Here is a 56,244-nt window from a genome sequence, read left to right as displayed (position 1 = left end):
CGGGATCGCCTTCCTGGGTGCCGCCGTCGATAACTACCTGCGGGCCTACGACCTGACCAATGGCGAGGAATTGTGGGAAGCGCGCCTGCCGGCGGGCGGCCAGTCCACGCCGATGACCTATGCTGTGGAGGATGGGCGGCAGTTCGTGGTCATGGTGGCTGGCGGTCACGGCTCGATCGGCACGAAGCCTGGCGATTACGTCATCGCCTATGCGCTGCCTCGGTAAGGCAGCACTCACTTGAAAATGCGAAGGCCCGGCGCGATGAGCGCCGGGCCTTCCTGTTTTCAATCGTATAGGTCTCAGATCCCGCGCGCCTCGTTGATGTTCGTCTTGGCATCGAGGCTGTTGCGAACCTCCGTCACGCCCGGCACACTGCGAGTGACCTCTTCGGCACGGGTAATCTCGGCCGTCTGGAGGACGCTGCCGGCAAGCGTGATCACCGATCCGGTGGCGGTGACCGTCACGTCCGTCGCGTCGATGCCGCCAGCCGATGCAAGCGCGTCAGATACCGCGCCTTCGAGTACAGCTGCGGGCGGAAACTCCGTCTCCACCTCCGGCGTCGTCTCATGAAAATGCTGATGTTTGTAGACCATGTGCTGGTTCTCCCGGTTGGACCCCGTAGAGAACGCGGATGGGGTCTCATTTGTTCAGGGTGCGGGTCCCGATCACTGCCGCGACGATATCCTGCAATTGTGCCTGCGAAAAGGGCTTGGGAAGCCGCGGCAGCTTGGCATCGCCGCCTGGAGGAAGCTCCGCATAGCCCGTGGCGAGAATGACGGGCAGATGTGGCCAGTGCCTGGCAATTTCCGAGGCTAGCTCCGATCCCGTTATTTTCGGCATGGAATGGTCGGTAATGACGAGATCGAACTCGATCTCGTTGCCGTGGAGGAGGTCCAGCGCCTCGGTGCCGCTATAGGCCTCCGTCACCCGATGGCCGAGATCCTCCAGCATCAGGGTCGTGTTCATGAGGACGAGGGCGTCGTCGTCCACGGCCAGCACGTTCAGCGTCTTCGGCGGCGCATCGGAGTTTGGCTGATGCACAGGTTCCTCTTCAGCCGGAATGACCCCTTCCTCCGCCCGCGGCAGGAAGAGCGAGACGGTCGTGCCCTGGCCCTTCTTGCTGTCGATATGCAGCTTGCCGCCGGATTGCTCCGTCAGTCCCTGGACCATGGAAAGGCCAAGCCCCGTTCCCTTGCCCACACCCTTGGTCGTGAAGAACGGTGTGGTGGCTTGGTTCACGGTTTCCACATCCATTCCTTCGCCGGTATCTGCCACCGAAAACTGAATGTAGCGGCCCGGCTTCAAGAACCCGCCTTCGGCCGTGACATCGTGTTCATCGATCCCGATCGTGATCGTTCCTTCACCGGCAAGGGCGTCGCGGGCGTTGACCACCAGATTCAGCAGCGCGGTCTCGAGCTGGAGGGGATCGGTCACGACCACCGCGTTGTAGGGCGGAATGCGCGTCTCTATCCTGGCGGAAGATCCCAGCGAGCGCTGGAGGAAATCCATCATGCCCCGGACAAGGTCGCCCAGGTCGATGGCCTTGATGTTCAGTTCCTGGCGGCGGGAAAAAGCGAGCATGCGCTGGGTAAGGGCTGCGCCGCGTTCTCCGCCTTGAATGGCGTTTTCGAGAAGCGGGGTCAGCGCAGGATCGTCAGGCATGCGCTTGCGCAGCATTTCCAGGCTGCCGAGTATGGCCATCAACAGGTTGTTGAAGTCGTGGGCGATGCCGCCCGTCAACTGGCCGATGGCCTCCAGCTTCTGCGACTGGAAGAGATCCTCGCGGGCCTTGGCAAGCGCTTTCTGCGCCTCCACCTTCTCGGTGATGTCACGCGTTACCTTGGCGAAGCCGATGATCTCGCCCTTGTCGTTGCGGATCGCATCCAGCACCACATGCGCGAAGAACCGGGTGCCGTCCTTGCGCTGACGCCAGCCTTCTTTTTCCATCCGGCCTTCGCGGAGCGCCGTCTCCAAGCTTTTGGCGGGCTCGCCATTGGCCCGGTCTTCCTCGGTGTAGAACTGCGAGAAATGCTTGCCGACGATCTCGTCTGCCCGGTAACCCTTGATGCGCTCGGCGCCCGCGTTCCAATTGCTGACATAGCCGTTCGGATCGAGCATATAGAGGGCGTAATCCATGACGCCCTGGACGAGGATCTCGAACTGGTCCCGATTGCGCTTGATCTCGGCTTCCGCATTCTTTCGCTCGCTCAGGTCACGGGTGACCTTGGCAAAGCCCAGAAGCTGACCGGATCGATCCCATATCGGATCGATGATGACATGCGCCCAGAATCGGGTGCCGTCCTTGCGGACGCGCCAACCTTCGTTCTCGAACCGTCCTTCGGTCGCCGCCGTGCGCAATGCCAGCTCCGGCAGGTGGATCAGCTTGTCTTCTTCGGTATAGAAGCGGGAAAAGTGCTCGCCAAGGATCTCGGGCGCCTCGTAACCCTTGAAGCGCTGAGCGCCGGGATTCCAGCTGGCGATCCTGCCGGTCGGGTCGAGCATGTAAATTGCGTAGTCGGTAATGGCGTCCACAAGAAGACGATAACGTTCCTCATCGAGCAACGTGGTTTCGGTCTGCGGCATGCTCATCAAGTATCCCCGGCGGCCCAGCGTCCTCAGCCATCTGATACAATGTCTGATTTCTGATCCGGTTCCCAAAATTCGGATGAATCTGCCGAATTTTTTGCCGGACTCGGCGGAAGCCGTTGACTTGTAGATGCGTAAAGTTTACGAATGACGAAATATGAAAAACGTCACTCGTAAACAAGCGACTTCTGAGGCTGGCATGACGCAGGAACAGGTTGCAGAAGCAGCGCGGCGGGAAAATGTCTGCCGTATTCTCGATGCGGCAGAGCGGCTGTTCAAGCATTACGGCTACGCCAAAACCAATGTCGCAGACATAGCGCGGGATCTTGGCATGTCGTCGGCCAATATTTACCGGTTCTTTTCGTCCAAGACAGATATTCACCACGCCCTTGCTCATCGCATGATGGAGGCGAGCTATCAGGCCGCGGTTTCAGTCGCCGATCGCAAGGCGAGCGCCTCCGAGCGGCTCAAGGATTTTACGCTTAGTCAGTTCAAGATCACTGTCGATACCATGCTGGATGAAAAGAAGGTCCACGAGATGGTTGTGGTGGCCATCGAGCAGAATTGGCCGGTGATCGAAGCCCATATCGAGCGACTTCGTCTGCTCGTCGAGCGGATGATTACCGAGGGCATTGCCGCCGGCGAGTTTCGCGAACAGGAGCCGGCGCTTGCTGCGGAATGCTTCATGTCGGCAACGGTCATTCTCTGTCACCCGCAGCTGGTTGCCAAATGCCTGGCGAAAAGCAGGATCAGTACGCCGGAAGATCTCATAGAATTCGGCCTTCGGGCTTTGAAATAACAGCCGGCGCGCGGCGCCATCGTTAACCCGCCACATGGAGTGGGGACTATGCCTTTATCTGCAAACGGACAATATCGGGTTCTTTTGAAGGGCGTTGCCCTCGCCGCCGCCTTTCTGGCGCTCGTTTCCTGCTCGGAGGAGAAGAAGGCCGAGGCGCCCGATCCGGTGCGGCCGGTCAAGGTGACCGAGATCTCCGGCCTGGATCATGGCCGCGTCCTCGTCTATTCCGGCTCTGTCAAAGCCCGCACGGAAATGAACCTCGGTTTCCGCGTTGCCGGCAAGATAACCGAGCGTTCCGTCGATGTCGGGGACCGTGTCACGTCGGACATGGTGCTTGCCCGTCTCGATCCGACCGATCTGCAGCTGGCAGTGCGCCAGGCGGAGGCCGATCTTTCGGCTGCGCAGAAGCAGGCCGACATCAGCGAGCTTGCCTATCGCCGCGCGCAGTCGCTCAATGCCAAGAACATCACCTCCCAGTCCGACCTGGAGCAGGCAAGCCTGACCCGCGACAAGGCGGCAGCAAGCCTCGAATCGGCTGCCTCCGCGCTGGATCAGGCCCGCAACCAGGCGGCCTATACGGAACTCAAATCCGACAAGAGCGGCATCGTGACCGCTGTCAGCGCCGATCGCGGCCAGGTGGTCAGCGCCGGCACACCTATTCTCACCGTTGCCATGGATGGCGCCAAGGAGGTGCTGATCGCGGTTCCTGAAGGGGACATTCCGCAGTTCAAGCCGGGCAAGGGCGTCACGGCACGCTTCTGGTCCAGCGCCGATCTGGTGCTCGACGGAAAGGTTCGCGAAGTAGCCGGCAGTGCCGACGCGCAATCTCGCACATTTTCGGTCCGCGTCAGCGTGCCGGAGGACCCGCGGGTTCTCCTGGGCATGACGGCGACCATCGAAGCGCCAACGGAGAACATGACCCCGGCCTATTCCATTCCGCTCGCGGCGCTCGCCAAGAAGGACGGCCAGCCGATCATCTGGGTCGTGGACAAGGATAAAGGCACGGTCAGCTCCCGCCCCATCGAGGTTGCGGATTTCTCCGACGATGGCGTGCGCGTCACCAAGGGGCTTGCCGCTGGCGATCTCGTCGTGTCCGCCGGTACGCAGTTCATGAAGGATGACATGAAGGTGAGACTGCCTGAGACGGTCAGCTCGCGCTTCGGTAACGTCAATAGTCTCAGCACGGCATCCGTGCGGGATTGAAGGCAAGCGAGGGATCATCAGCATGGCATCGCATAACCTTCCGTCCCCTCCGAACCCTTCGCAGAAGCAGGCCTTCAACCTGTCGCGCTGGGCGATCGGACATCCCAGCATCGCCCGCTTCCTGTTCGGCCTCATCATCGTCATGGGTGCCCTCGGCATCATGAACATGGGCCAGAAGGAAGACCCGGACTTCACCTTCCGCGTCATGGTGGTGCAGGCGGTCTGGCCGGGCGCCTCGATCGACGACATGCAGAACCAGGTCGTCAACAAGATCGAGCGCAAGCTGCAGGAAACGCCCCATCTCGACTGGGTCAAATCCTATACGCGTGCCGGCGTGTCGATCACCACCATCCAGATCAAGGGCGACACGACCTCCCAGGATGTGGCGGATGCCTTCTACCAGGTGCGCAAGAAGATCGGCGACATCAGCCAGGATCTGCCGTCCGGCCTGCTCGGACCCTATTTCAACGATGAGTTCGGCGACACTTATATCACGCTCAACTCGATCAGCGGCCAGGGCTTCACCTATCCGGAGCTGAAGCAGTTCGCCATCCAGGCCCGCGACATGCTGATCGCCACGCCCGGCGTGGAAAAGGCTGTCATCCTCGGCGACCAGCCGGAAAAGATCTTCATAGACGTCTCGTCCAAGGCCCTGGCCGAGCGTGGCCTCACGGTGCTCGACCTCCAGAACGCGCTTGCCGGCCAGAACGCCGTCGATGCCTCCGGCAGCGTCGAGACGGCGGAACGTTCCGTGCGGATATCCGTCGAAGGCGGCGTCACCACGCCGGCGGAAATCCGCGAATTGCGCATCCGCACCGGAGGCCAGGTCATCCGCCTCGGCGACATCGCCAAGGTGGACCGAGGCCTGGAAGATCCCTTCCAGCGCAAGTTCCGCTTCAACGGTCAGGACAGCGTCCAGATCGGCGTGGTCATGGCCAAGGGCTTCAAGGTCACCGATGTCGGCAAAAGTGTCGAAGAGACCTATGCACGCTTCCAGCAGACGCTGCCGCTCGGCGTGTCGGTGGAGCAGATCTCCAACCAGCCTGAGGTGGTGACGGAGGCCGTGGGCGAATTCACCCAGGCGCTGATAGAGGCGCTGGTGATCGTGCTCGTCGTGTCGCTTATCTCGATCGGCTGGCGCTCCGGCATCGTGATTGCGATCGCCATTCCGCTGGTGCTCGCCGCGACCCTGGCGATCATGTATTATCTGGGCATCGAGCTGCAGCGCATATCGCTCGGCGCGCTCATCATCGCGCTCGGCCTGCTGGTCGACGACGCGATGATCGTGGTGGAGATGATGGAGCGCAAGCTGGAAGAGGGGCTGGAGCGCCTCGACGCCGCAAGCTTCGCCTATTCCTCCACGGCCTTCCCCATGCTGACCGGAACGCTGATCACCACGGCGGGCTTCATCCCCGTCGGCTTTGCCGCATCGACGGCCGGCGAATATGTGCGTTCGCTTTTCTACGTGGTCGGCATCGCGCTCGTTACCTCCTGGTTCGTCGCCGTCTATTTCACTCCCTGGCTCGGCTATATGATCTTGAAGCAGCGGGCGCATGCGGGCACGCATCACGATCCCTACGACACCCGCTTCTATCGTCGCCTGCGCGGCACGGTGGGTTGGGCGGTGCGCCACCGGATCATCGTGCTGCTGGCCACGCTTGGCGTCTTTGGCGGAAGCCTCTATGCGTTCCAGTTCATCCCGCAGAGCTTCTTCCCGCAATCGTCGCGGCCGGAAGTGCTGGTCGATATGTGGCTGCCGGAAGGCACCAGCATCAAGGAAGTGGAGCGTCAGGCCAAGGCGCTGGAGGATCGCATCCTTCCGGATCCGGACAAGAGTTTCGTCGCCACCTATATCGGCGAAGGCGCGCCGCGCTTCTTCCTGCCGCTCGACCAGCAATTGCGCAACCCGAACTACGCGCAGCTTCTCGTGATGACCAAGGGGCTTGCCGAGCGCGAGCGGATGATCGTCAAGTTGCGCAAGATCCTGGCGGAAGATTTCCCGACCGTGCGCGGCAAGGTGGATCGCCTTTTCCTCGGCCCGCCTGTCGGCTGGGCGGTGCAGATGCGCGTGACCGGACCGGACAAGGATCAGGTCCGCCGCATCGCGGATCAGGTCAAGGACCGTTACCAGCAACAGCCGCTGCTTGGTGCCATCCATGAGGACTGGATGGAGCCGGTGCCGGCGATGAAGCTGGTGATCGACCAGGATCGCGCACGGGCGCTCGGCGTCACCTCGCAGCGCGTCCGCCAGATGTTGCAGACAGCCGCGTCAGGCGCGCCGATCGGCAATTTCCGCGAAGGTGAAGAGACGGTTTCGGTCGTGGTTCGGGAGCCTGCGGCCACGCGCGGCCTGCTGTCGGCAATTCAATCCGTCTATATCCCCACCGATTCTGGCGGCTTCGTGCCTGCCTCACAGGTCGCCAAGCTCGTGCCGGTGCTGGAACAGGGGATCGAATGGCGTCGCGACCGCCTGCCGACCATTACCGTCAAGGCAACTCTGCCCGATGGCGTCGAGCCGACCCAGGTTTCGCTCAACCTCTACAACAGCATGGCGGACCTGAGGGCGGCGCTGCCGGCCGGCTACCGGGTGGAAATCCAGGGCGGGGCGGAGGATGCGGCCGAAAGCCAGAATTCCATCGCCGCCAAGGCGCCGATCATGCTGCTGGTCATCCTGCTGCTGCTGATGGTGCAGCTCCAGAACTTCGGCAAGGCGCTTCTGGTTCTTGCCACCGGTCCGCTCGGCATCATCGGGGCCGCCATGGCGCTGTTGATCACCGGCGCTCCCTTCGGTTTCGTGGCCATTCTCGGAGTGATCGCGCTGCTCGGCATCATCATCCGCAACTCGATCATCCTCGTGGACCAGATCGACCAGGATATTGCTATCGGCATGGAACGGCAGGAGGCGATTATCGGCGCTGCCATCCGCCGTTTCCGGCCGATCATGCTGACGGCGCTCACCGCCGTGCTGGCGCTGATCCCGATCTCGCGCGGCCTGTTCTGGGGACCGCTCGCCTATGCAATGATGGGCGGCATCCTGGTTGCCACCGTGCTGACCATCTTGGTGCTGCCAGCCGGCTATGCGCTGTTCTTCGGCCAGGAGCCGAAGAACAGGAAGGACAAGCCTGTGGCGGAAAATGATACGGATAGCGGCGCGTCGATCCTGCCGATGGCAGCGGAGTAACCCTCCAGCCAATGTTATCCGCCGCTGCGGGTGGGCAGGAAAGCCTCTGCATTGGCCTCGACCGTGGCCACGATGTAATCGGCCACGGCACGTAGTCGCGGAATGCCGATGAAGTCGCGGTGCTGCACCAGCCAGTAATGCCGGGTGAGCTGGACGTCTTCGCCGAGCACGATCTGCAGTTCCGGCTGATGCCGGGCGATGAAATGCGGCAGCACGCAGAGGCCAAGCCCGTTCAGCGTCGCGGTCAGCTGGGCAAAGATGCTCGAGCTCTGGAATCGCGGCTTGATGCCGGGATGCAGGTCGCCGAGATAATCCAGACCCGGCGCGAAGATCATGTCCTCGATATAGCCGATGAAGGGGTGATCGAGCAGCTCCTCGCGACGCCGCAAGGGCGGCTTGCCGGCCAGATAGGTCTTCGACCCGTAGACGCTCAGCCTGTAGTCGGTGATCTTCTCGATGCTGTAGGGGCCGGCTTTTGGCGGGTCCAGCATGACGGCAATGTCCGCCTCCTTGCGCGACAGAGACATGATCTGCTGAATCGTCACCAGTTCGAGCGAGAGGTTGGGGTGTCTGGCGCTGAAGTCGCCGATATGGTGGGTGAAGAAGAAGTTGGAAAAGCCCTCCGGCGCGCTCAACCTCACCACGCCGCGATGGGCCGTTGCGCCTGCGGTGATATCCGCCTGCAGCCTGTCCGTCTCCATCTCCATGCGCTCGGCTGTTTCCACGAAGCGCTGGCCAAGCGCCGTCAGCACGTAGCCGCGCGGATTGCGCTCGAACAGCTTGACCTTCAGCGCGAATTCCAGCCGGTCGATGCGGCGCGAGACGGTGGCGTGGCTGCTGCGCAGGTGCCGCGCCGCCATGGACAACTGGCCGGTGCGGGCGACCGCCAGGAAATACTGAAGGTCGTCCCAGGTGAAATTGGCGATTGTGTTTGCGCTGCCCATGCCTGATCGCTCGTTGTGTTCAAAAATGCACAGATGCTGTTTGCAATTAATAAGCGGCGGCTGCTTGCGTCAACGCATGTTTTCCTGAACCATAGCCTTCGGAGGGGCTGCTTTGAGGAGGGCGGCCTGCCAAATTTGAACAGACTCGCGCTATTGGCGCTCTGCAATCTCTGGGAGGAGACATCATGCGGAAGACAGTTCTGGCCTCGCTTGCTCTATTGCTGGCGAGCGGCACGGCATTTGCACAAACTGCATCGGGGGCCGCGTCGGACGGCAAGGTGAAGATCGGCATCCTGAACGACCAGTCCGGCGTCTATGCCGATTTCGGCGGCAAATCGTCGGTCGAGGCTGCCAGGATGGCCGTCGAGGATTTCGGAGGCAAGGTGCTGGGCGTGCCGGTGGAAATCGTCGATGCCGACCACCAGAACAAGGCCGATATCGCCTCCAACATTGCCCGCCAATGGTACGACACCCAGCAGGTCGATGCGATCATGGAGTTGACGACCTCGTCTGTGGCGCTGGCCGTGCAGTCGGTCGCCAAGGAAAAGAAGAAGATCGACATCGTGACCGGCGCAGCCACCACGGACCTGACCGGCAAGGCCTGCAGCCCTTACGGCTTCCACTGGGCCTATGACACGCATGCGCTGGCGGTCGGCACCGGCGGCGCTCTGGTAAAGCAAGGCGGCGATAGCTGGTTCTTCCTGACCGCCGACTATGCTTTCGGCTATTCGCTGGAGCAACAGACCGGCGATTACGTCAAGTCGAGCGGCGGCAAGATCCTCGGCTCGGTGCGCCATCCGCTATCGACAAGCGACTTCTCGTCCTTCCTCTTGCAGGCGCAGTCGTCCGGCGCCAAGGTCATCGGCCTTGCCAATGCCGGTCTTGACACCGCAAATGCCATCAAGCAGGCCTCGGAATTCGGCATCACCCAGGGCGGCCAGCATCTGGCGGCGCTGCTCTTCACGCTGGCGGAAGTGCACGGGCTGGGGCTCGAGGCAGCGCAAGGCCTGACGCTGACCGAAGGCTATTACTGGAACCTCGATGACAAGAGCCGCGAGTTCGCCAAGAAGTTCTTCGCGCGCACCAAGAAGATGCCGAACATGATCCATACCGGCACCTATTCCGCCGTGCTGCAGTATCTGAAGGCCGTGCAGAAAGCCGGCACGGACGATACGGAAGCTGTTGCCAAGGCGCTGCACGAAATGCCGGTGGACGATTTCTTCGCCCGCGGCGGCACGGTGGGCGCCAATGGCCGGATGATCCACGACATGTACCTGCTGCAGGTCAAGAAGCCGGCCGAGAGCAAGGAGCCGTGGGACTATTTCAACGTGCTCGCCACCATTCCCGGCAAGGAAGCCTATATCGACCCCGCCAAGAGCGGCTGCGATCTGGTGAAGTAATGGCTGCGGCCATGACATCGACGCATGAGGAGCCGCGGGTGGTCCTGTCCGCCCGTGGCCTCACCAAGAGTTTCGGTGCCTTTGCGGCCGTGAAGGACGTGGATCTCGACGTGCAGGACGCGCAGGTGCATGCGCTGATCGGCCCGAACGGCGCCGGCAAGACGACCGTGTTCAACCTGCTCACCAAATTCCTGCAGCCGACGGGTGGCACGATCACACTGATGGGCAAGGATATCACCCGGACGCCGGCCGACAAGGTGGCGCGCATGGGACTGGTGCGGTCCTTCCAGATCTCGGCCGTGTTTCCGCATCTGACAGTGCTGGACAATGTCCGGGTGGCGTTGCAGCGGCCGGGCGGGCTCTCGACGCAGTTCTGGTTGCCGCTGGCCTCTCTCGAGCGGCTAAACGCGCGGGCCGACGAACTGATCGAAGCCGTGGGCTTGAAGCGGGAGCGCAATGCGTTGGCCGCCGACCTTTCCTATGGGCGCAAGCGCGTGCTGGAAATCGCCACGACGCTGGCGCTCGATCCCAAGGTGCTGCTGCTGGACGAGCCGATGGCCGGTATGGGGCAGGAGGATATCGGCACGATTTCCGGCATCATTGGCGAGGTGGCGAAAACCCGCGCCGTGCTGATGGTGGAACATAACCTCTCGGTCGTTGCGGATATCTGCCACCGTGTCACCGTGCTTCAGCGCGGTGAGATCCTGGCCGAGGGCGATTACAAGACCGTGGCTCAGGACGAACGGGTGAGGCTCGCCTATATGGGCACGGAGGAGGCGTGATGGTGCAACCACTTCTGCAGGTCTCCAATCTCAATGCGTGGTACGGCGAAAGCCATGTTCTGCACGGCGTCGACATGACGGTCGACGAGGGCGAGACGATTACCATCCTGGGCCGCAACGGGGTCGGGAAAACCACGACACTGCGCACGATCATGGGCATCATCCGCGAGCGTAAGGGCGAAATTCGCTTTGCGGGCAAGGATATGTTGAGCGTGCCGCTGCACCGGACGGCGCATGCGGGGCTGGGCTTTGTGCCGGAGGAACGCGGCATCTTCTCGACGCTGACAGTGGAGGAAAACCTGATGCTGCCGCCGGTGGTGGCAGAGGGCGGCATGCCGCTCGAGGAGATCTACGCGCTGTTTCCCAACTTGAAGGAGCGCCGCGCGAGCCCCGGCACCAAGCTTTCCGGCGGCGAACAGCAGATGCTGGCGATCGCCCGCATCCTGCGCACCGGGGTCAGGCTGCTCATTCTGGACGAGCCGACCGAAGGACTGGCGCCGGTCATCGTCCAGCGGATCGGCGAGGTACTGAAGACCCTGAAGGCGCGGGGCATGACCGTGCTTCTGGTGGAGCAGAATTTCCGCTTCGCCAGCCGCATCGCCGACCGCTTCTACCTGATGGATCACGGGAAGATGGTGGCCGAATTCCCGGTCGGGGAACTGCCGCAGCGCATGGACATGCTCAACAAGGTGCTGGGGGTGTGAGGATGGGTGTGATCTTGAAAAGCCAAACCCCGCCCCAGCCCCTCCCCACAGGGGGGAGGGGCTTAACCCGCCGCACCGTTTCTGTGCCATTGGGCTGGAAGGGTGCTACAAATTTTCTCCCCTCTTGTGGGGGAGATGGCCGGCAGGCCAGAGGGGGTTTTTGCAGCCGGAATAGAAATCTCACCGCCCTCATCCCTGTGCTTGTCACAGGGATCCAGCAACCGCGCGTCTGCGCGGTAACAGGCTCTCTTCAGCCCAAGGACTTGGGCTGGCTGGATTCCTGTGACAAGCACAGGAATGAGGGCGGGAGAGTTGTGCGCCGCATCTCCCCCACAAGGGGGGAGAAGACCCGCCTCAACCGCCGGCCCCAATTGAGCCTTGTCGGTTCGGCTTGGTTAAGCCCTCCCCCTTGTGGGGATTGGTTTTGGCTCCGTGAGGAAACCCCTCCCGCCTGCCGGCCACCCTCCCCACAAGGGGGAGGGTTAAGACTGAGGCGCTCCCTCTGCCCAATCGCCAAGTGGAGCCATCCATGACGATGATCTTTGGCATCCCGTTGCAGGCCTTTCTCGGGCAGCTGCTGATCGGGTTGATCAACGGGTCCTTCTATGCGCTGCTCAGCCTGGGGCTGGCGGTCATCTTCGGCCTGCTCAGGGTGATCAATTTCGCCCACGGCGCGCAATATATGCTGGGCGCTTTCGTGGCGATGCTGCTGCTCCAGTATTTCGGCATCAATTACTGGTTCGCGCTGATCCTCGCACCGCTAATCGTCGGGCTGTTCGGCGCCATCATCGAGCGGACCATGCTGTCGCGGCTCTACGATCTCGACCCGCTCTACGGCCTGCTCTTCACGTTCGGCCTGGCGCTGACTATCGAGGGTACGTTCCGCTATCTCTACGGGTCGTCGGGCCAACCCTATACGGTTCCGCCGCAACTGGCCGGCGGCATCAATCTCGGCTTCATGTTCCTACCCATCTACCGCGGCTGGGTGGTGGTGATCTCGCTCGCTGCCTGCATCGGCACCTGGCTGCTGATCGAAAAGACTAAGCTCGGCGCCTATCTGCGCGCCGCCACCGAGAACCCGGTTCTGGTGCAGGCCTTCGGGGTCAACGTGCCGCTGCTGCTGACGCTCACCTATGGGCTGGGCGCAGCACTTGCGGCCTTTGCCGGCGTGCTCGCGGCGCCCGTCTACCAGGTGTCGCCGCTGATGGGCTCGAACATCATCATCGTCGTGTTTGCCGTGGTCGTCGTTGGCGGCATGGGCTCGATCATGGGGGCGATCCTCACCGGCTATATGCTCGGCATCGCTGAGGGCCTTACCAAGGTCTTCTATCCGGAGGCTTCCAATATCGTGATCTTCGTGATCATGGCGATCGTGCTGCTGATCCGGCCGGCGGGCCTTTTCGGACGGGATGCGTGACATGAGCGAAATCATTCACGCGCCCGCCAAGCCCAGGACTGAGCGAGCCGGCACCGCCTCCAGGACCTTTGCGGCTTTCCTGATCATCGGGCTTGTCCTGCTGATCATTGCGCCGGCCTTCTTCTATCCGATCTTTCTGATGAAGCTGCTGTGTTTCGCGCTGTTTGCCTGCGCCTTCAACCTGCTGCTTGGTTATACCGGTCTCCTGTCCTTCGGGCATGCCACCTTCTTCGGCGGTGCTGCCTATTTCACCGCCCATGCGGTCAAGGAATGGGGGCTGTCGCCGGAGCTGGGCGTGCTCGTGGGCGTTGCCGGCGCGGCCGGGCTCGGCCTCATTGTCGGTTTCTTCGCGATCCGCCGACAGGGCATCTACTTCGCGATGATCACGCTGGCGCTGTCACAGATGTTCTTCTTCTTCTGCCTGCAGGCGAGCTTTACCCATGGCGAGGATGGCATCCAGTCCGTGCCGCGGGGTCATCTGTTCGGCTTAATCGATCTGAACAGCTCGACCAACATGTATTACTTCGTCCTGGCGGTGTTCCTGATCGGCATGCTGGTCATATGGCGGTTCATCAACTCGCCGTTCGGGATGATCCTCAAATCGATCCGCGAGAACGAACAGCGGGCCGTGTCGCTCGGCTATTCTGTCGCCCGCTACAAGCTCGGCGCGTTCGTCATGTCGGCGGCGCTGGCGGGCCTGGCGGGCGGCGTCAAAGCGCTGGTCTTCCAGTTCGCGACGCTGACGGATGTGGCCTGGCAGATGTCGGGCGAGGTGATCCTGATGACGCTGCTCGGCGGCATCGGTACGCTGATCGGGCCGATCTTCGGTGCGGGACTGGTGGTGACGCTCGAGAACTATCTGGCGACCTCGCAATTCCCGGTCACCATCGTCACGGGCGTCGTCTTCATGGTCTGCGTGCTGCTCTTCCGCCGTGGGATCATCGGCGAATTCTACGCCTCGCGGCTCGGGCGCAAGCTCGGCTTCGAGCACAGGCGGTAGTGCTTTTGATGGCGGGCCACTCAGCCTTCCCTCATTCCTGTGCTTGTCACAGGAATCCAGCCACGGCGCGTCTGCGCCGTGAAAACGACTTTTCCTGCGATGCGCGAAAGGGTCCTCCGCGCCCAAGGACTTGGGCGCACTGGATTCCTGTGACGAGCACAGGAATGAGGGAAGTATGCGGCCCATGCGGACATTCTAGGCAATGAACACCTACGACTACATCATCATCGGGGCCGGCAGCGCGGGTTGCGTGCTGGCCAACCGGCTGTCGCAGGACCCGAAGAACCGCGTGTTGATCCTGGAAGCAGGTGGCAACGACAATTACCACTGGGTGCATATCCCGGTCGGCTATCTCTACTGCATCAACAATCCGCGCACCGACTGGTGCTTCACCACGGAGAAGGAGGAGGGGCTGAATGGCCGCTCGCTCGTCTATCCGCGCGGCAAGATCCTCGGCGGCTGCTCTTCCATCAACGGCATGATCTATATGCGCGGTCAGGCGCGCGATTATGATCTGTGGCGGCAGATGGGATGCACGGGCTGGGGCTGGGACGACGTGCTGCCACTCTTCCGGAAATCCCAGGATTTCTACAAGGGCGCCGACGAGATGCACGGCGCGGGCGGCGAATGGCGGGTCGAGAAATCGAGAGTGCGCTGGGCGGTGCTCGATGCCTTTCAAGAGGCAGCGGCCGAGGCGGGCATTCCCAAGATCGAGGACTTCAACCGCGGCAGTAACGAAGGGTCCTCCTATTTCGACGTCAACCAGAAGTCCGGCATCCGCTGGAACACCTCCAAGGCCTTTCTCAAGCCGGCGATGAAGCGGCCGAACCTTGAGGTCGTCACCAAAGCGCATGTGCAGCGCCTCATCGTCGAGGACGGCGAGGTGAAGGGCGTCGAGTTCCGCCATGACGGGGTGGCGAAGCGGGCTTATGCCGCCCTAGAAACCGTTCTCTCCGCCGGCGCGATCGGCACGCCGCATATTCTCGAACTCTCCGGCATCGGTCGCGGCGACGTCCTGCAGGGGGCGGGCATCGACGTGGTGAAGGAGGTGAGGGGCGTGGGCGAAAACCTGCAGGATCATCTGCAACTGCGCATGGTCTACAAGGTGACCGGCGTTCCCACGCTCAACGAGAAGGCGTCCCGCCTGCTCGGCATGGCGGCGATCGGGCTCGAATATGCCCTGCGCCGCTCCGGGCCGATGTCGATGGCGCCCAGCCAGCTCGGTATCTTCACGCGCTCCGGGCCGGACAAGGAGATGCCGGATCTCGAATATCACGTGCAGCCGGTGTCGCTCGACAAGTTCGGCGATCCCCTGCATCTCTTCCCGGCCATGACGGCGAGCGTGTGCAATCTGAGGCCGGAAAGCCGGGGTTCGGTGCATCTGAAAAGTCCGGATTTCGCCGCGGCGCCGGCAATCCGTCCGAACTATCTTTCGGCGCCAGCCGACCGCGACGTTGCCGTTCGTTCCATCAGACTGACCCGCGAGATCGTGAGGCAGCCGGCCTTCTCCCGTTACCACCCGGTGGAATACAGGCCCGGCCCGAATTACGGCAGCTATGAGGAGCTGGAAAAGGCGGCGGGCGAGATCGGCACAACGATCTTCCATCCGGTCGGGACGGCGCGCATGGGGGCCGATCCCGATAGCGTGGTGGATCCGCGCCTGAAAATGCGGGCGCTTGGAAAGTTGCGTATCGCCGATGCTTCGATCATGCCCAATATAGTGTCTGGCAATACGAATTCGCCAACGATCATGATCGCCGAAAAGGCGGCCGAGATGATCCTGGCGGACAATCGATAGCGTCAGAGGGGAGGGGGCAGGTATGACCGATACCGCAAGCCAGACGGATGAGGTGCTGTTCGACCGCATCGGTTCGGCTGCCGTGATCCGGCTCAACCGGCCGAAGGCGCTGAACAGCCTGAACCTTGCCATGGTGCGGCTGATGAAACCGGCGCTCGACAGGTTTGCGCAGGATGACACGGTATCGATGGTGATCCTGACGGGCGAGGGAGAACGCGGGCTCTGCGCAGGCGGCGATATCCGCGTCATCCACCAGCTCGGCAAGGCGGGCGACCCCGATGTCACCCGCTTCTGGCGGGAGGAGTTTCCGATCAACCACAGGATCGCGCATTATCCTAAACCCTATGTGGCGCTGATGGATGGAATCGTGATGGGCGGCGGCGTCGGCGTCGCCTCGCATGGGCGGCACCGCATCGTCACCGAGCGTACCCGGCTCGCCATGCCGGAAACCGGCATCGGCTATGTGCCGGATGTGGGCGCAACCTGGCTTCTGCCGCGGGCGCCGGGCGAGACCGGAACCTGGCTCGGATTGACGGGAGAGACGGTTGGGCCGGCAGACGCCATCCATTCCCGTCTGGCGGATATATGCGTGCCCTCGGAGCGGTTGCCGGACCTGGTTCATGCTCTGGGGGCCATGGAACCCGGCGCAGCCGATGCGGACGTGCGGGCGGTGCTGGACCGATTTGCCGTTGCACCCGGTGAAAGCCGGCTGGGCGGTGAGCAGGATCTGATCGATCGCTGTTTCGGTTTCGACACGGTGGAGGAAATCGTGGCAGCGCTCGAAAGGGAGACCGCAGAATTCGCCAGAACCACGCGGGAAGCGCTCGCCAGGCGGTCGCCCACTAGCCTCAAGCTGACGCTCCGGCTGCTGCGCCTCGGACGCGACAGTTCAAGCCTTGTGGAATGCCTTGAACGGGAGTTCACTGTTGCGGAGGAAATTCTGAAGCACCATGATTTCTACGAGGGCGTGCGTGCGGCGATCATAGACAAGGATCGAGATCCGAAATGGTCGCCTGCGCGGCTGGAGGATGTCGGGCAGGAGGATTTGGACCGCTATCTTGCGGTCGGTCATCCGGCGCTGTTTGCGGAGCACCGGCTCTGACAGGTGAGGGGGGAAGACTGGATGACGAAGATCGCGTTCGTGGGACTCGGCAATATGGGCGGGCCGATGGCCGGCAATCTGGTGAAGGCGGGTCATGAGGTGCGGGGCTTCGACCTGTCCGAAGCCTCGATCCGGTTGGCTGCCGAAGGCGGCGTTACGCCGGCCAGTTCGCTTGCGGAAGCCGTGAGCGACGCCGAATGCGTGATCACCATGCTGCCGAAGGGACAGCATGTCGTCGCCGTCTGGACCGATCTCACCACCCTGGTCGCAGAAGACACGCTGCTGATCGATTGCTCCACCGTGGACGTGGAAAGCGCAAGGCAGGCGCATAAGCTGGCGTCCGTGATGAACTGCATTTCGCTCGATGCGCCGGTTTCGGGCGGCACGACCGGGGCTTCCGCCGGCACGCTGACCTTCATGGTGGGCGGTTCGGACAAGGCCTTCGCACTCGGTCAGCCGATCCTCGCGGCGATGGGAAGGAAGATCGTGCATTGCGGCGGCAATGGCGCGGGCCAGGCTGCTAAGATCTGCAACAACCTGATCTTGGGCATTTCCATGATCGGCGTCTGCGAAGCCTTCGGGCTTGCGGAAAAACTTGGCCTTTCGCACCAGGCGATGTTCGATGTTGCGTCCACCTCGTCCGGTCAGTGCTGGTCTCTGACAACCTACTGCCCGGTGCCCGGCCCGGTGCCGACATCGCCTGCCAATAACGACTACAGACCGGGTTTTGCGGCGGCGCTGATGCTGAAGGATCTGCAACTGTCGCAGGAGGCGGCGCGGCAGACGGGAGCCGCCACGCCGCTCGGGCAGCACGCAACGGATCTCTATGCCGAATTCGAAAGAGCCGGTCATGCCGGAGAGGATTTTTCGTCCATCATCCATATGCTGCGGGAGAAGGCGGGGCGGTAGACGTCTGCCGACATCAGTTTAACCCACGCCGGCTGTGCCAGCATGGTTGAGACGGGAATGGGGCAGGCAGGGTATGCGGTGGTATGTGGTAGAGTATCATCTGCCTGCCCCGGTCGTTTCGTTCGGTTTTGCGGGACCTGTCATTTCCCGTTCGACCGATCATGGCGACCATCACCGGAAACCGAGCCCTCTTGGCAGAGACGCGAAGCCGGAGGAGGAGGCCGGTTCGCGAACCCGATTTCCCATCCGATGACAGGGAGATTGTGGCGCGGCCGCAGGCGGTGGGGACAATCGGCTAAAGGGAGCCGTGCCAAGATCCTGAAAAATACGGTGAGTTTCTTGAGCGGAGTCGGAAACGTCCCCGGTTCCGGCGCATCATTGACCTTCCGCAAATATGAGCGCATGTTACAATTTCCAGTAGCCGATTTTACGGGCGCTGCTGCTCAAGGTGACGCTTGGCCCCAAGACAAGGAGGACATCATGTCTTCCCCGGCTCATGACGCTCCACTGACGCCAGACGATCTGGCCGTGCTTCGCAGGGTCCTGGATGCCTCGGCACTGGCAACCGGTCGCAAAAATCTGGCCGCGCTGCTGGTCATCCGGCTTTTTCACTCGGGCATGACCAGACCGCAACAACTGGCGGAAGCGATCAATCGGTGCATTGCCGACGACGATGTTGCCGGGGCAGGGATTGCCGGTCATCCGGCATCCGGATCGGAACAGCAGAGCTCGGCAGGCGGGATCAAGACCATCCACTGATATCATCTGCGCCTGTGCTCGGTGAGGCAGGATCCTCCGCCGCCTGTACCCGGTGAAGGGGCCGATCACCGAGACGTTTGCCGGCCAACCACCTGTGATAAGAGGTACTCCTTGAACTCGGTCATCGCCGTCGGCTTTACGCTCGAATGGTCCTATTCCGTCAGCGTCTGGGACGACGGCGCTGGCGAAAGGCGCATCCACGGGCCGCGTGCCGCCCTTCGATATCTGCAGGACGATTTCAGCATCCGCTCAGGCCAGGCTTACTGGACCGCGATCGACGCCTGCAACGCCGCCCTTCTTCATCGCTGCGACGTGGACGAGGCGCGCACCCACTTCATTGCCGCCTATGCCGAATACATGGTCAAGCTGCATGGCCAGCAATGAAAATGCCAAAGCGCCACCGTCCGGTCATTTCAGTGTCACTGCAATGATTTAGCCGTCCGTCCAAGATATTGGAGGCTTCAGATGGCGCAGATCATATTCTTGCACGGGGCATCGAGCAGCGGAAAATCCACAATCGCGAGGTCTCTTCAGGAGCAGATCGAAAAGCCGTTCTGGCATATTTCCATCGATCATCTGAGAGATGCAGGTGTTCTTCCAACGAGCCGTTTCCGTCGCGGCGATTTCCATTGGCCCGATGCCAGGGCGGCTTTCTTCAATGGCTTCCACCTGTCGCTGAAGGCCTATGCCGATGCAGGAAATGATCTCATCCTCGAACATATTCTGGATACGGCCGGGTGGCTGGAGACGCTGGCAAAGCTCCTGGCGGATCACGATGTATTTTTTGTCGGAGTTCACTGCCCGCTTGAGCTTTTGCTGGAGCGGGAAGCTGCCCGAGGGAACCGGCCGATCGGCAGCGCCGAGCAGGATTTCCGGACCATCCATGTCGGTAAAAGATATGACATAGAACTGGATGCGCTTGATGGCACCGATGCAAATGTCGACAAGATATTGCATTCATGGCGAGGCGGCCGACGAAGTTCGAACTTCACGCTGTCCAAACGAATGGCCAGCTGACGCCGATCGGACTGAAATACTACGAGTAACCGGCATCAGGGGGCTGGTATGTTGATAATCTTTGGCGAGCTGCCCGGCTCGGGGAAAAGCACCATTGCGCAAAGCCTGGCGCGCGAGATCAAGGCCCTGTACTTGCGGGTAGACTCCCTGGAACAGGCAATCCGATCATCAGGAATGCTAGCAGCGGATGTTGGCCCGGCGGGGTATATGGCGATGTACCGTGTTGCCGCCGACAATCTTCGGCTGGGTCACGTCGTCATCGTGGATTCAGTCAACCCAATAGAGATCACTCGAACCGCATTCCAGGAGGTCGCATTGCATGCCAGTGCTCCCTTTCTTGAGGTCGAAGTCGTCTGCTCCGATGTGGCGATACACCGCCACCGTGTGGAAACCCGCTTCTCCCCGGTCGAGGGCTTGACCCCGCCGACATGGAGGGAGGTCGAGATGCTGGAATACGAGCCATGGATCGACCCGCATATCCGGCTGGATACGGCACTGCTGTCGGTGGAACAGAGCGTGGCGAAGGTCGTGGCGGCAATCCAATCGGCGGCCGCTCAGGCAAAGGCATGAGCCTCAGCCCATGCCTTTGCCGTCGCATACGGCCAAGCCGCTCGACATGGCAGATGACCCGCTTCAGCCAACCCGAAGGGCCGGGTGCTTTTCCGCCAGTATCTTCGGCTTTCGTCTCGGCCGTACCGGGAGGTATGCCCTTCGCCAAAAGCCTTGATCCTGACGGAAAATCTCTCCGGCAGAACGATTCCATTTAGCCCTGAAACGCTCTAAAGCGCGGCGCGATCTTTCAGATTCGCTCCTTACGCTTTAAGCCTTTGTTTTGTTGCATGTCGTTATCGCAAAACCGCTGCACACTTTTGCGCGACATGCTGTAGACGCGCAAAGTCTCAGTTCATCTGGCTGACGAAGCGGGTTTCGAGATAGGCTTCGACCGCTTCCGAGCCGCCTTCCGTGCCATAGCCCGAATCCTTGACGCCGCCGAAGGGCACTTCAGGAATAGCAAGGCCGTTATGGTTGATGGTCAGCATGCCTGCTTCCACCTGGCGGCCGAGCGCATGCGCCGTCTTGACCGAGCCGGTGAAGGCGTAGGAGGCAAGGCCGAAGGGCAGGCGGTTGGCTTCGGCGATGGCGTCGTCGAGATGCGAGAAGCGGTTGACGATGGCGATCGGGCCGAAGGGCTCGTCGTTCATGATCTTGGCGGAGGTCGGAACGTCGGCCAGCACGGTCGGCTCGAAGAAGTGTCCCTTGTTGCCGATGCGCTTGCCGCCGGTCTTCAGGACCGCGCCCTTGGAAACCGCGTCATGGATCATGTCTTCCATGGCCGGGATGCGGCGTTCATTGGCAAGCGGCCCCATGGTGACGCCGTCTTCCAGGCCGTTGCCCACCTTGAGGGCCTCGGTCGCCTTGACGAAGCCGTCCATGAACCGGTCGGCAATGCCTTCCTGCACAAGGAAGCGGGTCGGTGCCACGCAGACCTGGCCGGCATTGCGGAATTTTGCCGCCGCCGTCACTTCGATCGCCTTTTCCAGATCCGCATCGTCGAAGATGATCGCCGGGGCGTGGCCGCCGAGCTCCATCGTGGCGCGCTTCATGTGCTTGCCCGCAAGGGCTGCGAGATGCTTGCCGATCGGGGTCGAGCCGGTGAACGAGATCTTGCGGATGACCGGATGCGGGATGAGGTATTCCGAGATTTCGGCCGGGATGCCGTAGACCAGGTTGACGACGCCGGCCGGCACGCCGGCATCGGCGAAGGCACGGATCAGTTCGGCCGGGGAGGCTGGCGTTTCTTCGGGCGCCTTGACGATGATCGAGCAGCCGGTGGAAAGGGCGGCCGACAGTTTGCGGACGATCTGGTTGATCGGGAAATTCCAGGGCGTGAAGGCGGCGACCGGACCGACCGGGAATTTCAGCGCCATGTTGGATACGCCACCGAAGCGGGCAGGAATGATCTGGCCGTAGGTGCGGCGGGCTTCCTCGGCGAACCAGTCGATCGTATCGGCCGCGCCCATGGTTTCCATCTTCGACTGGGCCAGCGGCTTGCCCTGTTCGCGGGTCATCAGCCAGGCGATGTCGTCGGCGCGCGAGCGCAGAATGTCGGCTGCCTTGCGCATGAGCTTGGAGCGTTCGAAAGCGGACGTGTCGCGCCAGATCTTGAAGCCCTTGTCGGCCGCTTCCAGTGCCAGATCGAGATCCGCCTTCCGGGCGTGGGCGATCTTGCCGATCACTTCCTCGGTGGCCGGGTCGGAAACAGGAATGGTCTCGCCGCCGATGGCATCGCGCCACTCGCCGTTGATGAAGAGCTTTATGTCTGGATAGGTCTGCATGGTGTCCACTTTCGTTTTCAACGGGCAACCGGCCGCAGGTGGCCCCAAGCCGGCATGGGAAGGTGGATTTGACGTAGGATAAATGCCGCTCGTATTCAACCGGCGTGAGCGCGTCCGGCGCCGAAGATGAGGCCAATTGACGAATTCGTCGGGCGTCCGTTGAACGCGCCGGGCGCAACGGGCATTCCGTCACTCAGCCTGCAGCTTTTTTTGCGCGTGCAGTGCCATGGCGAAGTTGGGTGTCGAAACGAAGATGATGACGATGACGAACCTCCGCAGATCCGAGGAGAGGCTTATCGGCATCTGGGGATCTGACAGGCTGGCGACGACCACCAGGAAGGCTCCGGCAACCGCCCCCTGTAGGACCGCATATTCCACCATCCGGCCGATGGACCTCTCTTTGAGGTTCTCCTCGGGAAAGAAACCGCTCAGGCCCTTCATGGCCAGCATCACCAAGGGCAGCAAAAGGCCGATCTTGAAGAGATTGGCGCCGGGGACACTGTTGTCGAACAGGTAGAGGCCCACCGGCAGGATCACAGCGGGCGCCAGAAAGAGAATGTAGTCCCTTAGAAAATGGCCTTTCATCAGACATCTCCGCTACGGTCTTGTTTCACCCGATCGCAGACAATCTACCAAGATCCTCGGCCCGCGCAAAGGGCTGCGTCGGGCTTTGGGTGTTGTAAAACTCCCGTTTCCGGGCGATCAGAAAAACGCCTGGATGCCCGTCTGGGCGCGGCCGAGGATCAGCGCATGCACGTCGTGCGTACCCTCATAGGTGTTGACGGTTTCGAGGTTCTGCGCGTGGCGCATGACGTGGTATTCGATCTGGATACCGTTGCCGCCGTGCATGTCGCGGGCCTGACGGGCGATATCAAGCGCCTTGCCGCAATTGTTGCGCTTGACGATGGAGATCATTTCCGGTGCCATCTTGTGCTGGTCCATCAGCTGGCCGACGCGCAGCGAAGCCTGGAGGCCGAGGGTGATTTCGGTCTGCATGTCGGCGAGCTTCTTCTGGTAGAGCTGCATTCCGGCGAGCGGCTTGCCGAACTGCTTGCGGTCGAGCCCGTATTGGCGGGCGCGGAACCAGCAGTCTTCCGCCGCACCCAGTACGCCCCAGGAAATGCCGTAGCGGGCGCGGTTGAGGCAGCCGAACGGACCCTTGAGGCCGGAAACGTTGGGCAGGATCGCATCCTCGCCCACATCGACGCCGTCCATGACGATTTCGCCGGTGATCGAGGCGCGCAGCGACAGCTTGCCGCCGATCTTGGGTGCCGACAGACCCTTCATGCCTTTTTCCAGCACGAAGCCGCGGATTTCGTTGTTATGGGCTTCCGACTTCGCCCAGACGACGAAGACGTCGGCAATCGGCGCATTGGAGATCCAGGTCTTTGCGCCGCGCAGGCGGTAGCCGCCCTCGATCTTTTCGGCGCGCGTCTTCATGCCGCCCGGGTCGGAGCCGGCATCGGGCTCGGTCAGGCCGAAGCAGCCGATCAGGTCGCCCGAGACGAGGCCCGGCAGATATTTCTGTTTCTGCTCGTCCGAGCCGTAGGTGAAGATCGGATAGATCACCAGCGAGGACTGCACGCTCATCATCGAGCGGTAACCGCTGTCGATCCGCTCGATCTCGCGGGCGACTAGGCCATAGGCGACGTAGGAGGCGTTGGCGGCGCCATATTCCTCCGGCAGGGTGACGCCGAGCAGGCCGGTCTGGCCCATCAGCTTGAACAGGCCGGCATCCGTGGTTTCATCCAGATAAGCTTCCGACACGCGGGGAGCGAGTTCAGCCTTTGCGAAGCTCGCGGCCGCATCGCGGATCATCCGCTCTTCGTCGGTCAGCTGGTCTTCCAGCAGAAAAGGGTCGTTCCAGGAAAAAGCCACGCTATGCCTCCAATAGTTTGCCCGAAATTATCGTCCTGGCGGGGCAGAGGGCAAGCGCCGTTTACTCACGCGGCCATGATCTATAGTCATAGAGGCATGATCGGGCTTTCACGAAAACTTCTTCCCTCCACCTCGGCGCTGGCGGCTTTCGATTCCGTGGCAAGGCTCGGCAGCTTTTCGGCGGCCGCAGACGAGCTGTCGCTGACGCAAGGGGCGATCAGCCGCCAGGTTTCCGGGCTCGAGGAGCAATTGGGCGTGTTCCTGTTCGACCGGACGAGCCGCGGCGTGAAGCTGACGGCGGCCGGCGAGGACTATGCCCGGACGGTGGCCCATGCGTTGGCGCTGATCCGCTCCGCCTCGCTTCAGGTCATGACCAAACGGCATAGCGACCAGCTGACGCTCGCCATCCTACCGACCTTCGGCACCCGCTGGCTGATGCCGCGCATCCCCGCTTTCGTGGCGCGCCATCCGGAAATCACGCTCAATTTCGTCACCCGCATCGGCATGTTCGATTTCGACCGGGACGGGGTCGACATGGCGATCCATATCGGACCGATGGGCGAGAAGGGGCCGCAATGGCCCGGCGCCGAATGCACGTTCCTGATGGAGGAAATGGTGGCGCCGGTCTGCTCGCCGGCCTTTCTGGCCGCCCATCCGATTGGCGAGCCGCGCGACCTGTTGCGGCTGCCGCTCCTACACATGGCCTCGCGGCCGGGCGCCTGGAGCCATTGGTTCGAGAGCCTCGGCATTGGCGAAACGCCAGCGCAGGGCATGCGCTTCGAGCAGTTCGGCAGCGTCGCTCAAGCCTGCATTGCCGGGCTGGGCGTCGCGCTGATGCCGCTCTTCCTGATCGATTCCGAAATGGCGGAGGGCCAGATCGTCGAGGCCTATCCGCACCATGTCCGCAGCCCGAGCGCCTATTACGCGGTCGCACCCTTGAGCAAGGTGCAGTTCCGGCCGGTCGCGGCCTTCCGGTCCTGGCTGATCGAGGAAGTGGGCCGGTTCCAGCAGGACGTGGTCGGCTGGTAGAGGAATGGCCGGCAACAAGAGCCAGCCATTCTCCGAACAAGTCAGGCTCCGAACAAGTCAGGTGCGGGTGATGGACAGGCCGCCATCCACGAGGGATGCGGTGCCGGTCACGAAGCTTGCGTCGTCCGAGGCGAGGTAGAGGACGGCGCGGGCGATCTCTTCCGCCTTGCCGATACGCTTCAAGGCATGAAGCGCCGTGATGAAGCCCTGCTTTTCCTCGGTATCATTGTGTTCCCGGTACATGTCCGTATCGACGGCGCCGGGAAGGACGGAATTGACCCGGATATTTTCCGGCCCGTATTCCGCGGCCAGCACCTGCGTGAGCCCGATCAGCCCCGACTTGCTGGCGGCATAGGCGGCGGTTCCGGGAAAGCCGACGGTGTATCCGACGAATGTGGAGGTGAAGACGATCGAGCCACCGCCATTGGCCTGCATGGCCGGTATCTGATGCTTGGCGGCCAGGAAGGAAGCCGTGAGGTTGATGGCGACCGTGTCCGCGAATCCCGCCTCGGACACGCCCGTGCTGGGGCCGCCTTCGCCCAGCGTGCCGGCGTTGTTGAAGGCAATGTCGAGCTTGCCGAAGCGTTCGACGGCGGTGGCGACCAGAAGCTTGTGATAGTCTTCCGAGCGGACGTCGCCGGCGACGGCAGTGGCTGTGCCGCCGGCCGATTCAATCTCCGCGACCAGTGCATCCAGCTCCACCTGGCGACGGGCTCCGACCACCAGCTTTGCGCCTTCCTCAGCGAACAGCTTTGCCGTGACCCGGCCGATACCCGAGCTTGCGCCGGTTACGATGGCGACCTTGCCTGTCAATCTTCCCATTGTCCTGATCTCCTGACCATGGAGGAACCGATGCCTCCGTTGCGTTGACAGCAAGATGGCATTTCGCAAGACTTGCGATTAGCTTGCAATCCATGGAACTGCCGTCCGGAAAAGCCGAACAGTGATCAAAACCGAAGCCATGTCCGCTTTCGTTGCAATCGTCGAAAGCGGATCAATCGTCGCGGCTGCCAAACGGCTGCGGCTGTCGAAATCGCTGGTCAGCGACAGGCTGGCGGAGCTGGAGAAATCGCTGGGCGTCGTCCTCCTCCACCGGACGACGAGAAAGCTGACCTTGACCGAAGACGGCGCTGCCTTTCTGGAGCGCGCCCGGCGGATCGTCTCGGAGATCGAGGATGCCGTGGCGGATATTTCGGAACGACGCGGAACCCTTGCGGGTCCTGTTCGCATCGCGGCACCCGTCACCTTCAGCCGGCTGCATCTTGGGCCGGCTCTCTATCCATTTCTAAGCCGGCATCCGGAATTGAAACTCACCCTGGAGATCGACGATCGCCGCGTGGATGCCTTGGCGGATGGGTATGATGCCGTGATCAGGCACGGCGCGATTGCCGATACGCGCCTCATCGCCTGGAAGCTGGCATCGAGCCGCCGGATGCTGGTCGCGTCGGCGGATTATCTGGAACGGCATGGTGCGCCCAAAACGCTCGAAGATCTCGGCAGCCATCGCGGCATCTTCTATGCCAACCGCGGCGTGTCAGACTGGCGCTTCCAGACGGAGGCCGGCCCCGTCCTCGTTCGCGCGAAGCCGGCGCTGGTCGTGAACAATGGCGACATGCTGCGCGATGCCGCCATCGCCGGTCTCGGCCTGACGCTTCTTCCCGCCTTCATTGCCGGACAGCCGATCAAGGATGGGTTGCTGCAGGTTGTTGAAATGGATCAGGAACCCGAGCTTGAATTCATCTATATGGCCCATCCGCAGGGGCGCAACGCTTCCGCAAAGCTCCGCGCCATCGCCGATCATTTAAGGAAGACGTTCGGAGACCCACCATACTGGGAGGCGTAGACGCACGGCGCGAGTAACGTAGCTATACGCCGCCTGATGCAGGAAGTGGGCTAAGGCACGTGGGGGCTCGACTCCAGCCCGATTTTCTCATATTCTGCTTAAACGATTAATCAGGCAGAGCCCATGGCCGTTGTCCGCCACAGTCCGAACATGAGCGCGATTGCCGCGGCTCTTGGCGTGTCTGCGGCAACGGTGTCCAATGCGCTGTCCGGCAAGGGCCGGGTCTCTCCCGAACTTGCGGAAAAAATCCGCACCAAGGCGGCCGAACTTGGTTACGTGCCGAGCCTTACTGCACGGGCGCTGCGGACCGGCCGCAGCGGCGTGCTGGGCCTCGTGCTGCCGAATATCGGTAATCCGCTCTTTCCGCAGATCGCGCAAGCCATCGAAAACGCTGCCGCCGATGCGGGTTACGGCGTGCTGATCGCCGACAGCCGTGGCAACAACAACATGCAGACGCTCGCCATCCAGCGGCTGATGGAGCGCCAGGTGGATGGCATCGTCGTCGTGCCGCGCTTCGGAACCCGAATCGGCGATCTCGGCTGCCCGGTGGCCGTCATCGACAGTCCTTCAACACCCGGCAATACGGTCTCTTCGGACCATTGGCAGGGCGGCCAGCTTGTGGCGGACCATCTCGCCGGGCTCGGTCACCGCAATTTCGTGCTGATCGGCGCCAATCCGCAGTCAAACGTCCAGAACGATCGTATCGGCGGAATGAAGTCGCGTCTGCCGAAGGATGCGAGGGTCGAGGTTGTCTGGATCGAGAAGATCGAGGCCGTGTCCGGGCCCGGCTGCCCGCTCGGTCTCATGGACAAGATCGAACGCGGCTTTACCGCCTTCGCCGCCAGCAACGACCTGCATGCCCTGCGCGCCGTGACGGAGTTGCAGCGCGCCGGCATCCGCATTCCCGATCAGGCCAGTGTCGTCGGTTTCGACGATCTCGCCTGGTCCTCCGTGGTCAGTCCCGCAATCACCACGGTGCGGCAGGATATGGCCGCCATCGCCGAGATTGCCGTCAATGCGCTGCTCGCGGTCATCGATCAGGAGAATGCTGAAATACCCGAGGCCGGCGGCATAGCCATCGCGCAGCACGACCGTGTCCCGATGACGCTCGTGGCCCGCCAGACCAGCGGTCGTCCCGCCATTTTCAATTCGCAAGGCAACACCATAAAAGGGGAAATACGATGATGAAGACATTCGCGTTTACATGCGGAGCGGCCCTGCTCGGCTTGGGCGCCGCCCAGACACCGGCGCTTGCGCAGGAAAAGACGCTGACGATTTCCGTCTATGCGCTGTCGCAGGACGAGTACAAGCAGATCGTCTACGATCCGTTCCAGAAGCTCTGCGGCTGCAAGCTGGTGGTGGAAACCGGCAATAGCGTCGAGCGGCTGGCCAAGATGGAAGCCAACAAGGCAAGCCCCGTCGTCGACATGGCGGTGGTTTCCATGGCCGATGCGCTTGCCGCCGCGCGTGCAGGCCTTACCGACAAGATCGACACTGCCAAGCTTTCGAACTTCGGCAAGCTCTACGACCTCGCCAAGGATCCGAACGGCGACGGCATGAGCGTCGGCTATACCTTCTATGCCACGTCCATCGCCTACCGCTCCGACAAGATGAAGATCGAGAGCTGGGCGGATCTGCTGAAGCCGGAATATGCAAGCCATATCGCCTGGCCGAACGTCACCACCAATCAGGGTCCGCCGGCGCTCTTCATGCTGGGCAAGGCAGTGGGCAAGGACACACCGGACCTCAAGGGGGCCATCACGGCGGTGGGCGAAAAGAAGGACGAGATCGTCACCTTCTATGAGAAATCCTCGCAGCTCGTGCAGTTGATGAAGCAGGAAGAGATCTGGGCAGCGCCGATCGGCCGCTTCACCTGGGCGCCTTTCACCAAGCTCGGTCTGCCCGTCGCCTGGGCGACACCCAAGGAAGGCCAGACCGGCGGCATGAACGTGATGATCGTCACCAAGGGCTCCAAGAACCGCGAACTTGCGACGCAGTTCATGGATTTCTGGCTGTCCACCGAAGTGCAGACCAAGCTTGCCGAGAAGTTCATCGACAGCCCGGCCAACCGGGACGTCAAGGTTTCCGACGAGATCGCCGCCAACCTTACTTATGGCGAGGAAACGGCCAGGAGCCTGAAGCTCATCCCCTCGGCCACCGCGCTCGACAACCGCGCCGGCTGGGTAAAGAGCTGGAACGAGGCCGTGGGGCAGTAAGGCAAGTTTCGGCCCCCTCACCAACAAAATCTAAGACTTAGCTGACGCTAAGATCATGATTTTGTAACCTCTCCCACAAGGGGAGAGGAAGGGCGCCGAGGATGCCTCCCCGGCATCTCTCCCCTTGTGGGAGAGAAAGCGATTTCAACATCTTAGCTTCAGCTAAGTGTTAGAAATCGCAAGTGAGGGGATATCGTCAACAAGGCCGGAGACCACCATCCATGTTCCAGAACCGGGCCGAGGCCCTTGCACTTGCGCTGCCTGCCGCGATCTTCGCGGCGGCGGTGTTTCTCGTGCCTGTGCTGATCCTGCTGTCGGACGGGTTCCGCAACCCGGTGGTCGACGGGGTCGGGGGCGGTTGGACGCTTTCCGCTTTCACCGATTTCTTCTCCAGCTCGCTCAACCAGACGGTCTTTCTGCGCACTTTGCGGCTCGGCGCGATCGTGACGGTTGTGTCGGCGGTGATCGGCTATGCGGCGGCCTTTGCCATCGTCAGCCTCGACCCGGTCGCCAAGGGCCGTGTCACGGGTCTTGTCGTGCTGCCGCTGATGATCTCGCCGGTGGCGCGCACCTATGCCTGGATCGTCATCCTGGGGCGCACCGGCATCGTCAACCAGGCGTTCCAGGCCCTCGGGATCACGCAAGCGCCGTTGCGCATCCTGTTTTCCGAAACCGCGATCTTCATCGGCCTGCTGCAACTCTTCCTGCCTCTGATGATCATTTCGCTGATCTCGGCGCTGGAAAACATGCCGAAGGATGCCATTCCCGCCGCCCGGGTGCTCGGCGCCAACTGGTTCCAGGTGTTCTGGAAGGTGGTGCTGCCGCTGACCAGGGAGGGGCTGGTGATCGGCGGCACGCTGGTCTTCACCGGTTCGCTGACCGCCTATATCACGCCGGCCATTCTGGGCGGCTCCAAGGTGCTGATGCTGGAAACGCTGATGTACCAGCAGGTGGCTGTGTCCAGCAATTTCGTTGCCGCCAGCGTCATCGCCTTCATCCTGATCGTCATGAGCTTCGCCGCCAACATCCTCCTGAAGCGGGTCGCGACGGCCCGCAACAAGGTGAGGGCTGCCGCATGATGCCGAACTCCCTTGGCCGCAATCTGTTTATCCCGCTCACCCTGTTCCTTGTGATCGCCTTCCTGATCGGGCCGTTCCTGATCATCGTCGCCGCCTCGTTTTCGGCGGGCGATACGCTGGCCTTTCCGCCGCAGGGCTTCTCGCTGCGCTGGATCGCCAAGGTCTTCACGGTGGAAAGCTTCCGCGCCTCGTTCGGCATGTCGCTGTTCCTGGCAATCGGCGGCACGGCGGCGGCACTGGTGCTGGGCATTCCCGCCTCCTACGCGCTGTCGCGCTACAAGCTGCCGGGCGCGGAAGTGATCCGCACCGTGGTTTCGGCGCCGATCATCGTGCCGGGCATCATCGTCGGGCTGGCGCTGCTGCGCTACATCGTCGTGCCGTTCGGTGTCGGCATCAGCCTGGCGCTGTTTCTGGCGCATACGGCGCTGGTGCTGCCCTATGCGGTGCGGGTGGTGTCAGCCAGCCTCGACAACCTGCGCTCCGATATAGAGGAGGCGGCGGTGCTGCTCGGCTCGTCGCGAACAGGCGCCTTCTTCCGCGTCGTCCTGCCGAACATTCGCGGCGGCATTCTGTCGGCTTTCATCCTCGGCTTCGTCACCTCGTTCAACCAGGTGCCGGTGTCGCTCTTCCTGTCCGGGCCGGGCGTCCGGACGCTGCCGATCGACATGATCGCCTATATGGAAATCGTCTTCGACCCATCGGTCGCAGCCCTATCGGCGCTGCTCGCCTTCCTGTCCATCGGCATCGTATTTGCCGCCGAACGCTTTCTGGGGTTCTCCCGCTATGTCTGATCAAGCCTACCTCTCGCTCGAAAAGCTGACGCTCGCCTATGGCGATTCGGTTGCTGTCGCCGATCTCGACCTCGATATCCGTCGCGGCGAGCTGATTGCCCTGCTGGGGCCGTCGGGCTGCGGCAAGACGACGACCATGCGGGCGATCGCCGGCCTGTTGCCGGTCAGGAGCGGCCATGTGCGGCTGGACGGCGCCGATATCACCCATGTGTCGCCCAACAAGCGGGCCGTCGGTCTGGTCTTCCAGTCCTATGCGCTGTTTCCGCATCTTTCCGTCTATGAAAACGTTGCCTTCGGGCTGCGGCTGAAGGGCCTGCGTGGCACAGAGCTCGACGCCAAGGTGCAGTCGGGCATCAAGTCCGTCGGCCTGTCGAGTTTTGCCAACCGGCGTCCGGCCGAGCTTTCCGGCGGCCAGCAGCAGCGCGTGGCGCTGGCCCGCTCCATGGTGATGGAGCCGAAGGTGCTGCTGCTCGACGAGCCGCTGTCCAACCTCGATGCAAGGCTGCGGCTGGAAATGCGCACCGAATTGCAGCGCGTCCAGAAGGAAACGGGCGTGACGATGATCTTCGTCACCCATGACCAGGCGGAGGCGCTGGCGCTGGCAGACCGGATCGTGGTGATGAAGCGCGGCGCCATCGAGCAGATCGGCTCGCCGCAGGATATCTACAACCGGCCGCAATCCTCCTTCGTCGCCGATTTCGTCGGCTTCGAGAACGTCTTTGCGCTGGAAGGCGGAAAGCTGAAGGCGGCTGGCAGCCTGTTCGAACTCCAGGGAGAGGCCCCTTCAGCGGCGGGCCTCGCCTGGCGGCCGCGTATGGTGTCCCTGGGGACAGGTCCTTTTCGGGGCACCGTGCGCGGCACATCCTTTGCCGGCGACCACAGGGAATATCTGCTGGATACGCCGCTCGGGCTGATCAAGGCAGAGGTGGAGGCCAGCCAGCCCGTGCATGATCTCGGCACCGAGCTTGCCTTCGATCTGCCGGCCCACAAGGCCGTGCCGCTGTCGCAGTTTTCTTGAGGATCGCCGGAATGGGTATCTGGATCGACACGGACATGGGTTTCGACGACATCGCCGCGATCATGGTCGCCGCGCATGCGGGGCTTGGCATTGACGGAATTTCGCTCACCTTCGGCAATGCGCCGCTGGAGCAGGTGCGGCGCAATGCGGCGAGCGCTGCTTCCGCCTTCGTCTGGCCGTTTCCAATCTATGCGGGGCGGGAAGCGCCCGTTCTCGGGCAGCTGGAAACGGCAACCGGAATTCTCGGTGCAGCCGGCATGCCGAGCGCAGGCCTTATGCTGCCGCAGGTGCCGGATGAACTGGAGGGCGGCGCATTCGAAGCGCTCTGCGCCTGGCTCGAGCAGAATGAAGGCGAGGAGGAGCCGGAGCGACGGATCATGGCCCTTGGCCCGCTCACGAATATCGCGGCGGTGGCGCTGGCGCGGCCGGATCTTGGCCGCCGGATCACCGAGCTGACCTGGATGGGCGGTTCGGTGACGGCCGGCAATCACACGGCCTCGGCCGAGTTCAATGCCTTTGCCGATCCGGAAGCGCTGGGCATCGTGCTTGCCCACGGCATTCCGCTGAAGATGATCGACCTCGACCTCTGCCGCCAGGTGCTTTGCGCACCGGAGGACGTGGCGCCGATCCGCGTCGCCGGTGGGCGAAATGCGGAACTGCTGGCCGATCTTCTCACCGGCTTCATCGACATCGCGATCCGGCGCGGGCGCCCGGCCATGTCGCTCTATGATGCGGTCGCCGTCGTTGCGCTCGCCTATCCCGATACGGTGACCTGGCAGGAGGCGCGCATCGATGTCGAGCTTGCTGGCGGATTGACGCGCGGGCGCACCGTGGTCGAAACGCGGGCGGCGCGCGGAGCGTTCAATGCCGCTTTCGGGGCGCAGATCGATGCTGCGCGAGCGCGTAATATCATTATGGAAACGCTGCGGGCGGAGGCAACATGGTGAGCGGTATCATTGCGGACGTGAACGCGTTCAACGATCCGGACTTGCGCACCCGCGCGGTGGAAGCTGCGCGCGGAGACCGGCCGTTCGACATTCTCATCACCGGCGGCACCCTGGTGGATGTGGTGACAGGCGAGTTGCGGCCGGCCGATATCGGTCTGGTCGGGCTGCTGATCGCCAGCGTCCATGAGACGGGCAGCCGCAGCGACGCAGCGGAGATCCTCGACGCGACCGGTGCCTATGTATCACCCGGACTGATCGACACGCATATGCACATCGAAAGCTCCATGGTGACGCCAGCCACTTATGCTGCAGCCGTCGTGTCACGCGGGGTGACGACCGTCGTCTGGGACCCGCATGAATTCGGCAATGTCCATGGCGTCGATGGGGTGAGCTGGGCCGTCGAGGCGGTCAAGATCTTGCCGCTGCGCTGCGTGATGCTGGCGCCCTCCAGCGTTCCCTCGGCGCCGGGGCTGGAAATGGCGGGCGCCGATTTCGATGCGGCGACGATCGAGGAAATGCTTTATTGGCCGAAGATCTGCGGCCTTGCCGAGGTCATGAACATGCGCGGTGTGATCGACCGCGATCCGCGCATGAGCACAATCGTGCAGGCGGCGCTCGATTCCGAAAAGCTGGTCTGCGGCCATGCGCGCGGTCTGTCTGGCCCCGATCTTGCAGCTTTCATGGTGGCCGGCGTCACGTCGGACCATGAGCTGGTTTCGGCGGACGATCTGCTGGCGAAGCTGCGCGCCGGGCTTACCATCGAGCTGCGAGGTTCGCACGACCATCTGCTGCCGGAACTGGTAGAGGCCATCAACGGGCTCGGGCATCTGCCGCAGACGGTGACGCTCTGCACGGACGACGTCTTCCCGGACGATCTGGTGGATGGCGGCGGGTTGGATGACGTTGTCCGCCGGCTCGTCCGCTACGGAATGAAGCCGGAATGGGCGCTGCAGGCGGCCACGCTGAACGGCGCAGTCCGGCTTGGGCGCAGGGATCTCGGCCTGATCGCGCCGGGACGCCGCGCCGATATCGCCGTCTTCGAGGACCTTGGCGACTTCCGTGCTCGCTGCGTCATTGCGAGCGGTACGGTCGTTTCGAAGGCGGGCATAATTGCCAGCGCCGTGTGTTCGGCCGATCCGGCGCCCCTACGCGGTTCGGTCAAGCTCCAGCCGCTTCAGGAGCAGGATTTCCGGGTTGTCTCGGAAGGCAGAGAAGTTCGCTTAGCGACCATTGCGCGGCCCCGGTTCACGCAATGGGGGGAAACGGGTGCGGATGTCGTCGATGGTTACGTGGTACCCCCGGAGGACACGACGCTGATCGCCGTGACCCATCGCCACGGCCGTACCGACAGCCGCACCCGTGTCGGGTTTCTGGAAGGCTGGGGCAAATGGCGGGGCGCTTTCGCGACCACGCTTGCGCATGACAGCCACAACCTTACCGTCTTCGGTGCCGATCCCAGAGACATGGCCATGGCGGCCAATGCGGTGATCGAGGCAGGCGGCGGCATGGCGGTGGTCGAGCACGGCGAGGTGAAAGCGCTGCTGCCGCTGCCTCTGTCGGGCCTTGTCTCCGAAGCGCCGCTGATCGAGGTTGCGGACGGCTTCCGCCACATCCGGGCGGCGATGGACCGGATCGTCGATTGGGAACCGCCCTACCTCGTGTTCAAGGCCTGTTTCGGCGCGACGCTGGCCTGCAATCCGGGACCGCATCAGACAGATCGCGGCATTGCCGACGGTTCAACCGGGCAGCTTCTCGCATCGCCCGTCCTCAGTATTGTGGAATAGGGGCAGCCGATGCAGCCGCATGATTTCTGGCAGACCATTCACCCGCCCGGCAGCCCCGACACTGCAGGGCCGTTTGCAGGATTCTTTCCGGCGCAGCTTTCGGACGGCAGCCAGCTTGCCCTGCCGATCCGGCCGCTCGCCGACGGCGAACATGCGCTCGCCTCGCTGATCATCAACCAGGCGAGTTTCGACGTACAGGATGCGCTGGCCGCATCGCTCGCGCCGCGGCTTGCAAACTTCCGGCCGGAGGTGATCGTCGGGCTGCCGACGCTTGGCTTGACGCTTGCGGCAGCCGTTGCCCGCACACTCGGCCACACCCGTTATGTGCCGCTCGGAACCTCGCGGAAATTCTGGTACGACGAGACGCTGTCCGTGCCGCTTTCGTCCATCACGACACCCGAGCAGAAGAAGCGGCTTTACGTGGATCCGCGCATGCTGCCGCTCATCCAGGGCAAGCGGGTGGCGCTGGTGGACGACGTCATTTCCAGCGGTGCCTCCATCATTGCCGCCCTGTCGCTGATGCAATCGCTCGACGTGGAGCCGGTGGTGATCGGCGCTGCCATGCTGCAGTCGGAACGCTGGCACGAGAGGCTCGACGCTTTCGGCACGGGGTGGCGGCCACGCGTGGTCGGTGCCTTTGCGACCCCCCTGCTGCGCAAGGCCGGGGATGGGACGTGGGAATCTGATGCTTCAGTTGATTAATGGAAGTGATACGGGTCTTTCGCCGCGCGGACGCGCGTCGGCTGGATTCCTGTGACGGATCCCCGGAACAAGCCCGAGGACAGGAATGAGGGTGGAGGGAGCGGAGGTATCGTAGCACAGGATAGGAGCCATTCGATTGCACCTTGCTCAGTTGCAGGATCGTGGCAGAGCTGCTTAAGCAAATGTTCGGCGGCAACATCGAGCCTAAATGGTGGATGCTGGCATGGATCATGCTCTACACTCCCTCATTCCTGTCCTCGGGCTTGTTCCGGGGATCGGTCACAGGAATCCAGCAGCGCCGCGTCGGCGGCGCGGGAAACGCCAACGCGCATCAGAATGCAGTTGAAAAAACCTCAAGCCACAATCACTGTTCGACCATGAAAGGCTATGTCTACATTCTGGCGTCCAAGCGGAACGGAACGCTGTATATCGGCGTAACGCGCGACCTGCCCGGCCGTCTGTATGAACATCAAAATGAGCTAACGCCAGGGTTTACCTCGAGATACGGCGTGAAAACGCTCGTATGGTTCGAGGAGTTCGATCTTCTTGTAGATGCCATTAAGCGCGAAAAGACGATGAAGAAGTGGCCTCGTCAATGGAAGCTCAATCTGATCGAGCAGATGAACCCCGAGTGGAGCGACATCTCTTCCTACCTGCACTCGCTGTAAGTTGCTGTGATGACATACGATTGTGGCTTGCGAACGTTTTCCGGCTGATTAGGATCGCGGACTTTCTCATCTGACACTCCTTCAATAAAATCGGGACTGCATTCATGGAACTGGTGTTCGACGGCCATAACGACGTGCTTTTGAGGCTCTGGCGGACCATGAAGGCGGGCGGCGACCCGGTAGCGGAATTTGCAGACGGCACGCCGGCTGGTCATATCGATGCGCCGCGCTCCAAGGCGGGCGGTCTCGCCGGCGGGCTTTGCGCCATCTATATCCCCTCCGGCGATCTGGTGCTCAAGGAGCCGGATGCCCAGGGCCATTACGAGACGCCGCTTGCGGCGCCGCTCGACTACCAGCCGTCGCTGGATATCGCGCTGGAAATGGCGGCCATCGCGCTGAAGCTCGACCGTGCCGGCGCGTGGCGCCTCTGCCATTCCACTGACGGGATCAGAAAGGCCATGGAGGAGGGCATATTCGCCGCCGTCATGCACATGGAAGGCTGCGAGGCGATCGATGCCGATCTCAACAATCTGGAGGTCTTTTATGCCGCCGGGCTGCGGTCGCTTGGACCGGTCTGGAGCCGCCATAATATCTTCGGCCACGGCGTTCCCTTTGCCTATCCGATGACGACGGATACCGGTCCCGGCCTCACCGAGCTCGGCTTTGAACTCGTCAAGGCCTGCAACCGGCTCGGCATCCTGATCGACCTCGCGCATATCACGGAGAAGGGCTTCTGGGACGTCGCCAGAACGTCCGATCAGCCGCTGATCGCCAGCCACTCGAATGCGCATGCTCTGACGCCCGTCGCGCGCAACCTCACCGACCGGCAGATGGATGCCATCAAGGACAGCGGCGGCCTGGCCGGGCTCAACTATGCGGTGACCATGCTGCGGGCCGACGGGCGTGACGATGCGGCAACGCCTTTGTCCGATATGATCCGCCACATCAACTATACGGTTGAGCGGATGGGGATCGATCACGTGGCGCTCGGCTCCGACTTCGATGGGGCGACAATTCCACAGGAAATTCAAGATGCGGCCGGCAATCAGAATCTGGTTGCAGCCCTCAAAACTGAGGGATACGGTGCCGACGAACTTGCCAAGCTCTGCCGCGAAAACTGGTTGAGGGTGCTCGGCCGAGCATGGCACGAATAGGCTACCGTAGACGTCGAAAACAAACATAAAAGTCAGAATTAAAGACAGGGGAACTCACATGATCCATTCGCTCAACAAGAGCCTCCGCGTGCTGTCCACCAGCGCCGCATTCGGGCTGCTGCTGGTAGCCGCGCCGCAGGCCTTTGCCGCGACGCCGGCCGACACGCTCGTCGAAGGCTTTGCGATCGACGACATCATCACGATCGATCCGGGCGAAGCCTTCGAGCTGTCGACCGCGGAAATCACCGCCAATTGCTATAGCAAGCTGGTCATGCTGGACCCGGCCGATACGTCCAAGGTGATCGGCGACCTCGCCGAAAGCTGGACGATCTCCGATGACGGCCTGACCTATACATTCAAACTGAAGTCCGGGCTGAAATTCGTATCCGGCAATCCGATCACTGCCACGGATGTCGCTTACTCCTTCGAGCGCGCGATCAAGCTCGACAAGTCGCCGGCCTTCCTGCTGACCCAGTTCGGCCTGACGGGCGACAATGTTGCCGACAAGGCAAAGGCGGCCAACGACACGACTTTCGTGTTCACCGTGGACAAGCCCTATGCGCCGAGCTTCGTGCTGAACGTGCTGACCGCGACGGTCGCTTCCATCGTCGACAAGAAGGTGGTGTCAGAGCATGCCAAGAAGGTGACGCCGAGCGCCGACTACAAATACGACACGGATTTCGGCAATGAGTGGATGAAGACCGGCTATGCCGGTTCCGGCCCCTACAAGACGATGGCCTGGCGCGCCAACGAAGCCGTTATCCTGGAAGCCAACCCCAATTACTACGGCGAAAAGCCGAAGCTGAAGCGCGTCATCTACCGGCACATGAAGGAAAGCTCGGGCCAGCGCCTGGCGCTCGAAAACGGCGATATCGACGTCGCCCGCAACCTGGAGCCGGGTGATCTGGATGCGGTTCAGAAGAAGGGGCTTTCGCTGACCTCGGCGCCGAAGGGCACGGTCTATTTCTTCAGCCTCAACCAGAAGAACAAGAACCTGGCCAAGCCGGAAGTGGCCGAAGCCTTCAAGTATCTGGTCAATTACGATGCGATCGGCGCAACCCTGATCAAGGGCATCGGCGAGATCCACCAGACCTTCCTGCCCAAGGGTCAACTCGGTGCCATCGACGACAAGCCCTACAAGCTGGACGTGGCCAAGGCCAAGGAACTGCTGGCCAAGGCAGGCCTGAAGGACGGCTTCACCGTGACCATGGACGTGCGCAACAACCAGCCGGTGACCGGCATTGCCGAAAGCGTGCAGCAGACCCTCGCGCAGGCCGGCATCAAACTGGAAATCATCCCGGGCGACGGCAAGCAGACGCTGACCAAGTTCCGCGCCCGCACGCACGACATCTATATCGGCCAGTGGGGCTCGGACTATTTCGACCCGAACTCGAATGCCGAGACCTTCGTGATCAACTACGACAACTCGGACGAAGGCAAGAACAAGACGCTCGCCTGGCGCAATGCCTGGGACGTGCCGAAGGAGCTTTCGGACGCTGCCAAGGGCGCATTGCTGGAAAAGGATTCGGCCAAGCGTGCCGCAACCTATGAAGACCTGCAGCGCAAGGTTCTGGCGCAGAGCCCGTTCGTGTTCCTCTTCCAGCAGGTGGAAGTGGCGGGATATTCGCCCAAGCTCAAGAACTTCAAGCTTGGCCCGAGCTTCGATACGAACTTCGTCTATCCGGTGTCGAAGGAATAGTCCGCATCAGTCAAGGGATGCGGAAAGTGTGCCGGCATATTGGAGAGCCCCTCATTCCTGTGCCTGTCACAGGAATCCAGTCAGCCCAGGTCCTTGGGCTGAAAAGACACTTTCGCGTCGCGGACGCGACGCTGCTGGATCCCTGTGACGAGCACAGGGATGAGGGAGCAAGGAGCATCGACCGAGCTTCAGGCAGCGTTCGGTCCCATGTGCGATCGCTTGGTTTAGACGGAGGGCAGGGGCAAACCGCGACGCCCCGCCTCACTCTAAGGAGAACTCCTTGACCCTGATCGATACGACAGCGGCGACACGGCGCAGACGGCGCCGTGCATCGTCTTCCGTCATGGCAGTGCTGCGGTTCATCGTGACCGCGGCCACAACCTTCCTCGGCCTTCTGGCCGTCACCTTCTTCATCGGCCGCGTCGTGCCGATCGATCCGGCGCTCGCCATCGTCGGCGACCGGGCGCCGGCGCATGTTGTGGAGCGGGTACGCGAACAGCTCGGCCTCAACCTGCCGCTCTATGAGCAGTTCTGGATCTATCTCAAACAGGCGGTGACCGGGGATTTCGGCACGTCCGTGCTGACGACCAATCCGGTCATGGCCGATATCGCGCGGGTGTTCCCGGCAACCATCGAGCTTGCCACGATCGGCACCATCATCGGGGCGCTGATCGGCGTACCGCTGGGCGTGCTGGCGGCCGTCAAGCGCGGCAGTATTGCCGATCAGATCGTGCGCGTGATCGGCCTGATCGGCTATTCCGTGCCGATCTTCTGGCTGGGCCTGCTGGCGCTGGTGCTGTTCTACGCGCGGCTCAACTGGGTCGCCTATCCGGGCCGCATCGACATCGTCTACGAATACACGTTCACGCCGATTACCGGCTTCTACCTTCTGGATGCCGTCTGGCAGGGTCAGTGGGACGTGGCCTGGGACCTGTTCCGTCACATAATTCTGCCTGGCGCGCTGCTCGGCTATTTCTCGCTGGCCTATATCAGCCGCATGACCCGTTCCTTCATGCTGAACGAACTGGCGCAGGAATATGTGGTGGCGGCGCGGGCAAAGGGCCTGTCGGAAACGCGGATCATCTGGTTCCACGCGCTGCGCAATGCGGCAGTGCCGCTGGTGACGGTGATCGCGCTTTCGTATGCGGGCCTGCTGGAAGGATCCGTGCTGACGGAGACCATCTTCTCCTGGCCGGGGCTCGGTCTCTACATCACCAATTCGCTGCAGAATGCGGATATGAATGCCGTGCTGGGCGGCACGATTGCCATCGGCGTCGTCTTCGTCAGCATCAATCTCTTCTCCGATCTTCTCTATCGGACGCTCGACCCCAGGACACGAAACCGATGAGTGTGGTTGAGACACCAAAACCCTATAGCCGCGAATGGCTGCTCTCCGACCGACCGGCTTCCCGCCGCCAGGCCAAGCTTGGCCGCGCCTATGTGGTCTGGAGCCGGTTTGCGGAAAATCGGCTGGCACTGCTCGGGCTTGTGATCATCTTGGCTCTGCTGGTGGTGGCGGCACTTGCCGATGTGCTGGCGCCGCATAACCCGGTGCAGGGCGACCTGATGAATTCGCGGCTGCTGCCGCCCGGCTCCGCCGGCTACCTGCTTGGCACGGACGACCAGGGCCGCGATATTCTCTCGCGCCTCATCCACGGCTCGCGGCTCACGCTTTTCGTGGTCGTGCTGGTCGCGGTCATCGCGGCACCGATCGGGCTCATCGTCGGCACCGTGTCCGGCTATGCGGGGGGCTGGGTGGATGCGGTGCTGATGCGCATCACGGATATTTTTCTTGCCTTTCCGAAACTCGTTCTGGCGCTGGCGCTGGTGGCGGCCCTTGGACCCGGCATCGAGAACGCCATTCTCGCAATCGCCGTCACCTCCTGGCCGCCCTATGCCCGTATCGCGCGGGCGGAGACGCTGACCTTCCGGCATTCGGAATTCATCGCGGCCGTGCGGCTGATGGGGGCATCGCCCTTTCGCATCGTGCTGCGCCACATCATGCCGCTTTGCCTTTCCTCGCTGATCGTGCGCGTCACCCTCGACATGGCGGGCATCATTCTCACGGCTGCCGGCCTTGGCTTCCTCGGCCTCGGTGCCCAGCCGCCGCTTCCGGAATGGGGCGCGATGATCGCATCCGGCCGACGCTTCATCCTCGACCAGTGGTGGGTGGCCGCCATGCCGGGCTTTGCGATCCTGATCGTCAGCCTCGGCTTCAACCTGCTCGGCGACGGCCTGCGCGATGCGCTCGATCCGAAGGAGGCCGGCCAATGAGTGCGACATCGAACCAGCCGCTGCTGACGGTCGACGATCTGCGGGTGACCTTTCCGACCCGCACGGGCGAGGTGCAGGCGGTGCGCGGCGTCTCCTTCACACTTGGCCGCGAACGTCTCGGCATTGTCGGCGAGAGCGGTTCCGGCAAGTCGCAGACCGGCCGCGCCATCATGGGGCTCACGCCTTCGCAGGCGAAGATCACCGCCAAGACGCTGGCGCTGGGAAACCGCGACCTGCTGTCCATCTCGGCGTCAGAGTGTCGGCATCTGCGCGGCAAGCAGGTGGCGATGATCCTCCAGGACCCGAAATATTCGCTGAACCCGGTGATGCGGATCGGCCGGCAGATCATCGAGACGCTGAAGACGCACGAGAAGGTCTCGAACGCGGAGGCCAAGGCCCGCACACTTGCCATGCTGGAGGCGGTGCAGATCCGCGATCCGGAGCGGGTGTTCTCGCTCTACCCGCACGAGGTTTCCGGCGGCATGGGCCAGCGGGTGATGATCGCCATGATGCTGATCTGCGGGCCGGAACTGCTGATCGCCGACGAACCGACTTCGGCGCTCGACGTGACCGTGCAGCTGGAAGTGCTGGACATTCTCGACAAGCTGGTGGCGGACCGCGGCATGGGGCTGATTTTCATCTCCCACGACCTGCGGCTGGTCTCCTCCTTCTGCGACCGGGTGCTCGTCATGTATGCGGGCCGGGTGGTGGAGGAGCTTCCCTCGGCCGATCTGTCCCAAGCCCAGCATCCTTACACGCGTGGGCTGCTCAACTGTCTGCCGACGATCGGGTCCGACCGGCATCCGCTTCCCGTCCTCGACCGCAAGCCGGAGTGGCGGCTATGACCACAGTGCCTTCACCGAATGCTTCATCATCGGCCGGGCCGGTGGCTCTCTCGATCCGCGACATGGTCGTCACCTATGACGAGTTCAATGCGCTCGACCATGTGAGCCTCGATGTTGCCGAGGGCGAGTCCTTCGGCATCGTCGGCGAATCCGGTTCGGGCAAATCCACGCTGCTGCGCGCGGTGGCGGGCTTGGCAAAGTTCGGCCAGGGCAGCCTGGAAGTGAACGGCCAGTCCTATTCCGGCAGCGGCCGGAACAAGGAGTTCTACCGCACCGTTCAAATGGTGTTCCAGGACCCTTACGGCTCGCTGCATCCGCGCCAGACGGTGGATCGCCTGCTGCTGGAGCCGCTGGTGATCCATGGTTTCACCGACGTCGACGCGCGGATCTCGCGGGCGCTGGACGAGGTGGGTCTCGGTGCGGGCTTCCGCTTCCGCTATTCGCACCAGTTGTCCGGCGGGCAGCGGCAGCGGATCGCCATCGCGCGGGCGCTGATCCTGGAGCCGAAAATCCTGCTGCTCGACGAGCCCACTTCGGCGCTGGATGCCTCCATCCAGGCGGAAATCCTTAACCTGCTTGAAGACGCGCGCCGCGCCCGCAATCTCACCTTCGTCATGGTCAGCCACGACCTCGGCGTCATCAGCCATATGTGCGAGCGTCTGACGGTGATGAAGACCGGCAAGGTGGTCGAGACGGTGGCGGCGCAGGCGCTGGAGAAGCGAGAATTTTCTGCCGATTACACAAGGCAGCTGCTGGTCGCCAGCGAGGGTTTTAGGCGCGGCTAATCCATTCTCACTATGACAAATTCCCATTGTGCATCTGCGAAATAGCCCTAAACTGCCGGCCCATAACAAATGACGCAATGATAACAAGGGGATTGCCATGGGGGCGGTAGGTGTTTGGGGTCCGGTTTCGCGGCGTGTGCTGATGGCGTTGACGGTCGCCGCCGCCTGTTCCATTACAGCAGGCTCAGCTCTTGCCGCCTCGAAGACGTCCGTCACCATCGGCATGCCGATCGAGCCGGCCGGGCTCGATCCGACCATTGCCGCACCCGTCGCGATCGGCCAGGTGACCTGGCAGAACGTGTTCGAGGGGCTGACCACCGTGGACAAGGCGGGGCAGGTGCAGCCACAGCTTGCGGAAAGCTGGCAGATTTCGCCGGACGGCAAGACCTATACGTTCAAGCTGCGGAAGGGCGTGACATTCCACAACGGCGTCGCCTTCGACTCGTCCGTCGCCAAGTTCGCGATCGACCGGGCGCGCGGTGCGGATTCGGTCAATCCGCAGAAACGCTATTTCGCATCGATCGACAGCGTCGAGACGCCGGATGCGGCGACCCTGGTGCTGAAACTCAAGCAGCCGGCCGGCAGCCTTCTCTACTGGCTGGGCTGGCCGGCCTCCGTGATGGTCGAGCCGAAGTCGGCGGCGGACAACAAGACGGTGCCGGTCGGCACCGGCCCGTTCAAGTTCGTCAGCTGGGCCAAGGGCACCAAGGTGGAGCTGGTCCGGAACGGCGACTACTGGAACCACGCGACGCCGATCAAGCTGGAAACCGCAAGTTTCCGCTTCATCGCCGAGGCGCAGGCACAGGCGGCGGCGCTGAAGGCGGGCGACGTGGATGCCGTGCCGGAATTCGCCGCCCCTGAGCTGATAGACTCGTTCAAGGACGACAAGAAGATCGCGACCGTCATCGGCAATACGGAGCTGAAGGTCGTTGCCGGCATGAACAACACCCGCAAGCCGTTTAGCGACAAGCGGGTAAGGCAGGCGCTGATGATGGCGGTGGACCGTGCCACCGTGATCGACGGCGCATGGTCCGGCTTCGGTACGCCGATCGGCAGCCACTACACGCCGAACGACCGCGGCTACAAGGACTTGACCGGCGTCCATCCCTATGATGCGGCAAAGGCAAAGACGCTTCTGGCCGAGGCCGGCTACCCGAACGGCTTCAGCTTCACCATGAAGGCGCCGCAGATGGCCTATGCGCAGCGAACCTCGCAGATCCTGCAGGCGATGTTCGCCGAGATCGGCGTGACGATGACGATCGAGACCACCGAGTTTCCGGCGAAATGGGTGGCGGATGTGCTGAAGGCGGCCGATTACGACATGACCATCGTCGCCCATGCGGAGCCGATGGACATCGATATCTACGCCCGCGATCCCTACTACTTCAACTACAAGAACCCGGCCATCAACGAGGTTCTGGCCAAGGTGCAGGCCACATCCGACCCAGCCGAACAGGACAAGCTATATGGCGAGGCGCAGACCATGCTTGCGGACGACGTGCCGGCGCTGTTCCTGTTCGTCATGCCGAAGCTCGGTGTGTGGAACGCCAAGCTGAAGGGGCTATGGGAAAACGAGCCGATCCCGTCGAACGTGCTGGCAGAGGTGCATTGGGAAGAGTGAGGCGTTGGTGGCTTTGAAGAAGCACCCCTCCCCACCCTCCCCACAAGGGGGAGGGCTTAACCTGCCGTGCTGCCGAGGAGAATTCGAGGCAGAATTCGGGACGGCCGAATTTGGGGGAGTGTCGCCACAGGTTTTCTCCCCCCTTGTGGGGGACATGGCCGGCAGGCCAGAGGGGGTTTGCTCTACAGGCTCCTTCAAGATTGAGTTCGCTGAACCACCCCCCTCCGTCATCTCCCCCGAAACGGGGAGATCGGAGATGATGGCCCTGCCGTCACCGCCAACTCCCTCATCCCTGTGCTTGTCACAGGGATCCAGCAACGCCGTGTCGGCGGCGTGGGAGAATCTTTTCAGCCCAAAGACCCGGGCTGGCTGGATTCCTGTGACAAGCACAGGAATGAGGATCGTAAAAACGTGGCGGATCTCATCATGATCGCTATCCTCGTGCGCCGAACGATGAGCCTCATCGTCACGCTGCTGGTCGTCTCCCTGCTGATCTTCACGGTGATGGACCTGCTGCCGGGCGATCCGGCGCAGATCATGCTCGGCACTTCCGCAAGCCCCGAAACGCTGGCGGCCTTGCAGCACCAGCTCGGGCTCGACCAGCCGCTGCCGCTGCGCTACCTCGCATGGCTCGGCGGCGTGCTGAGGGGCGATCTCGGCCAGTCCTATACCTATGGCGTACCGGTGGCGGGGCTGATGATGGAGCGGCTTGCCGTAACCCTGCCGCTTGCGCTGATAGCGATGCTCCTGTCCGTGCTGGTCGCCATTCCGCTCGGGGTCCAGGCGGCACGGCGGCACAACGGCGTTTTCGATGCGGTTGCCGGCCTGTTTTCCTATATCGGCATTGCCGTGCCCGCCTTCTGGGTCGGGCTGCTGCTGATCATCCTGTTTTCCACCACGCTCGGCTGGCTGCCGGCCGGCGGTTTTCCCGGCTGGGATGCGGGCGTGTTTGCGGGGCTGAAGGCACTCTGCCTGCCCGCCGTGGCGCTTGCCCTTCCGCAGGCGGGGGTGCTCACCCGCGTCGCCCGCGCGGCGGTGCTCGACGTGATGAACGAGGATTTTGTGCGCACGGCGCGGGCCAAGGGCCTCAGTGAAAGCATGGCCGTCTGGCGCCATGCGGTGCCGAACGCGCTGATCCCGGTCGTCACCATGCTCGGCCTGCAATTCACCTTCCTGATTGCCGGCGCCGTTCTGGTGGAAAATGTGTTCAACCTGCCGGGGCTCGGGCGGCTTGCCTATCAGGCGCTGTCGCAGCGCGACATTATCGTCATGCAGGATGTGGTCCTGTTCTTCTCCGCGCTGGTCATCGTCATGAACTTTCTGGTCGACCTCGCCTATCTCGTCATCGATCCGCGGCTGAGGGCACAGGCGCAATGAGAAGGGTTCGGCATCGCCCCCTGTTTCTCGTCGGGCTCGGCATAACGCTGGCACTTCTGCTCGTTGCGCTTCTGTCGCTGGTGTGGACGCCGGTATCACCCTCCAAGATGAACATCATCAACAAGCTGAAGCCGCCGCTTGCCTTCGGCCTGTTGGGCACGGACAATTTCGGGCGGGACGTGGCCTCCCTGCTGATGGCCGGGGCCTGGAATTCTCTCTCGACCTCGTTCCTGGCTGTGGCACTTGGCGCTTCCATAGGTACGGCGGCGGGCGTGCTGACCGCCATCCGACGCGGCTGGCTGGAGCTCGTCGTCATGCGCGGCTGCGACATCATCTTCGCCGTGCCGCCCATTTTGTCGGCCATGATGCTGGCGGCCTTTATCGGCGGCGGGCGGTTCACCGCGGTGATCGCCATCGGGGTGTTCATGGTGCCGGTCTTTGCGCGGCTGACCTTGAGCGCGGCCTTGCAAGTGTGGACGCGGGATTATGTTCTGGCGGCGATCGGCATCGGCCAGTCGAAGTTGAGGATCACCTGGAACCACGTGCTTCCCAATATCGCCAGCCAGATCATCGTGCAGGTGACGATCCAGCTGGGGCTTGCCATTCTGACGGAGGCGGGGCTTTCCTTCCTGGGTCTCGGGTTGGCGCCGCCGGCGCCGAGCTGGGGCCGCATGCTTGCAGATGCGCAGACTTTTCTTGGCCAGGCGCCTTGGCTGGCGCTGCTGCCGGGCCTGGCGATCGCGCTTGCTGTGCTTGGGCTCAACATGCTGGGCGACGGGCTGCGCGATATTCTCGACCCTCGCGACCAAAGCTGATTTTTGAAAGAATTCGACATGAACGCGCTTTTGAAACTGACGATCCGCGATATCCTCGACCTTTACGAACAGCGGAAGCTCTCGCCCTCCGAATACTGGCAGGCGGTGGAAGGGCGGATTGACGCATTCGAGCCGCATGTGCAGGCGCTTTACCTTTACGACCCGGAAGACGCGCGCCGTCAGGCTGCTGCCTCCACCGAACGCTGGGCGAGGGGGGAGACGCTGGGCGTGCTGGACGGCATCCCCGTCACCATCAAGGAACTGATCGCGACCAGGGGCCAGCCGGTGCCGCTCGGCACGGCGGCGGTCGATCTTGTTCCCGCGGCTGAGGATGCGCCGGTTGCGGCGCGCCTTCGGGAAGACGGTGCGGTCATCTTCGCCAAGACCACCTGTCCGGATTACGGCATGCTGTCCTCCGGGCTTTCCAGCTTCCATCCCTTAAGCCGCAACCCCTGGGTCCTCAGCCAGAACCCCGGCGGATCGAGCGCCGGGGCGGCGGCAGCGGGTGCAGCTGGCTTCGGTCCTCTGCATATCGGCACCGATATCGGCGGGTCCGTGCGGCTCCCGGCAGGTTGGACCGGCCTGTTCGGCTTCAAGCCGAGCCAGGGCCGGATTCCGGTCGATCCCTATTATGTCGGGCGTTGTGCCGGACCGATGACGCGATGCGTGGAGGATGCGGCGATCTCCATGGCGACCCTGTCGCGGCCGGACTGGCGTGACGGCACGTCGCTGCCACCGAACGATTTCGACTGGCTGGATCGTTCGTTGGACCTCAAGGACATGCGGATCGGTGTGATGATGGATGCAGGCGTGGGGCTTGCCGCGGAGCCGGAGGTTGTCGATGCGGTAACGGCCGCGGCAAGGCTGTTCGAGGCGGCAGGCGCGCAGGTCGTTCCGGTTGCGCCGGTGCTGACCCGCGATATGCTGGACGGGCTCGACAATTTCTGGCGCGCGCGTTTCTGGGGCGACATCGAAAAGATGCCCAAGGAGAAGCGGGCGCTGATCCTTCCTTATATCTACGCGTGGGCGGAGGGCGGCGCTCATGTTTCAGGTGTCGATGCCGTGCGCGGTTTCAACCAGACGATGGAGATGCGGAAAGCGGCGTCCAAGCTTTTTGCCATGGTTGATGCTGTGATTTCGCCCACCAATCCCGTCGTGTCCTATCCGGCGGATTGGGCTTCTCCCACCAATGATCCGGCGCGACCGTTCGAACACATCGGCTTTACCGTGCCGTGGAACATGTCGGAGCAGCCGGCGGCCTCCATCAATTGCGGCTTTTCTCAATCGGGCATGCCGATCGGCTTGCAGATCGTCGGGCCGCGTTATGCCGACCTTCTGGTCCTGAAGCTCTCGCAGGCGTATGAAGAATGGTCCGGAGGCGTCCGAAACTGGCCGGAGCCGCCTCATGCTAGGTAGATTTTGCCTTGGCTATTTTTGCGTTCGTCGTGGTCCGACTGGAACAATCACGCTTTCGCCGCGTTTTGCCGCCGCAGCGAGGGCCAAGGTTCCCGCCTTGCTCGCCCCTGCGTTTGTCCCATTTCGCGCTGCGACATCCGCGCGCTTCCAAGCCTAGATCCGCAACAACAGGAGTTCCACATGTCATCCATCAACGATCTGCCGCATGACGGCCAAACCTCCGCCGCTTCCAAGGATGTGGAAGCACAGCTGGCCCAGCTGCGCGAAGATATTGCCGGGCTTGCCCGCAGCGTCGCCGCCCTCGGCAATGAAAAGGCGAGCGAAGTGCGCGGCAAGGCACGTCGGGCCGCCACCGATACGGTAGACGCCTCCCTGCAGATGGTGGAAGATGCGAAACAGCAGGCGTTGAGCTGGGAACGCGACGTGGAAGAACAGATCCGCACCAAGCCATTGCAATCCGTTGCCATCGCCGCCGGCGTCGGCTTCCTGTTCGCGCTGATCACGCGCCGCTGATGCTGGGAGCGCTTGGTCCCATTCTGGCGTCGCTCGCCGCCGTGGACATTGCGAGCTTCGTGCGCAAGTTCAAGCGCAATGCGGTGATCTATGCCTTCGTGCTCGTTTTCCTGCTGACGGCCTATGTTCTCGGCATAGCGGCGCTTGCCATCTACCTGGGCCAATCCTGGGGACTGCCGATGGGGCTTATTGCCGTCGCAGGCGGTGCGCTGGTCCTGGCCTTCATCCTCTACATATCGGCGATCCTGGCGAACCAGGCCGAGGAAAGGCGTAAGCGCGAGATCGCAGCCGCCAATAATCGGAAAGCCATGATGGTCACCGCTGCGGCGACCGCACTGCCCGCGGTTGCGAAGTCGCGATCACTGGTTATCCTCGCTGTCGCCGGCGGGCTTGGCTTCGTCGCGATGAAGGTACTGCCCTCCATATTCGGCCTCGGCCGTCGCCCGTCCGACACGGACGAGCGATAACCCGGAATCGAAGACCGATCAGATGAACGGTCGCTTGCTTTCCGCAGGCGGCCGCCATTGTGCGATATTCTGCAGACCTGGGGGATCGAGGATTTCGCATCCCCGGTCTAGCCAGCGGATGAGGCCCAGCGCCGCCACCTTGCGCAAGGTCTTGTTGGTGTGCACGAGCGAGAGCCCCAGCGTGTCGGCAACATGCTGCTGGGTCAGTGGCAGGGGCGCGTTCTGCCTCTGCGACAAGCTGCCGGTTCCGATAGCTCGGGAATATAGGAAAATCAGCAGGTAGGCGGCCCGTTCCAGGGCGCTTCGCCGGCCGATACTGAGCAAGTGCTCGTCGAGCATGGATTCCTCCCGCGCCGCGAGCCAGGTAATGTCGTAGGCCAGCGATGGATGGTGCTGGTACAGCGTCATCAGTCGCTCCCGCTCGAACACGCAGAGCGTCATCTTCGTCAGCGCTTCCACGGAATGCTGCATTTCCAGCATGATATTGCCCTGGAGGCCGATCAGGTCGCCGGGAAGAACATAATTTAAAATCTGCCGGCGACCATCCTCCAAGATCTTGTAGCGAAAGCCCCAGCCCGACAGGAGCGTGTACAGCTGCGGATGCCGCTCGCCTTCCACAACCACCGAGGTGCCAGGATTGGCAACGAGTTCCGCCACCTTGAAATCCTGTACGAATTCCAGTTCCGGCGGCGAGAAATCGCGGAAGGTATCAAGCCTGCGCAGAGGACAGCGAATGCAGGGGATGCGGGGAGGAAAGACCGGTTTTACGTTCGCCATGAAACTCTAAAGAAGATGAAGATGGCGGAACAATAGCGGGTCATATCGTGATCGTCTGTGTCTTTTTTAAATGACCCCGCGTTCTTTCGGTGTTCTACCACGAGAGTCATGCAAAATCATCGAAGGTCCGCATTGCGCATTCTCGTTGTCGATCAGGAATATCTCGTGGCGATGGAGGCCGAACGGATCTTGCAGGAGCGCGGCGCCTACGAGACGCAGATTGCCATGCCCTGGGAGCTGGCGAAGGCGCTGAAGGAGAGTGACTTCGATATGATATTGATCGATGCTATGGTTGTGGCGGCACCCGAATGCCAGGGCCTTATCCGGCAATCGGGTCTGCCTGTCGTGCTGCTAAGCTTCCGTTCGCATGATCTCGACGGCGTCCCGGAGTGGCCGGGTGCCCCTGTCGTGCCGAAGCCGTTCGACGATGAGCAGGTATTGCAGGCGGTCAGAGCGTTTCCGTTTGATCCTGAAACATTCTAGTGATCCTGAAACGCTCTGGGACGCCGAGCCATTGGACGCGGCGTCCTGATTTTAGACGTGAAGGTCAGCTGCCGAAGGCGCGTGCCGTGATCGCGGCATCGCCTGCGTCCGGGCCGTAGTCGCTTTCGCCCGACACGCCCAGAAGCTCCTGAAGCCTGGTGCGTGCACGGCTGACGCGGCTCTTGATCGTGCCGACAGCGCAACCGCAGATTTCCGCGGCTTCCTCATAGGCAAAGCCCGCTGCGCCAACGAGCACGATAGCTTCGCGCTGGTCGTCTGGAAGCTTGTCCAGCGCCTTACGGAAATCCTGAAGATCGAGGCGGCCATATTGTTCGGGGTGCACCGAAAAGCGCTCGCTGAAGAGCCCGTCGGTATCCTGAACCTCGCGGCCGCGCTTGCGCATCTGGCTGTAGAATTCGTTGCGCAGGATGGTGAAGAGCCAGGCCCGCATATTTGTGCCCGCAGTAAAGCTCTTCTGGTTCGCCCAGGCCTTCATGATCGTGTCTTGAACCAGATCGTCTGCCTTGTCGTGACGCCCGGTCAGCGAAACGGCGAAAGCGCGAAGGTTCGGCAACGAGGAAAGCAGGTCACGCTTGAAGATGCGATCGTCCGTATCGGCTTCGTTGCTCATTTCATATCCACCGACTTGGCGTTCTTCTCAGCCTGGTCCAGCCGCTCGAGGAGATCGAGGAACCGGTCGGGAATACCTTCTTCCTGCACAGCATCGTAAAACTCGCGCAGTTTGCGCGAGATGGAAGCATTTGGAGATGCTGTTCCAGGTCTGACTTCTTGAGGTTGAGCAGCTAAATTCATATCATTGTTTTTTCCGAGGTCTTCACTCATCACGCGGGCAGCCTGTTGCGATATCGTCGGGACAGGAAATACCCGAAGGTAAAAAAAGTTCCCCTCTTGCGGAACTTTTTTTTGACCCCCACGTTGTAAAGGCGTCAATTGCCCGCCTGGGCCAGGGGAGATTTTGTATGTCACTTACCACACGCGTTGCGTCTCACCTTCCATACCTGCGCCGCTATGCCCGTGCCGTAACGGGGTCGCAGACGTCTGGAGACGCATATGTCGCGGCGGTTCTGGAAGCCTTGATTGCCGACGTCTCGATATTCCCGGAGACGACCAAGGACCGCGTTTCGCTTTATAAACTATTTGTCGCAATTTTTGGTTCCACGGCCATAGAGATCCGTCCCATCGACTCTCCGTTTGCTTGGGAGCAGCGTGCAGCGGCCAATCTCTCCAGCCTTCCCTCGCAGGCGCGCCACGCCTTCCTGCTGGTGTCGGTCGAAGGGTTTACGATCGAGGAAACGGCCGAGGTTCTCAATGTCGGCACATCCGAGGTGAACCGCCTGCTCGACGAAGCATCCCGCGAGATTTCCCGCCAAGTCGCTACCGACATCATGATCATCGAGGACGAGCCGCTCATCGCGCTCGACATCGAGCAGATGGTGCAGGATCTCGGCCATCGGGTGACCGGCATTGCTCGTACCCACAAGGAAGCGGTGGCGCTGTTCCAGTCTTCCAGCCCGAAAATGGTTCTGGCCGACATTCAGCTGGCAGATGGTAGCTCCGGCATCGACGCGGTCAACGAGATCCTGAAGTCTTCGAGCGTGCCGGTTATCTTCATCACGGCCTTCCCGGAGCGTCTGTTGACAGGGGAGCGTCCCGAGCCGGCCTTCCTGGTCACCAAGCCATTCAATCCCGACATGGTCAAGGCTCTGATCAGCCAGGCGCTGTTCTTCAACGAGGCGGTGAAGGCTGCCGCCTGATTGGTGGCATGGCAGCGGCAGCGAGGAACAAATGCAGCAGGGGCGCGTTCTGGGGGCAACCGGAACGGAGAGGCCTCATGTATGCTGTGACCTTGTTTTCCTGTTGCCCGCTGCTTTTACAGCCTCCTGCATCGCATAGGGTGGGTCGGCGCCAACCGGCGCCTGTTTCGGGCTCCGTGGAAATCCTCCTCGACGCCTGCTGATGGCCTCGAAAGAACGTTATGCTGCATTTGATCTTTTATAACGATGAATAGTCAGATATCTGAAGGCTTCCTAAAAATGCCTTCGGTTTTCCGGACGACCGCAAATGGAGAGATGAATTGTCGCATCCGCTGACATGGCAGCTAGCTGGTCAGAGTGATGACAAATTGCGGGAGTTCCTGATGCCCGCACTCATCGATCTCGGCGCAAGCATCACCATCCAGGACGCACGGCAGAACTATCTGCTTGTCACCAATCTCCCGGATGTCTGGGCGGTCGAACGTCTTATGGCGCCGAGCGACGTCAGCCTGTTCGGCTCCGAAATTGCTGGCAAGCTTTCTCTGCTGAAGCAGGAGATGACCCAGTCGGGCCGAAAGGCGCATCTGGAGGTGACGGTCGGCTCCGACCAAGTTTACGAGTTTCGTGTCCAGGCGGTGGAGTTTCAACAGGGCGGCATCCATCTCGTCACGACAATCATCGACCGTTCGGAGGAGCGCCACCGCGAGCGGCTGCTGCGAGCCCTGCTGCGAGAAGTCAGCCACCGGTCGAAGAACCTTCTGGCGATCATCCAGAGCATCGCGCTGCAGACGGCACGCTATTCCGGCTCGCTCGACCTGTTTCTCCACAAGTTCCGCGGGCGGCTTTATTCGCTTTCGCAAAGTCAGGATCTGATCACAGATTCCAGCTGGCGGGGTGCGTATTTCTTCGAGCTCGTGCAGCAGCAAACGGAAAAATACCTGCCTGAAAACACGCATCTTGTGCATGTGTCGGGTGACAATGTGCTGTTGACGCCGAACGCCTCGCTGCATCTCGGACTGGCCTTGCACGAACTCATCGTCAATGCGGTCAGCCACGGATCGGTGCTGCGCAGCGGTCGGGTGATCGAGGTCACCTGCACCCGAGTTCCTGTCAACGGGCATGATTCCCTAGAAATGCTCTGGGACGAAGTTCTAGACGCTGACAAATCGTCCGACGGCGGCGAGGATGCGCTCAAGGCCCATTTCGGCAGCACCGTGCTTGAGCGGGTTGTGCCCGCATCGGTCAATGGCAAGGCGCAATATACGATTTCCAACGGCCGCATCAGCTACCGGCTGGTCTTCCCGCTGGAAATCGGCAGCGACTGAATTTCCGGAATGTGGATGAGAGCGAAGGCCGCCGGCAGGCGCAGATGACGCATGTAAGGCCGGCTTCGGATCGTTGGACTGAGGCGATCAGTGCCCAAAGCAAAACTGGCTCGGTTCCACAGGGGAGCCGAGCCAGTTTGTCTCTTCGAGGGGGATTGAAGAGTTTGTCCGAAGGCTCTTGTAGGGCGGGGGACGGGGGTCGCCTTCAGACATGATCATAACGACGAGGCAGAGCTTAAGTTCCAGGGATGCTCAAAAAAATTCGGGAGACTTTCAGGCACCTCCGGCAACGATGCTGGCGGTGCCATCATGTCTACCGCTTGAGGCTGCGGGGATCGAGCGCGTCCCGGATGGCGTCGCCGACATAGTTGACGCTGAGGACGGTGAGCGAGATGGCAAGTCCCGGCCACAGAACCCGTGATGGCGTCAGCTGCAGGAAGTTCGCGCCATCGAACAGAAGCCGGCCCCAGGTGGGGAAGTCCGAAGGGAAGCCGAGGCCAAGAAAGCTCAGGGCGGACTCCGTGATGATCGCTGAAGCGATCCCGAGCGTGGCCGAAACCATGATCGAGCTCAGCACATTGGGCAGGATGTGGCGCCAGATGATACGGTATTCGCGCATGCCGCTCGATTTGGCGGCAAGGATGAATTCCTGGGTTTTGACGGCCAGGACATCGCCCCGCACGATACGCGCCGTGTGCATCCAGCTCGTCACGCCGATCACGAAGACGATCAGGATGAAGATGCCGGTTTCCGGCCCGAAAGCCGCGCGCAAAGTATCGCGGAACAGCATGAGGATGACCAGCAGCAGCGGCAATAGCGGCAGGGCAAGGAACAGGTCGGTCAGCCGCATCAATGGGCCGTCGAGGCGGCGGAAATAGCCGGACAGCACGCCCACCAGCGTACCGAGGAAGAGCGCGAGCAGCATCGCGGTGAAGCCGACCGCAAGTGAGGTACGCCCGCCGGCCAGGACCTGTGCCAGCATGTCCTTGCCGAGATTGTCGGTGCCGAACGGATGGGCGAACGACGGATACTGGTTCTTGTCGCGGATGTTGATGGCGTTCGGCGCGACCCGGTGGATATAGGGCCCGACATAGACGGCCAGCACGATGAAGACGAAGACGATCAGCCCGACGACGCCGCCTCGGTGGGCCCGAAACTGCCGCCATATATCGATAAGCGCGGAGCGGGCAGGGCTCGGAGCCGCCGTCGGCGGGGCAGAAGCCAGGGTTGCATCAGTCATAACGGATCCTCGGATCAAGAATGCCGTAAAGCACATCGGCGATGAGGTTGAAGAGCACGATCAGCACGGCGAAGATGAAGGTCAGCGTCTGCACCAGCGGAATATCCGCTCCCTGCACGGCAATGATCAGCAATTGCCCAAGACCGTTCACCCGGAAGATCTGCTCCGTGATGATAGCGCCGGAGAAGATGGTCGGCACGCCGAGTGCAATCACGGTCACCACGGGGATGAGGCTGTTGCGCAGCACATGCACCAGAAGCACGGCCTTTTCCTTGACGCCCTTGGCGCGCGCGGTTCGCACGTAATCCTGGTGCAGGTTATCCAGCATGGAGGCGCGCACGAAGCGGGTGATCTGCGAGGCGTTGTAAAGCGACAGCACGGTCACCGGCAGGACCATCTGCTTCATCTGAGCAACGAAGCTCGATATATCGGTGACTTGCAGATTGGTGTCGTAGACCGAAGGGAACCACTGCAGATAGGAGGAGAAGATGACGATCAGCAGCACGCCGGTGAAGAAGGTCGGCACGGAATAGCCGACCATGGAAACGAAAGTGCCGATCTGGTCGAAGATCGAATACTGCCGGTAGGCCGAGATGACCCCGATCGGAATGGCAATCAGGATGCCGAAGACATAGGCGAGGCCGACGACCCAAAGCGTCTGAGGCATGCGCTGCACGATCAGGTCTACCACAGGGCTGCGGGTCGCCCATGACAGCACCCGCATGCGGTGGCCATCCCCGAACTGCCATCCGGTCAGCTTTTCCAGAATATTGAGAGGCTCGTTGATGAAGAACTGCTGCAGCCAATACATGTACCGGACGAAGAAGGGCTGATCGAGCCCCAGCGATGCGCGGATCTGTTCGCGAACTTCGGGCGGAATGGTCAGCGGCAGGTCGCCGGTCGGATCGTTGGGCGCAAGGTCGAGCAGCGCGAAGATCACGAAGCTGATGACCAGGAGAGTCGGGATCGCGAACAGCAATCGCCGCAATGTGTATGTGAACATTCAGATGTCTCCAGACGAGCGCGGAGAAGGTACATTGCCGGGCTTGCAAAAGTGCAGGCCCGGCGATGGTGATTACTTCTTGCGCGACCAGTCTGCGACGTTCCAGAGCTCGGAATCCCAGCCGTTCATCTTCACGCCTTCGAGCGTGAGCGAATGCGACGAGATGCTGCCGCGGTGGACGAGCGGGATCAGCGCCCCTTCCTCTGTCAGCATGTCGTTCAACTCCTTGGAGAGGGTTTCCCGCTTTGCCGGGTCTGCGGTCTTGGAGAGTTCGGCGACTTTCTTGTCGTAGTCCGGATTGCAGTAGCGGACTTCGTTCTCGCCCTGCCAGCCACTGGCGGGCGTGGGGATCTTGTCGCACAGCCAGCCGGCCAGGTATTTTTCCGGATCTGTGCCATCGAAATTGTTCGTCAGCATTTCGATGTCGGCATAGAACTTCTGGAAGGTGTCCGGGCTTGCCGGGTCGCCGCCGAAATAGACTGAGGCGCTGATATTGCGAAGTTCGGTGGCAACGCCGATCTGCGACCACATGTCCTTCACCAGTTCCTGGGTGGCTTGGCGCACGGAATTTGTCGAGGTCTGGTAGAGGAAGGAGAGCTTGATGCCGTTCTTGGCGCGGATGCCATCCGATCCTTTCTTCCAGCCTGCATCATCGAGCAGTTTGTTGGCGCCCGCGATATCCTGCTTCAGGCACCAGCTGTCATTCTTGGTGGAGGCGACATTGGCCGGAGCGGGAACGATGTTGCAGGTGGGCCTGCCGGCTGCGCCGTAACCGGTCTCGA

At 62.0% G+C, this 56,244-nt stretch carries 55 protein-coding genes (2 of these 55 running past the window's edge); 42 read left to right on the top strand and 13 right to left on the bottom strand.

Features of this window, described 5'->3' with window-relative positions; genetic code table 11:
* Positions 1-226 carry the 3' end of a glucose/quinate/shikimate family membrane-bound PQQ-dependent dehydrogenase gene (locus EPK99_RS11930; RefSeq protein WP_128443233.1) on the top strand. Its footprint begins 2,117 nt before the window's first position, so only the last 226 of its 2,343 coding nucleotides appear in the window; its start codon lies off the left edge, out of view; it ends in the stop codon at positions 224-226.
* Between the two features lie 74 nt (positions 227-300).
* Here EPK99_RS11930 and EPK99_RS11925 read toward each other — a convergent pair whose 3' ends face one another.
* On the bottom strand, positions 301-594 hold the full coding sequence (locus EPK99_RS11925) for a BON domain-containing protein (RefSeq protein ID WP_128443232.1): 294 nt from the start codon (positions 592-594) through the stop codon (positions 301-303).
* Positions 595-640: 46 nt separating this feature from the next.
* A complete protein-coding gene (locus EPK99_RS11920; RefSeq protein ID WP_205909088.1) occupies positions 641-2,590 on the bottom strand; it encodes a hybrid sensor histidine kinase/response regulator in 1,950 nt (649 codons plus the stop codon).
* A 196-nt stretch (positions 2,591-2,786) separates the two neighbouring features.
* On the opposite strand from EPK99_RS11920, the gene EPK99_RS11915 reads away from it, so the two are divergent.
* From EPK99_RS11915 to EPK99_RS11905, 3 genes are read left to right on the top strand one after another with little or no spacing between them, the layout of a single operon-like run.
* The gene (locus EPK99_RS11915) at positions 2,787-3,386 is read left to right on the top strand and encodes a TetR/AcrR family transcriptional regulator (RefSeq protein ID WP_128443230.1); all 600 of its coding nucleotides are present in this window, start codon (positions 2,787-2,789) and stop codon (positions 3,384-3,386) included.
* A gap of 48 nt (positions 3,387-3,434) precedes the next feature.
* Positions 3,435-4,589, top strand: coding sequence for an efflux RND transporter periplasmic adaptor subunit (locus tag EPK99_RS11910; RefSeq protein WP_128443229.1), 1,155 nt, complete (start codon positions 3,435-3,437; stop codon positions 4,587-4,589).
* Between the two features lie 22 nt (positions 4,590-4,611).
* Positions 4,612-7,770, top strand: coding sequence for an efflux RND transporter permease subunit (locus tag EPK99_RS11905; RefSeq protein WP_128443228.1), 3,159 nt, complete (start codon positions 4,612-4,614; stop codon positions 7,768-7,770).
* Between the two features lie 14 nt (positions 7,771-7,784).
* Here EPK99_RS11905 and EPK99_RS11900 read toward each other — a convergent pair whose 3' ends face one another.
* Positions 7,785-8,714, bottom strand: a complete 930-nt coding sequence (locus tag EPK99_RS11900; RefSeq protein ID WP_128443227.1) for a LysR family transcriptional regulator — start codon at positions 8,712-8,714, stop codon at positions 7,785-7,787.
* Positions 8,715-8,899: 185 nt separating this feature from the next.
* On the opposite strand from EPK99_RS11900, the gene EPK99_RS11895 reads away from it, so the two are divergent.
* The 12 genes from EPK99_RS11895 to EPK99_RS11835 all read left to right on the top strand — a co-directional run bounded on the left by EPK99_RS11895 (position 8,900) and on the right by EPK99_RS11835 (position 20,172).
* A complete protein-coding gene (locus EPK99_RS11895) occupies positions 8,900-10,114 on the top strand; it encodes an ABC transporter substrate-binding protein (RefSeq protein ID WP_128443226.1) in 1,215 nt (404 codons plus the stop codon).
* Positions 10,114-10,896 (top strand): ABC transporter ATP-binding protein, encoded by a 783-nt coding sequence (locus EPK99_RS11890; RefSeq protein ID WP_128443225.1) that lies wholly within the window; start codon positions 10,114-10,116, stop codon positions 10,894-10,896. Before EPK99_RS11895 ends, EPK99_RS11890 begins: the two co-directional genes overlap by 1 nt.
* 2 nt (positions 10,897-10,898) lie before the next feature.
* Positions 10,899-11,600, top strand: coding sequence for an ABC transporter ATP-binding protein (locus EPK99_RS11885; protein WP_128443411.1), 702 nt, complete (start codon positions 10,899-10,901; stop codon positions 11,598-11,600).
* A gap of 529 nt (positions 11,601-12,129) precedes the next feature.
* On the top strand, positions 12,130-13,017 hold the full coding sequence (locus EPK99_RS11875; RefSeq protein ID WP_128443224.1) for a branched-chain amino acid ABC transporter permease: 888 nt from the start codon (positions 12,130-12,132) through the stop codon (positions 13,015-13,017).
* Positions 13,010-14,017 carry a branched-chain amino acid ABC transporter permease gene (locus EPK99_RS11870; RefSeq protein ID WP_164901757.1) on the top strand — a complete coding sequence of 336 codons (1,008 nt, stop codon included), beginning with the start codon at positions 13,010-13,012 and terminating at the stop codon, positions 14,015-14,017. The genes EPK99_RS11875 and EPK99_RS11870 overlap by 8 nt, the downstream gene beginning before the upstream one ends.
* 202 nt (positions 14,018-14,219) lie before the next feature.
* Positions 14,220-15,815: a GMC family oxidoreductase gene (locus tag EPK99_RS11865; protein ID WP_128443222.1), complete on the top strand. Its 1,596-nt coding sequence runs from the start codon at positions 14,220-14,222 to the stop codon at positions 15,813-15,815.
* 22 nt (positions 15,816-15,837) lie between these two features.
* Entirely contained in the window at positions 15,838-16,917 is a 1,080-nt protein-coding gene (locus tag EPK99_RS11860; protein ID WP_128443221.1) for an enoyl-CoA hydratase/isomerase family protein, read from the top strand.
* 21 nt (positions 16,918-16,938) lie between these two features.
* A complete protein-coding gene (gene mmsB / locus EPK99_RS11855; RefSeq protein ID WP_128443220.1) occupies positions 16,939-17,826 on the top strand; it encodes a 3-hydroxyisobutyrate dehydrogenase in 888 nt (295 codons plus the stop codon).
* A gap of 480 nt (positions 17,827-18,306) precedes the next feature.
* Positions 18,307-18,585 (top strand): hypothetical protein, encoded by a 279-nt coding sequence (locus tag EPK99_RS11850; protein ID WP_128443219.1) that lies wholly within the window; start codon positions 18,307-18,309, stop codon positions 18,583-18,585.
* Positions 18,586-18,696: 111 nt separating this feature from the next.
* Positions 18,697-18,969, top strand: coding sequence for a DUF982 domain-containing protein (locus EPK99_RS11845; protein WP_164901756.1), 273 nt, complete (start codon positions 18,697-18,699; stop codon positions 18,967-18,969).
* A gap of 81 nt (positions 18,970-19,050) precedes the next feature.
* A complete protein-coding gene (locus EPK99_RS11840; protein WP_128443217.1) occupies positions 19,051-19,602 on the top strand; it encodes a chloramphenicol phosphotransferase CPT family protein in 552 nt (183 codons plus the stop codon).
* Positions 19,603-19,650: 48 nt separating this feature from the next.
* Positions 19,651-20,172, top strand: coding sequence for a P-loop nucleotide/nucleoside kinase family protein (locus EPK99_RS11835; RefSeq protein WP_128443216.1), 522 nt, complete (start codon positions 19,651-19,653; stop codon positions 20,170-20,172).
* A 329-nt stretch (positions 20,173-20,501) separates the two neighbouring features.
* Here EPK99_RS11835 and EPK99_RS11830 read toward each other — a convergent pair whose 3' ends face one another.
* The 3 genes from EPK99_RS11830 to EPK99_RS11820 all read right to left on the bottom strand — a co-directional run bounded on the left by EPK99_RS11830 (position 20,502) and on the right by EPK99_RS11820 (position 23,816).
* Entirely contained in the window at positions 20,502-21,938 is a 1,437-nt protein-coding gene (locus tag EPK99_RS11830; RefSeq protein ID WP_128443215.1) for an NAD-dependent succinate-semialdehyde dehydrogenase, read from the bottom strand.
* Between the two features lie 189 nt (positions 21,939-22,127).
* Positions 22,128-22,523, bottom strand: coding sequence for a hypothetical protein (locus tag EPK99_RS11825; protein WP_128443214.1), 396 nt, complete (start codon positions 22,521-22,523; stop codon positions 22,128-22,130).
* A gap of 117 nt (positions 22,524-22,640) precedes the next feature.
* Positions 22,641-23,816 carry an acyl-CoA dehydrogenase gene (locus EPK99_RS11820; protein WP_128443213.1) on the bottom strand — a complete coding sequence of 392 codons (1,176 nt, stop codon included), beginning with the start codon at positions 23,814-23,816 and terminating at the stop codon, positions 22,641-22,643.
* A gap of 96 nt (positions 23,817-23,912) precedes the next feature.
* On the opposite strand from EPK99_RS11820, the gene EPK99_RS11815 reads away from it, so the two are divergent.
* The gene (locus EPK99_RS11815) at positions 23,913-24,845 is read left to right on the top strand and encodes a LysR family transcriptional regulator (RefSeq protein WP_128443410.1); all 933 of its coding nucleotides are present in this window, start codon (positions 23,913-23,915) and stop codon (positions 24,843-24,845) included.
* 57 nt (positions 24,846-24,902) lie between these two features.
* Here the strand turns inward: EPK99_RS11815 and EPK99_RS11810 are convergent, their stop codons facing one another.
* On the bottom strand, positions 24,903-25,667 hold the full coding sequence (locus EPK99_RS11810; RefSeq protein ID WP_128443212.1) for an SDR family oxidoreductase: 765 nt from the start codon (positions 25,665-25,667) through the stop codon (positions 24,903-24,905).
* Positions 25,668-25,806: 139 nt separating this feature from the next.
* Between EPK99_RS11810 and EPK99_RS11805 the strand changes: the two genes are divergently transcribed.
* The 22 genes from EPK99_RS11805 (at position 25,807) to EPK99_RS11695 (ending at position 48,859) form a co-directional block, all read left to right on the top strand.
* The gene (locus EPK99_RS11805) at positions 25,807-26,688 is read left to right on the top strand and encodes a LysR family transcriptional regulator (protein ID WP_425374198.1); all 882 of its coding nucleotides are present in this window, start codon (positions 25,807-25,809) and stop codon (positions 26,686-26,688) included.
* A 123-nt stretch (positions 26,689-26,811) separates the two neighbouring features.
* A complete protein-coding gene (locus EPK99_RS11800; RefSeq protein ID WP_164901755.1) occupies positions 26,812-27,873 on the top strand; it encodes a LacI family DNA-binding transcriptional regulator in 1,062 nt (353 codons plus the stop codon).
* Positions 27,873-28,904 (top strand): polyamine ABC transporter substrate-binding protein, encoded by a 1,032-nt coding sequence (locus tag EPK99_RS11795; RefSeq protein ID WP_128443408.1) that lies wholly within the window; start codon positions 27,873-27,875, stop codon positions 28,902-28,904. The genes EPK99_RS11800 and EPK99_RS11795 overlap by 1 nt, the downstream gene beginning before the upstream one ends.
* 221 nt (positions 28,905-29,125) lie before the next feature.
* Positions 29,126-29,983, top strand: a complete 858-nt coding sequence (locus EPK99_RS11790; protein ID WP_128443210.1) for an ABC transporter permease — start codon at positions 29,126-29,128, stop codon at positions 29,981-29,983.
* The gene (locus EPK99_RS11785) at positions 29,983-30,774 is read left to right on the top strand and encodes an ABC transporter permease (RefSeq protein WP_128443407.1); all 792 of its coding nucleotides are present in this window, start codon (positions 29,983-29,985) and stop codon (positions 30,772-30,774) included. Before EPK99_RS11790 ends, EPK99_RS11785 begins: the two co-directional genes overlap by 1 nt.
* Positions 30,767-31,792, top strand: coding sequence for an ABC transporter ATP-binding protein (locus EPK99_RS11780; RefSeq protein ID WP_128443209.1), 1,026 nt, complete (start codon positions 30,767-30,769; stop codon positions 31,790-31,792). Before EPK99_RS11785 ends, EPK99_RS11780 begins: the two co-directional genes overlap by 8 nt.
* Before the next feature lie 11 nt (positions 31,793-31,803).
* The gene (locus tag EPK99_RS11775; RefSeq protein ID WP_128443208.1) at positions 31,804-32,739 is read left to right on the top strand and encodes a nucleoside hydrolase; all 936 of its coding nucleotides are present in this window, start codon (positions 31,804-31,806) and stop codon (positions 32,737-32,739) included.
* Complete coding sequence (locus tag EPK99_RS11770) at positions 32,733-34,523, top strand: adenine deaminase (RefSeq protein ID WP_128443207.1); 1,791 nt, start codon at positions 32,733-32,735, stop codon at positions 34,521-34,523. Before EPK99_RS11775 ends, EPK99_RS11770 begins: the two co-directional genes overlap by 7 nt.
* Positions 34,524-34,532: 9 nt before the next feature.
* Positions 34,533-35,225 carry a phosphoribosyltransferase gene (locus EPK99_RS25480; RefSeq protein ID WP_128443206.1) on the top strand — a complete coding sequence of 231 codons (693 nt, stop codon included), beginning with the start codon at positions 34,533-34,535 and terminating at the stop codon, positions 35,223-35,225.
* A gap of 377 nt (positions 35,226-35,602) precedes the next feature.
* On the top strand, positions 35,603-35,893 hold the full coding sequence (locus EPK99_RS11760) for a GIY-YIG nuclease family protein (protein ID WP_128443406.1): 291 nt from the start codon (positions 35,603-35,605) through the stop codon (positions 35,891-35,893).
* Positions 35,894-35,997: 104 nt separating this feature from the next.
* Positions 35,998-37,047, top strand: coding sequence for a dipeptidase (locus tag EPK99_RS11755; protein ID WP_128443205.1), 1,050 nt, complete (start codon positions 35,998-36,000; stop codon positions 37,045-37,047).
* A gap of 58 nt (positions 37,048-37,105) precedes the next feature.
* Entirely contained in the window at positions 37,106-38,746 is a 1,641-nt protein-coding gene (locus EPK99_RS11750) for an ABC transporter substrate-binding protein (RefSeq protein ID WP_128443204.1), read from the top strand.
* A 343-nt stretch (positions 38,747-39,089) separates the two neighbouring features.
* The gene (locus tag EPK99_RS11745; protein ID WP_425374197.1) at positions 39,090-40,094 is read left to right on the top strand and encodes an ABC transporter permease; all 1,005 of its coding nucleotides are present in this window, start codon (positions 39,090-39,092) and stop codon (positions 40,092-40,094) included.
* Positions 40,091-41,020: an ABC transporter permease gene (locus tag EPK99_RS11740; protein WP_128443202.1), complete on the top strand. Its 930-nt coding sequence runs from the start codon at positions 40,091-40,093 to the stop codon at positions 41,018-41,020. Before EPK99_RS11745 ends, EPK99_RS11740 begins: the two co-directional genes overlap by 4 nt.
* Positions 41,017-41,865 carry an ABC transporter ATP-binding protein gene (locus tag EPK99_RS11735; protein ID WP_128443201.1) on the top strand — a complete coding sequence of 283 codons (849 nt, stop codon included), beginning with the start codon at positions 41,017-41,019 and terminating at the stop codon, positions 41,863-41,865. The genes EPK99_RS11740 and EPK99_RS11735 overlap by 4 nt, the downstream gene beginning before the upstream one ends.
* Entirely contained in the window at positions 41,862-42,650 is a 789-nt protein-coding gene (locus EPK99_RS11730) for an ABC transporter ATP-binding protein (RefSeq protein WP_128443200.1), read from the top strand. Before EPK99_RS11735 ends, EPK99_RS11730 begins: the two co-directional genes overlap by 4 nt.
* 142 nt (positions 42,651-42,792) lie before the next feature.
* Complete coding sequence (locus EPK99_RS11725; protein ID WP_245582416.1) at positions 42,793-44,271, top strand: ABC transporter substrate-binding protein; 1,479 nt, start codon at positions 42,793-42,795, stop codon at positions 44,269-44,271.
* A 426-nt stretch (positions 44,272-44,697) separates the two neighbouring features.
* Positions 44,698-45,648, top strand: a complete 951-nt coding sequence (locus EPK99_RS11715; RefSeq protein ID WP_128443405.1) for an ABC transporter permease — start codon at positions 44,698-44,700, stop codon at positions 45,646-45,648.
* Entirely contained in the window at positions 45,645-46,463 is an 819-nt protein-coding gene (locus EPK99_RS11710) for an ABC transporter permease (RefSeq protein ID WP_128443198.1), read from the top strand. The genes EPK99_RS11715 and EPK99_RS11710 overlap by 4 nt, the downstream gene beginning before the upstream one ends.
* 18 nt (positions 46,464-46,481) lie before the next feature.
* Entirely contained in the window at positions 46,482-47,879 is a 1,398-nt protein-coding gene (locus tag EPK99_RS11705) for an amidase (RefSeq protein ID WP_128443197.1), read from the top strand.
* A gap of 180 nt (positions 47,880-48,059) precedes the next feature.
* On the top strand, positions 48,060-48,392 hold the full coding sequence (locus EPK99_RS11700) for an ElaB/YgaM/YqjD family protein (RefSeq protein WP_128443196.1): 333 nt from the start codon (positions 48,060-48,062) through the stop codon (positions 48,390-48,392).
* Positions 48,392-48,859, top strand: coding sequence for a hypothetical protein (locus EPK99_RS11695; protein ID WP_128443195.1), 468 nt, complete (start codon positions 48,392-48,394; stop codon positions 48,857-48,859). Before EPK99_RS11700 ends, EPK99_RS11695 begins: the two co-directional genes overlap by 1 nt.
* An 18-nt stretch (positions 48,860-48,877) precedes the next feature.
* On the opposite strand, the gene EPK99_RS11690 is transcribed toward EPK99_RS11695, so the two are convergent.
* Entirely contained in the window at positions 48,878-49,636 is a 759-nt protein-coding gene (locus tag EPK99_RS11690) for a Crp/Fnr family transcriptional regulator (RefSeq protein ID WP_128443194.1), read from the bottom strand.
* Positions 49,637-49,768: 132 nt separating this feature from the next.
* Between EPK99_RS11690 and EPK99_RS11685 the strand changes: the two genes are divergently transcribed.
* Complete coding sequence (locus EPK99_RS11685; protein WP_128443193.1) at positions 49,769-50,119, top strand: DNA-binding transcriptional response regulator; 351 nt, start codon at positions 49,769-49,771, stop codon at positions 50,117-50,119.
* Between the two features lie 64 nt (positions 50,120-50,183).
* Here EPK99_RS11685 and EPK99_RS11680 read toward each other — a convergent pair whose 3' ends face one another.
* Positions 50,184-50,750 (bottom strand): RNA polymerase sigma factor, encoded by a 567-nt coding sequence (locus EPK99_RS11680; protein ID WP_128443192.1) that lies wholly within the window; start codon positions 50,748-50,750, stop codon positions 50,184-50,186.
* On the bottom strand, positions 50,747-50,932 hold the full coding sequence (locus tag EPK99_RS11675; protein WP_164901767.1) for a NepR family anti-sigma factor: 186 nt from the start codon (positions 50,930-50,932) through the stop codon (positions 50,747-50,749). Before EPK99_RS11675 ends, EPK99_RS11680 begins: the two co-directional genes overlap by 4 nt.
* A gap of 167 nt (positions 50,933-51,099) precedes the next feature.
* Here EPK99_RS11675 and EPK99_RS11670 point away from each other — a divergent pair, with 167 nt between their 5' ends.
* Positions 51,100-51,894 carry a response regulator gene (locus EPK99_RS11670; RefSeq protein WP_128443190.1) on the top strand — a complete coding sequence of 265 codons (795 nt, stop codon included), beginning with the start codon at positions 51,100-51,102 and terminating at the stop codon, positions 51,892-51,894.
* Between the two features lie 383 nt (positions 51,895-52,277).
* Positions 52,278-53,219 carry a sensor histidine kinase gene (locus tag EPK99_RS11665; protein WP_128443189.1) on the top strand — a complete coding sequence of 314 codons (942 nt, stop codon included), beginning with the start codon at positions 52,278-52,280 and terminating at the stop codon, positions 53,217-53,219.
* A gap of 313 nt (positions 53,220-53,532) precedes the next feature.
* Here the strand turns inward: EPK99_RS11665 and EPK99_RS11660 are convergent, their stop codons facing one another.
* The 3 genes from EPK99_RS11660 to EPK99_RS11650 all read right to left on the bottom strand — a co-directional run.
* Positions 53,533-54,459: an ABC transporter permease gene (locus tag EPK99_RS11660; RefSeq protein ID WP_128443188.1), complete on the bottom strand. Its 927-nt coding sequence runs from the start codon at positions 54,457-54,459 to the stop codon at positions 53,533-53,535.
* Complete coding sequence (locus EPK99_RS11655) at positions 54,452-55,462, bottom strand: ABC transporter permease (protein ID WP_128443187.1); 1,011 nt, start codon at positions 55,460-55,462, stop codon at positions 54,452-54,454. Before EPK99_RS11655 ends, EPK99_RS11660 begins: the two co-directional genes overlap by 8 nt.
* Positions 55,463-55,534: 72 nt before the next feature.
* A protein-coding gene (locus tag EPK99_RS11650) for a peptide ABC transporter substrate-binding protein (RefSeq protein ID WP_128443186.1) crosses the window boundary here: on the bottom strand, positions 55,535-56,244 show its 3' portion. Its footprint extends 1,000 nt past the window's final position; 710 of the gene's 1,710 nt are visible here — the last part of the coding sequence; its start codon lies off the right edge, out of view; the stop codon is at positions 55,535-55,537.

The sequence above is a fragment of the Neorhizobium lilium genome, from assembly GCF_004053875.1.
GTDB classification, from domain to species: domain Bacteria; phylum Pseudomonadota; class Alphaproteobacteria; order Rhizobiales; family Rhizobiaceae; genus Neorhizobium; species Neorhizobium lilii.
Note: the sequence above shows the minus strand (reverse complement) of the source record. Positions and strands in the feature narration are given on the sequence as shown.

What these genes read in the sequence shown, in the direction of transcription:
- EPK99_RS11785 (WP_128443407.1), top strand. Translation starts at nt 29,983, where the DNA reads ATGCCGAACTCCCTTGGCCGCAATCTGTTTATCCCGCTCACCCTGTTC.
- EPK99_RS11715 (WP_128443405.1), top strand. Translation starts at nt 44,698, where the DNA reads ATGATCGCTATCCTCGTGCGCCGAACGATGAGCCTCATCGTCACGCTG.
- EPK99_RS11815 (WP_128443410.1), top strand. Translation starts at nt 23,913, where the DNA reads ATGATCGGGCTTTCACGAAAACTTCTTCCCTCCACCTCGGCGCTGGCG.
- EPK99_RS11800 (WP_164901755.1), top strand. Translation starts at nt 26,812, where the DNA reads ATGGCCGTTGTCCGCCACAGTCCGAACATGAGCGCGATTGCCGCGGCT.
- EPK99_RS11695 (WP_128443195.1), top strand. Translation starts at nt 48,392, where the DNA reads ATGCTGGGAGCGCTTGGTCCCATTCTGGCGTCGCTCGCCGCCGTGGAC.
- EPK99_RS11740 (WP_128443202.1), top strand. Translation starts at nt 40,091, where the DNA reads ATGAGTGTGGTTGAGACACCAAAACCCTATAGCCGCGAATGGCTGCTC.
- EPK99_RS11900 (WP_128443227.1), bottom strand. Translation starts at nt 8,714, where the DNA reads ATGGGCAGCGCAAACACAATCGCCAATTTCACCTGGGACGACCTTCAG.
- EPK99_RS11730 (WP_128443200.1), top strand. Translation starts at nt 41,862, where the DNA reads ATGACCACAGTGCCTTCACCGAATGCTTCATCATCGGCCGGGCCGGTG.
- EPK99_RS11910 (WP_128443229.1), top strand. Translation starts at nt 3,435, where the DNA reads ATGCCTTTATCTGCAAACGGACAATATCGGGTTCTTTTGAAGGGCGTT.
- EPK99_RS11850 (WP_128443219.1), top strand. Translation starts at nt 18,307, where the DNA reads ATGTCTTCCCCGGCTCATGACGCTCCACTGACGCCAGACGATCTGGCC.
- EPK99_RS11700 (WP_128443196.1), top strand. Translation starts at nt 48,060, where the DNA reads ATGTCATCCATCAACGATCTGCCGCATGACGGCCAAACCTCCGCCGCT.
- EPK99_RS11750 (WP_128443204.1), top strand. Translation starts at nt 37,106, where the DNA reads ATGATCCATTCGCTCAACAAGAGCCTCCGCGTGCTGTCCACCAGCGCC.
- EPK99_RS11840 (WP_128443217.1), top strand. Translation starts at nt 19,051, where the DNA reads ATGGCGCAGATCATATTCTTGCACGGGGCATCGAGCAGCGGAAAATCC.
- EPK99_RS11675 (WP_164901767.1), bottom strand. Translation starts at nt 50,932, where the DNA reads ATGAATTTAGCTGCTCAACCTCAAGAAGTCAGACCTGGAACAGCATCT.
- EPK99_RS11745 (WP_425374197.1), top strand. Translation starts at nt 39,090, where the DNA reads ATGGCAGTGCTGCGGTTCATCGTGACCGCGGCCACAACCTTCCTCGGC.
- EPK99_RS11770 (WP_128443207.1), top strand. Translation starts at nt 32,733, where the DNA reads ATGGTGAGCGGTATCATTGCGGACGTGAACGCGTTCAACGATCCGGAC.
- EPK99_RS11665 (WP_128443189.1), top strand. Translation starts at nt 52,278, where the DNA reads ATGCCCGCACTCATCGATCTCGGCGCAAGCATCACCATCCAGGACGCA.
- EPK99_RS11725 (WP_245582416.1), top strand. Translation starts at nt 42,793, where the DNA reads ATGGCGTTGACGGTCGCCGCCGCCTGTTCCATTACAGCAGGCTCAGCT.
- EPK99_RS11925 (WP_128443232.1), bottom strand. Translation starts at nt 594, where the DNA reads ATGGTCTACAAACATCAGCATTTTCATGAGACGACGCCGGAGGTGGAG.
- EPK99_RS11895 (WP_128443226.1), top strand. Translation starts at nt 8,900, where the DNA reads ATGCGGAAGACAGTTCTGGCCTCGCTTGCTCTATTGCTGGCGAGCGGC.
- EPK99_RS11915 (WP_128443230.1), top strand. Translation starts at nt 2,787, where the DNA reads ATGACGCAGGAACAGGTTGCAGAAGCAGCGCGGCGGGAAAATGTCTGC.
- EPK99_RS25480 (WP_128443206.1), top strand. Translation starts at nt 34,533, where the DNA reads ATGCAGCCGCATGATTTCTGGCAGACCATTCACCCGCCCGGCAGCCCC.
- EPK99_RS11755 (WP_128443205.1), top strand. Translation starts at nt 35,998, where the DNA reads ATGGAACTGGTGTTCGACGGCCATAACGACGTGCTTTTGAGGCTCTGG.
- EPK99_RS11825 (WP_128443214.1), bottom strand. Translation starts at nt 22,523, where the DNA reads ATGAAAGGCCATTTTCTAAGGGACTACATTCTCTTTCTGGCGCCCGCT.
- EPK99_RS11875 (WP_128443224.1), top strand. Translation starts at nt 12,130, where the DNA reads ATGACGATGATCTTTGGCATCCCGTTGCAGGCCTTTCTCGGGCAGCTG.
- EPK99_RS11795 (WP_128443408.1), top strand. Translation starts at nt 27,873, where the DNA reads ATGAAGACATTCGCGTTTACATGCGGAGCGGCCCTGCTCGGCTTGGGC.
- EPK99_RS11865 (WP_128443222.1), top strand. Translation starts at nt 14,220, where the DNA reads ATGAACACCTACGACTACATCATCATCGGGGCCGGCAGCGCGGGTTGC.
- EPK99_RS11710 (WP_128443198.1), top strand. Translation starts at nt 45,645, where the DNA reads ATGAGAAGGGTTCGGCATCGCCCCCTGTTTCTCGTCGGGCTCGGCATA.
- EPK99_RS11775 (WP_128443208.1), top strand. Translation starts at nt 31,804, where the DNA reads ATGGGTATCTGGATCGACACGGACATGGGTTTCGACGACATCGCCGCG.
- EPK99_RS11830 (WP_128443215.1), bottom strand. Translation starts at nt 21,938, where the DNA reads ATGCAGACCTATCCAGACATAAAGCTCTTCATCAACGGCGAGTGGCGC.
- EPK99_RS11805 (WP_425374198.1), top strand. Translation starts at nt 25,807, where the DNA reads ATGTCCGCTTTCGTTGCAATCGTCGAAAGCGGATCAATCGTCGCGGCT.
- EPK99_RS11760 (WP_128443406.1), top strand. Translation starts at nt 35,603, where the DNA reads ATGAAAGGCTATGTCTACATTCTGGCGTCCAAGCGGAACGGAACGCTG.
- EPK99_RS11680 (WP_128443192.1), bottom strand. Translation starts at nt 50,750, where the DNA reads ATGAGCAACGAAGCCGATACGGACGATCGCATCTTCAAGCGTGACCTG.
- EPK99_RS11735 (WP_128443201.1), top strand. Translation starts at nt 41,017, where the DNA reads ATGAGTGCGACATCGAACCAGCCGCTGCTGACGGTCGACGATCTGCGG.
- EPK99_RS11920 (WP_205909088.1), bottom strand. Translation starts at nt 2,590, where the DNA reads ATGAGCATGCCGCAGACCGAAACCACGTTGCTCGATGAGGAACGTTAT.
- EPK99_RS11890 (WP_128443225.1), top strand. Translation starts at nt 10,114, where the DNA reads ATGGCTGCGGCCATGACATCGACGCATGAGGAGCCGCGGGTGGTCCTG.
- EPK99_RS11790 (WP_128443210.1), top strand. Translation starts at nt 29,126, where the DNA reads ATGTTCCAGAACCGGGCCGAGGCCCTTGCACTTGCGCTGCCTGCCGCG.
- EPK99_RS11670 (WP_128443190.1), top strand. Translation starts at nt 51,100, where the DNA reads ATGTCACTTACCACACGCGTTGCGTCTCACCTTCCATACCTGCGCCGC.
- EPK99_RS11690 (WP_128443194.1), bottom strand. Translation starts at nt 49,636, where the DNA reads ATGGCGAACGTAAAACCGGTCTTTCCTCCCCGCATCCCCTGCATTCGC.
- EPK99_RS11905 (WP_128443228.1), top strand. Translation starts at nt 4,612, where the DNA reads ATGGCATCGCATAACCTTCCGTCCCCTCCGAACCCTTCGCAGAAGCAG.
- EPK99_RS11835 (WP_128443216.1), top strand. Translation starts at nt 19,651, where the DNA reads ATGTTGATAATCTTTGGCGAGCTGCCCGGCTCGGGGAAAAGCACCATT.
- EPK99_RS11870 (WP_164901757.1), top strand. Translation starts at nt 13,010, where the DNA reads ATGCGTGACATGAGCGAAATCATTCACGCGCCCGCCAAGCCCAGGACT.
- EPK99_RS11705 (WP_128443197.1), top strand. Translation starts at nt 46,482, where the DNA reads ATGAACGCGCTTTTGAAACTGACGATCCGCGATATCCTCGACCTTTAC.
- EPK99_RS11810 (WP_128443212.1), bottom strand. Translation starts at nt 25,667, where the DNA reads ATGGGAAGATTGACAGGCAAGGTCGCCATCGTAACCGGCGCAAGCTCG.
- EPK99_RS11860 (WP_128443221.1), top strand. Translation starts at nt 15,838, where the DNA reads ATGACCGATACCGCAAGCCAGACGGATGAGGTGCTGTTCGACCGCATC.
- EPK99_RS11780 (WP_128443209.1), top strand. Translation starts at nt 30,767, where the DNA reads ATGTCTGATCAAGCCTACCTCTCGCTCGAAAAGCTGACGCTCGCCTAT.
- EPK99_RS11660 (WP_128443188.1), bottom strand. Translation starts at nt 54,459, where the DNA reads ATGACTGATGCAACCCTGGCTTCTGCCCCGCCGACGGCGGCTCCGAGC.
- EPK99_RS11655 (WP_128443187.1), bottom strand. Translation starts at nt 55,462, where the DNA reads ATGTTCACATACACATTGCGGCGATTGCTGTTCGCGATCCCGACTCTC.
- mmsB (WP_128443220.1), top strand. Translation starts at nt 16,939, where the DNA reads ATGACGAAGATCGCGTTCGTGGGACTCGGCAATATGGGCGGGCCGATG.